The organism is Pseudomonas nitroreducens NBRC 12694, assembly GCF_002091755.1.
Lineage (GTDB): Bacteria > Pseudomonadota > Gammaproteobacteria > Pseudomonadales > Pseudomonadaceae > Pseudomonas > Pseudomonas nitroreducens.
On sequence record NZ_BDAI01000004.1, the window covers coordinates 224,109 to 279,237 of the forward strand.

Here is a 55,129-nt window from a genome sequence, read left to right on the forward strand (position 1 = left end):
TCCGGCGCGGGTGTACTGGGTGTCGCCGTTGCCGCTCTTGACGACGAAGAAGCCGCCGCCGGAAATGGCCAGGTCGAGGTTGCGGTTGGTCGACACCAGCGAGCCGCCCTGGCTGATGCTCTGGGTGGTGCCGGTGACTTCCACGCCCATGCCCTTGGTGTCGGCGTAGACGCTGCCGAACTCGGTGCGCGAGGACTTGAAGCCGACGGTGCCGGAGTTGGCGATGTTGTTGCTGATGGTGTCCAGCTGCTGGGTCACCGCGTTCAGGCCGGTCAGGGCGATGTTGAAGCTCATGGCGTTAGCTCATCCTAAGTGGGGGGAACAGGCGCTCAGGCGGCCTGGCCCTGACTGAATTCGACGATCTTGTAGAAGGGCACGGAACCGGCGCCCGCGACTTCCAGGACCGGGCCGTCGGCGCTGACGCGGACGTTATGGACCAACCCGGACACTTCGATGCCCGGCGTCTCGCCGCTCTCGGTCTTCACTGCGAGGCTGTACTTGCCCGGCTTCAGGCCGAGCGCTTCGGGGTCCACGGTGAAAGGCACGGCGCCCGGCTCCTGCGGGCCGAGGGTGATGTCGGTGCGCACGCCGTTGGCATCGGTGAGTTGCAGCACGGTGGTGGCCGAGGCGTGTTCCAGGTTGATCTGCCCGCTGACCTTGTCGCCGTCCAGTTGCAGGCTGTCGGCGCTGACCTTCACTTCCTGGCCGACCAGGCCGGCGGCGGTGAGGGTCTGCAGGTTGTCCATCAGCACCAGGTTGTTCTGCTGCAGGGTGGTCATGTTCTGCATGCTCTTCACCTGCGCCATGGCCGAGTACTGGTTGATGAACTCGGTGCTGTCCACCGGCTTGGTCGGGTCCTGGTACTGCACCTGAGCGACCAGCAGGGTGATGAAGCTGTTCTCCATGTCGCCCATCTCGCCGAGATTCACCGCCTGCTTGGGCGTGCCGGACGACGTGCCGTTGGTGCTGGTACCGCTGGTGTCGTTGTTCACCGAGCTCATCAGGCGTCTCCCAGTTTCAGCAGGCTGGACTGCATGCTCTTCACCCGGTTGAGCACTTCCACACCGGTCTCGAAGCTGCGGGTGGCGGACATCATGTCGGTCATCTCTTCGATCTCGTTGACGTCGGGGTAGTAGACGTAGCCGGTGGCGTCGGCCAGCGGGCTGCCCGGCTCGTAGCGGCGCTGCGGGGCGCGGCCGGAGGTGACCACGTCGAGCACCTGCACGTGGGCGCCGCCCATGCCGGCGCTGCGGGTGAGCTGGTCGTTGTCGTAGACGGCGGCGAACATCGGCTTGCGCGCCTGGTACACGTCGTCGGGCCTGGCGGCCGCGGAGTCGGCGTTGGCCAGGTTGCTGGCCACGGTGTTCAGGCGCACGGTCTGCGCGTTCATCGACGAGCCGGCGATGCGGTAGATGGAATCGAATGCCATGGCGTCAGCGTCCCTCGATGGCCTGCTTGAGGCCGCGAAATTTCATGGTCAGGAAGGTCAGGCTGGTCTGGAAATCCATCGCGTTGCGCGAGAATTCCGCCTGCTCTGTGGCCAGTTCGACGCTGTTGCCGTCCTGGGAAGGCTGGTTGGGAATGCGGTACTTCAGCTCCATCGATTGCGGGCCTGCGCTGGCCAGCACTGCCGACGAATTGCCCTGGCGCTGCATCTCGGCGGCGAAATCGATGTCCCGCGCCTTGAAGCCGGGGGTGTCTTCGTTGGCCAGGTTGGAGGCCAGGATTTCGCTGCGCTGCATGTGCAGCGAGAGGGCTCTCTCGTGGAGACCCAGGGTCTCGTCAAACCGTATACTCATTCCCGCAACCCATTCTCATCGTTCGGCGTGCGTGGCCATTCAGCACAAAGCATGCCGACCCCTGAAGGTCGCTTCATGTCGTTGATTTACAAGGCGTTTATTGAAACCCAAAAACGCGGGCGCAACGCGTCGTTTCCGCTTTTCGCGCGCCACAGCGGGGGATGCGGAAAAGCGCTTTCCGCCTGCTTCCTCGTCCTCCTTCCCGCTCTTGCGCAAGCGCAGGATGCCCGCGCGCAACTCGACGCCGCCGCACAGCGACTGATCGCCAGCGAACTGAAGAGCGAAGCGAAAAAACAGGGCTGGAACGGCATGACCTTCAGGGTCGCCAACAACCTGCCCAACAGCCTGGCCAAGCTGCCGGCCTGCCCGAGCGAGCCGCAATTGCGCGAGAGCGAAGCACCCGCCTCGGCCACCGCCCGGCGCCGGCTGGAGGCCGATTGCGCGGGGCAGCCCGGCTGGCCGCTCTACTTCACCAGCCAGCCCGCGGTGTTCCTGCCGGCCGTGGTCGCCAGCGGCGAGATCGAGCGCGGCCAGACGCTGGAGCCGGGGCAGCTGAAACTGGCACCGCTGGAGATCGGCAAGAGCGCGCGGGGCTACTTCACCCGCATCGATGAGGTCGCCGGCAAGACCGCTCGCCGGCGCATCCGCGCCGACCAGCCGCTGAGCCCGGCGCTGCTCGACGGCGCGCTGCTGGTGCGCCGCGGCCAGCAGGTGAAGATCGTCGCCAGCCAGGACGGCATCCAGGCCAGCGCCGCCGGCGAGGCGCTGGCCAACGGCAAGCAGGACGAGGTGATCCGGGTGAAGAACCTGCGCAGCCAGAAGGTCATCGACGCGAAGGTGCTGGCCTCGGGAGAGGTGAGTAGCATCTTCTGAGTGCCGCGGACCGTTTTACGTTGGATGAGCCCTGCGTGACGGTGGCTAACCGCACGGCAGACCGTAGGGCGCATAACGCGCCAGCGTTATCCCCGCAGAGTCGCTGGCGGATAACCTGTTCCAGGTTATGCGTCCTACGGTCCTACGAAGGTAATACCCGCCTCAGGTCCACCAATACCGCACGAAGTGGAAGAACACCGGCGCGGCGAAGCACACCGAATCCAGGCGGTCGAGCATGCCGCCGTGGCCTTCGATCATGTGCCCCCAGTCCTTCACCCCGCGGTCGCGCTTGATCGCCGACATCACCAGCCCGCCGAAGAAGCCGAGGATGTTGATCATCAGCGCGATCAGCAACGCCTGCCAGAAGGCGAACGGGGTGATCCACCACAGCGCGCCACCGATCAGCGTGGCCAGCGCCACGCCTCCGACGAAGCCTTCCAGGGTCTTGGACGGCGACAGGTTGGGGGCGATCTTGCGCTTGCCGAAGAGCTTGCCGCAGACGTACTGCAGCACGTCCGACAACTGCACGACGATCACCAGGAAGGCGATCAGCAGCAGGTTGCGGCCCTCGTAACCCTCGATGTTCAGGGTCAGCAGCGCCGGCACGTAGGAGATGCAGAACACCGCCAGCATCAGCGCCCACTGCACCTTCGAGGCGCGTTCGAGGAAGTGCTTGGAGTCGCCGCCCAGCGAAGCGAGGATCGGCAGCAGCAGGAACACGTAGACCGGAATGAAGATGGAGAACAGTCCGTACCACTGGATGCCGATCAGCAGGTACTGCATCGGCAGCACGAAGTAGAAGGCCGCGACCAGCGCCGGGTAGTCGCTGCGCCGGGTCGGCATCAGCGTGAGGAACTCGCGCAGGGCGTAGAACGACACGCCATAGAACAGCAGGATCACCGCCCAGTAACCGAGGGCGAAGGCGCAGCCGATCACCGCGACCATCACCCACCAGGCATTGATCCGCGCGTTGAGGTTGTCGATCACCGCGTGCGGTCCCGCCGGCGCGCGCCAGCGCAGCACCGCGCCGACCAGCGAGGCGAGAACGAGGATGCCGCCGATACCGGCGAACAGCAGCCAGGTCTGGTTCATCTCAGCGACCCTCCGGCGCGGCGAGTTTCAGCAGCGCCTCGCGGGCGCGTTCGAGGAAGGCTTCCTTGGCCTCGCCCTCCTGCACCGCCAGCGGCGCACCGAAGCTCAGGGTACACAGCAGCGGCAACGGCAGTGCGCGGCCCTTGGGCATCACGCGGCTGAGGTTGTCCAGCCATACCGGCACCAGCTCGACCTGCGGATGCGCCTTGGACAGGTGATAGATGCCGCTCTTGAAGGGCAACAGGCGCACCTCCTCGTCGAGGTTGCGCGTGCCCTCGGGAAAGAGGATCAGCGAGTCGCCGTCGGCCAGTGCCTGCTCCACCGGCTCCAGCGGATTGCCGCCTTCTGCGCCGCGCGTGCGGTCGATCAGCACGCCGTGGAACACGCGGTTGATGATGAAGCCACGCAGGCCGCCCTTGCCCCAGTAGTCCATCCCGGCGACCGGGCGCGTACGCGCGCGCAGTTCGGGCGGCAGCGAGGCCCAGAGCAGCACGAAGTCGCCGTGGCTGCTGTGGTTGGCGTAGTAGATGCGCTGCGCCGGGATCGGCGTGGTGCCGATCCACAGGCTGCGCAGGCCGGTCACCGCGCGGGCACCGGCGATGATGGCGTAGGCGAACAGTCGTTCCAGCATTGCGGGGGCGTTCCTCAGGATTGGAAAGTCAGGGCGATCAGGCACAGCAGCGCAACCAGCCACTGCACCGCACACAGCATCACCTGCCGACGCAGGAGTTTCAGTGCGCCACGGCTGCGCTCGCTCCAGGTGCGGCCGGACATTTCCGCGGGCACACCGACATGGGTGGCCAGGGCGTCGTCCAGTTGCCGGGTTTTCTCCGGCAGCGCCTCTCCGGCGTTGGCCATGGCCTCGAACAGATCGGCGTCCAGCGCCACACGCATGGCGTAGAACTTCTGCACCAGGCCGAGCAGCACCAGCAGCGCCATGCTCAGGCTGAACGCCAGCGTGGCGCTGGCCATCAGCGCGCCGTAGAAGCCCAGCGCCAGTGCGAGCACCGTCAGCGCCGAAGACAACCCATTGAGACTGCTGCCGCGGCGCAGCAGGCTGGCCACCAGGATCAGGCCCGGATCAACCGACATGACTCACCTCCCGTGATAGTTGCGGCTGACCGGCGACCTGCGCCAGCACCGCCAGTTGTTCGGCCTTGAGCACGATGCGTGGACGCGCGCGGCGAATCTGCGCCACCGCGTCCTCGACCGTGGCCGCCTGGCCGGATAACAGCAGCCACGCGGCCAGGACCGTCGCACTGCGCGAATAACCCAGGGCGCAGCAGACCAGCAACGGGCCACGCGCGCGAAGTTCGTCGATCAAGGCGGCGCCCAGTCGACACTGATCGACGCTGGGCGCAATCAGGTCGAGCAACGGCAGGCTCGCGTAACGATCGTCATGCGCAGTGCAGGGAAGCTCCGCGCACAGGTCGAGCACTCCCAGCTCGGGCCGCGCCTTGCGCTCCGCCGCGCCGGGCAGGCGGCCCAGCCAGAGCCCGGGCAGTACCTCATCGGGCTGCGGGTGCTGGCGTGTCCAGGCGCGGGAATTGATCCAGGCGGCCAGCCGATAAGGCGCCAGCAGCCAACAGACAGCCAGCGAGTGGCGGCCCTCCGCGCGCTTCTGGTAGCCCTCCGCGCCGATGCCCAGGTAGCACAGCGCAACCAGCGCCAGCGATACCGCCGGCCAGCACAACCAGAGCCAGATGCCACCTCCGCTCAGGGCCAGCATCCCGCCAAGCGCCGCGCCGATGGCGTAGAAGACGGCTAGTCGAAGTCGTCGCGGATCGCTGCTCAGCGTCCAGGCGGCCAGCGGCGAACGCCCTTCCCGCGGCCACAGCCAGAGGCAGAAGAAACCGGCCAGGGCACCCGTCGGCACATCGATGAAGTGGTGCTGCCAGGTGGTCAGTACCGACAGCCCGATGAGCGCGAACCAGCCATGCAGCAGCCAGCGCCAGACTCCGCTGGCGTAGCGCCCGTAGGCCGCCCAGAGCACCACCAGCAACGCGATATGCAGCGAGGGCGCCTGGTTGAACGGCTTGTCGAAGCCCATCAGCACATCGAACAGCCAGCCGAACAGGCCGTCCAGCGCCGGGCGCTCGAAGCTGAAGCGCAGCGGGAACAGCAGGAAACAGCTGACCGCGATCACCTGCGCCGTGAGCAGCCGCAAGCCGTGGCTGTCCAGTTCGCGGCGGGTGCGTGGCAGCAGGAAGGACAAGCCGTAGAGCAGGTCGATCGACCAGTACGGAATGATCGTCCATGGCCACAGCGGCATGCCGCGTTCCCAGTCGAACACCAGCACGCCGACCGTCTCGCGCTGCCCCGTCACCCAGTTGGCGAAGCCGTAGCTGGCGAAGAAGAACGGCGCGAGGCACAGCAGCCAGATCACCGCCCGGCGAAACACGCCGGGGTCGCGCGGCGGCATCGCTGCACCCATCAACGGAGCTCCCGGCGCGCCAGCGACACGGTGAAGATGCCGTCCTCGTCGATGCGCTGGGCCAGCTTGCGGAAGCCCGCCGCCTCGACCAGTTGGTCCATCTCCAGTTGCGTGCGGCGGCGCATCACCCAGGCCTGCCCGGCGCGGTGGCTGGTCAGGGCGCGGGCGATCAGCTCCAGCTGCGGGTGCCAGGGCTGGCCGGTGTAGATCAGGTAGCCGCCCTCTTCCACCGCTGCGCCGAGGCCTGCCAGCGAGCCGCTGACCATGGCGTTGTCGGCGAACAGCTCGTAGAGACCGGACACCACCGCCAGGCTCGGTTTCGGCTCTACAGCGGCCAGGTCAGCGCCATCGAAGGCATCGCCCTGGACGAAGCGCGCATGCTCCTTCAACCCCAGGCGCTCGATCAGCGCAGAGCCTTCGCGCACGTTCAGTTCGCTGTAGTCGCGCAGCAGCACGCTTTCCGGCAGCGGCTCGACGCCCTGCAGCGCTTCGAGAATGTAGCGTCCGTGGCCCGCGGCGATATCGAGGATGCGCACCTCGCGGCCCTGCTCGCGCAGGCTGGCCATGGCCAGGCGCAGCAGTTCCTCGATGTGCACCTTGCGCTGGCGGATGCCGCGCCAGCCGGCGGACTCCAGGTAGGTGCGGTCGATCATCCGCCCCACGGGCCCCGCGCCGGCGGGCTGGTTGCGGTAGACGTAATCCAGCGTGCTGCCGGAATCGAAGCCGGTCTGGAAACCGAGGTTGATGCCGTCCGACAGCAACCGGCCGAGGCGCATGTTGGCGCGGGTCGCGCGCCAGTAGAGGTCGCGGATCGACCAGCTGGGCAGTGGGGTCGCCAGGGCTTCTGCTTCGGCGCAGGTGTAGCCGAAGCGATCGGCGTCGCGCAGGTCCGGGCGCTCCGGCGCGCGGGCAAAGCATTCGAGAATGAAGCGCCGGGCACGGGTCACCGCCTGCTCGCGGTTCAGCTCGCCGAGGGTGTCATGGAAGAAGCCGGGCAGGATGTGCAGTTCCTTGCGCGCCGTGCCGAGGTTGTCGAAGAAACGTTGCTGCGGCTTGCGGTGCACCACGAAGTCCGAACCGGAGATCAGCAGCTGGGTTGGCACCTGGATCGCCTGGGCGTCGGCGACCACCCGATCAGCCGCTTCGTAGAGGCCCAGCAGCACGTTCACCGAGATCGCCTTGGCGATCAGCGGGTCGCTGTCATAGGAGGCGATCCGCTCGGGATCGTGGGTGAGGAATTTCGCCTTCACGTAGCTGTTGACGAAGAAGTTGCCGCGCCACGCCCTTGCCAGCTTCAGGCCCGGCCGGGCGAAAGGCACGTAGAGCTTGACCTTGAACGCCGGCGAAGCGAGCACCAGGCTGCGGATCGGCGGGGCGTAGTCGTGGACCCAGGTGGACGCGAGCACCGCGCCGACACTCTGCGCGACCACCGCCATGTCGCTGATGGCGATGCCGTGGGTGGCAGCGATGTGCTCGACGAAGGTCTGCACGTCGCGCACGCTGGTGCCGAAGCTCGGGCTGTCACCGCGCGCACCGGGCGACTGGCCGTGGCCGCGGGCGTCCCAGGCGAAAACATCGAAGCCGGGCAGGTCGAGCTCGTCGGCCAGGTGGCCGATGCGGCCGGAGTGTTCGTGGCCCCGGTGGAACAGCACGACCGCGCGGCGCGGCTCATCGTTGGCGGGCACCGCCGGCCAGTGGCGATAGAACAGCTCGACGCCGTCGTGGGTGATGAAATGGTGATTCGAAGACTCGCGCATAACTTCCTCTGTTTCGATGGCTTGCGGGACAGTCCTGTCCCCTTCCTGACACGGCAGGCCCTTGTTCAGCCGGCCTGTTGTTCCTTCTGTTCAGCCAGCCCCTGGCGCACCCGGTTGACGATAGTCAGCACCAGCAGCAGCGCCAGCAGCACCAGCAGCGGGTCGAGCCAGGACAGCGGCAGCAGTCCACTGGCCACGCCTGCACCGAAGACGCCGAAGCACAGTGCGCGGTCGCTCTTGCCCATCGGCCCGTCATAACGCCGCGAGGCGCCGACCATCACGCCCAGCACCCCGGCGTATTCGCTGATCATCGCCAGCAGCACCACCAGCACCACCAGCGCCGGGGTCACGCCCGGCAGCAGGGCGAACGGCAGGTACAGCGCGCTGTCGGCGATCACGTCGGTCAGTTCGTTGAGGTAGGCGCCCAGCTTCGACTGCTGGCCGAATTCGCGGGCGAGCATGCCGTCCATGGCGTTGAGCGCCATGCGCAGGAACATCCACAGGGGGATCAGCAGGAATATCCAGGCGTGGCTGGCGAGCAGCGCGACGCTGAGCGCCACCAGCAGCGACAGGCCGCAGGCGGCCAGCGTCACCTGGTTGGCGGTGACGCCGCGCTCGTGGAGACGGGTGACCTGGGGGCGAAGCAGGTTCTGGAAACGGGACTTGAGCTGGTAGACGGAGATCATGAGGTTCCTTTCTCGGGGTTCGCACTGAGCGGTTCACACGAACTATCCACAGCCTTGTGGACCTGGGGAGCTTAGCTGCACCTCGGCGTCGGGGCTGTCAGACATGTCTCAACAAGATAGATGATCGATCCCTGGCAAAAGGACACATGACCGTGTACGACGATGTCGGCGGCGTGACTGCCGGTAGCGTCGGAATCCCCGCGCCAAAAAATTTTCCAACACCCTTAATCCTTCCCCGCGAGCTGTCGCCTTACCCCTTCAGCAGGCACAACGCCGGCTTCATTCAGCTCATACAGGAAGTCCACCATGGCCTTGTCGATTCAAACCAACTATTCCTCCCTGATCACCCAGACCAACCTGGGCAAGACCAACAGCCTGCTGGCCACCAACCAGCAGCGCCTGGGTACCGGCCTGCGGATCAACTCCGCTGCCGACGACGCCGCCGGCCTGCAGATCGCCACCCGCCTGAACGCCCAGTCCCGCGGCATGGACGTGGCCATGCGCAACACCAGCGACGCCATCTCCCTGATGCAGACCGCCGACGGCGCGTTCAGCGAGCTGACCGACATCACCCAGCGCATGAAGGACCTGGCTACCCAGGCGGCGAACGGCACCAACTCCACCGACGACGGCAAGGCGCTGTCCGCCGAGTTCAACGAACTGGGCAAGGAGCTGACCAACATCATCTCCAACACCAAGTTCGCCGGTGACGCCCTGTTCAGCGTCGACGCGGCTGCCGGCAAGTTCGGCTCCACCGCAGGCGGCGTAACCTTCCAGATCGGTGCCGACAAGGCCGAGACTCTGGACGTCGATGTCAGCACCCAGCTCAAGGGCGTGACCGATGCCTTCACCGCACTGACCAAGCAGTTCGGCGCCTCCCCGGCTGCCGGCACCGAGCTGGAAACCATCACCGACGCCAACACCGCCATCGACAACGCCGGCAAAGCCCTGGACGCCATCGGCACCCTGCGCGCGCAGTTCGGTGCAAACATCAACCGCCTGCAGCACACCTCCAACAACCTGGCCAACATGAAGGACAACACCGACCTGTCCAAGGGCCGCATCATGGACGCCGACTTCGCCGTCGAAAGCGCCAACATGAGCAAGAACTCCATGCTCATGCAGTCCGGCATCTCCATGCTCAAGCAAGCTGGCCAGATGCCCAGCATGATCATGGGCCTGCTGGGCTAAGGCCCGGCAAGCGCGAGGCCCCCGCCTCGCGCGCCCTGATTCTGCAGCGCTCCGCCTCGGCGGGGCGTTCTGCTGTCTGCGGGTACGCTGACAAGCGGTGTTACGACGTGCGGTCGCGGCGCAACCCGCCTGCGCCAGCGGTTTCGAGACTCGTGTGAAAATTGCAAGCACGAGTGTGCAAAATTCAGAACTTGCACCCACATTTTTCTGACGTCAAAATAATGCCTCTGCCTCCATGGACAAATGGAGTTTCCCCGCGACCGTCAAGGGCGCGGCTGGCAAGGGCTCGATGAACACACTCATTTCACCGCTACCGGACGGACGGCCGATCGCCTGCCTGAAGCTCCGGACTGGCCGTTCCGATTGCATCGCGCAGTTCTATCCCGCGCTCTATCAACTCGACCTCGACCGTGACGGCCAGGTGGAGCGGATCGACCTGGGTTTCTCCGGCAGCCGGGTACTCGAACGCCTGTTGCAAAGCCCCGGAGATGTGGTCGCACGCGACGAGCTGCTGACCCACGCCTGGTCCGACCGCGTCGTCGGCCAGGGCAGCCTCAACCAGCAGATCTACACCCTGCGTCAGGTGCTGGCGGACGAGAAGCAGCGGCAGATCATCCAGACGCTGCCGCGCCGCGGCTACATGTTCAACCCGCAGTATCTGGTGGGCCAGGCGAGCGAGTCGGAAGTGGAAGCAGAAGTGGTCGATGCCACGCCGGAAGTGATTCCACTGCAGAGCCCCGCAGCCGCGCCGCGAACGCCGAATCTGCGGCGCCTGAAATTCGCCGCAGCCAGCCTCTGCATCCTCGGCCTGCTGGTCCTCTCCGGCGCCTTCTACTACACCCAGTTGCGCAGCCCGGTCCTCACCACCGAACAGAACCTGGGCTCGCTGCAGATCACCTACGTCGAAGACAACGAACAGGACCTGCAACGCCTGATCCGCAACACCCGGCCGCTGGCGCACCAACTGGCCGACCTCGCCACCCGCCCCATCGGCCTCATGCTGCACATGACCTCGGGCTTCTACGAACTGGTCTGCGTGCAACCCGAAGGCCACTCCAACTGGTTGCTGATCCACGAGAGCCAGGTCGCCCGGATTCCCCAGGAGCAGTTGCGCAAGTGCCTGAACTGAACCTACGCCGCCAGGCCGGCGTGGCGCGCCGCTGCCTGGTGATCTCGCTGTTCGGCGTCGCCTGCCTGGCGCTGGCGCTGGGCATGCTGTGGAAGCACGCGCGCAGCACCTCGGCTATCGACGGTCGCTACGCGTCCTCCGGGCAGGTGCTGCTGGGCAGCGGCAAGGTGCTGGAAATCGCCCAGACCACCATGTTCCACGAAGGGCGCTTCTACTCGATGATCCAGCAGGACGCCAACATCCTCGAGGTCTCGGGCAACGTCGGCAGCGACCTGGGCGGGCGCTACCAGTTGCAGGTGGAAGAGAACAGCATCAGCAACCTGCAGGCCGACAGCGGCCTGGACAGCGAACTGATCTTCAACCTGCTCTACGGGCGCCAGCGCGGCGCACGCATCACCCTCGAACCCCTGGGCGAATGCCTCTACGGCGTGGAAACGCGCCAAGTGTTCTGTCCGCGCCACCCGCGCGATCGCTGACCCGCTCACAACCGCAACGCCGGCTTGGCCGCTGCCGCGGGTGTCGACGCCTCGACGGCCGCCGAAGCCGGCGCCTCGGTCTTCTCCGGTTGCGCTGGCTGCGGCTCGACCAGCTTCGCGCCGGAGGCCGAGTAATGCACCTGTGCATAACTCTCGCCGAAGATTTCCCGGTAGAGGCTCTCCGCCCTGTGGGTCAGCAGGAGGATCTCGATGCGCCGGTTGGCGCCGCTCTCCGGGTCCTCCGGACGTAGCGGCATGACGTCGGCCTGGGCCGCCACCTGCAGCACATGCGCGGCAGGCAGGCCGCTGTCGACCATCACGTTGCGCGCGCGCAAGGCGCGGTCGCCGGAGAGGTTCCAGTTGTTGTAGCCATCGGGCCGGCGGTACTGCACCGCATCGGTGTGGCCGCTGAGGATCAACTTGTTCTGCACCTTGGACAGCACGCCGGACAGCGCGCCGAGCAGCGTCTGGAAATGCGGATCGAGGGTCGCCTGGCCACGGGCGAACATGAAACGCTGCTGGTCGTCCTTGATCAGGATGCGCAGCCCCGGCGGCACCACCGTCACCTCGATGTTGGCCAGCGCATCGACCTTGCCGGACACCTCGCGGATCAGCTCGGCCAGCTCGCGCAGGTCCTCGTTGCTGTCGTACTGGCGGCCGTCCTGCTGCGTGCTGGCGTCCTTCGCCTGCTCGCCGGCCTTGCCCTGCTTGCCGACGTCCTGGGCGAGTTGCGGCGCCGGCTTCTCCGGCGTCTTGATCGGTTGCGGCATGCCGTCGAGCTCGACGGGCGTGCGGCTGGCGCCATCGAACACGCCGGCGCCGCCATCCACCACCGGGTTGGCATCCTGGTCGCCCACCGCCACCGGTTGCGGCTCGGTCTGCGGGTGAACGATCCACAGCACCATGAACAGCGCCATCATCGCCAGGGTGAAGTCGGCGAAGGCGACCTTCCAGGCGCCGCCGTGCTCGTCATCGTGGCCCTTCTTGCTGCGGCGCTTGATGATGACTTCGCTGTGCTTGTCGGCACGTTTCTTCATGCTGCGTCCCGCTCTTCCTCGAAGCGGGTGACCCAGGTCTCCAGCTGCTTGAAGGCCGGCTTGACGTCCTGCTCGATCAGCTTGCGGCCGGCGTCCACCGCCAGCAGCGTGGGCTTGCCGGCGACGTGGGCGACCAGGGTGGTGCGCACGCATTCAAGCGCCGAGAGCTCGGTCTTCACCCGCTGCGCCATGGCGTTGGACAGCGGGTCCATCAGGCAGTAGCAGACGAAGATGCCGAAGAACGTGCCCACCAGCGCGGCGGCCACGTGGGCGCCGATCTCGGCCACCGAGCCGCCGATGTTGCCCATGGTGATGATGATCCCCAGGATCGCCGCGAGAATGCCGAAGCCGGGCATCGCCTCGCCGACCTTGTGCAGCGACTTGGACGGCTGCAGCAGGGCGTGCTCCATGGCGTCCAGTTCCTGTTCGAGGAAACCTTCCAGCTCGTGGGCGCTGATCTTGCCCATGGCCATCAGGCGGAAGTTGTCGGCGATGAACGCCATCAGGTTCTTTTCCTGGAGGATCAGCGGGTAGCGGGCGAACAGCTCGCTCTGGTCCGGCTCCTCGATGTGCGCATCGAGCACCTTCAGGCCGCCGACGTCGACCATCTCCAGCAGCTCGTAAAGCAGCATCAGCAGCTGGCGCTGGAATTCCTCGCCGCGGCGCTTGAAGACGAACACGCCCTTGATCTGCGAGCACATCTCCAGCAGCACTTCGCGGGGGTTGGCGACGACCAGGGTGCCCAGGCCCGCGCCGAGGATGATGATCATCTCCGCCGGCTGCCAGAGCGCGCGCAATTCGCCGTGGGCCATGGCGTAGCCGCCGAGCACGCAGGCGATGATGATCAGGGCGCCGATGATTTTCTGCATGGTTTGGGATTCTTCAGGGAGTGTCGGGGGTGTTGAGGAAACGGCTGCACTTGCCGATCGCCTGCTTCATCAGCTGGCAGATGCGCGCATCGGTCAGCTCCAGCACCAGGGCGATTTCCTTGAGGTTCAGTTCGTGCTGGTAATACAGGTTGAGGATCAGCCGCTCGCGCTCATTCAGGCGCTCCAGCGCCTGGGCCAGCAGGCGTTCCTTGAGCACGCGCTCTTCCAGCGCATCGCCGCTGGCCTGCACGCCGTCGTGGCCGCTCTGCAGCAACGCGTCGAAGCTCTCGATGGCCTCGGAGGACTCGGCGCGCAGGTAATCCTGGTAGCCCGCCTCGTCGAGGCCGGTGGCGGCGAGCACTTCCTCGTCGCTCGGCACGCGGCCGAGTTGGCGCGCCAGCGCGCGGATCGCATCGCGCACCTTGTGCGCCTGCTGCCGCACCTGCCGGGGGCGCCAGTCCTGGCGGCGCAGTTCGTCGAGAATGGCGCCGCGGATGCGCAGCGCGGCGAAGCGGCCGAACTGCTCGTCCGGCTCGCCGTAGCGACGCAGGCCTTCGAGCAGGCCCATCAGGCCGATCTGCTCCATGTCCTCGCGGTCCAGCACCTGGTTGGCCTGCAGCGACAGCTGGCTGACGATGCGCCGCACCAGTGGCAGGTACTGCATCATCCAGCGCTGCTCGGCCGCCGGCGACAGGCGCGCATGGCCGCCCTCGGGGCTGTCGTAGCCGCCGACGCCACTGGCATAGCCGTGAGCAGGATCGCGAAGGGCGTGCATGGCGGCCTACTGGACGATCATCTTGCTGAGCAGCACGTGCTCGAAGGGCACCACCACCTTGCGCGCGGCGAAGTCGTCGATCACCGCCTTCTCCAGGCGCGTCTGCACCTCGCCGATGGGCATGGCGCGCAGCACTTCGAACTTCTCCGGCGTCAGGTTGGCGACCACCGAGCTGCGCACCATGGGCGCGACGCTCTCCAGCTTCTTGCGCTCCTGCTCGGCCCTGGCCTGCAGCACCAGGTCGATCACGAAGTAGTGCTCGCGGTCTTCGCCGCGGGAGCTGACGATGATCTTCTCCACCGGCACGAAGAGGTATTCGGCGCTCTCCTGCTCCTCCTCCGTTGCATCTTCCTTGGCTGCCTCCTTGTCGGAAGCGGCGGCGGCCGGGGCGAGGCTGGCGGACTTGATCATCTTGTAATTGACGAACACGCCGCCCAGCACGACGGCGATATTCACGATGAGCATCAGTAGAACGAGACGCGGCGTGGACATGGGGTTTCTCGAAAAATCCTGTGGGGGTGCGGGCCGCGGGCGGCCTACACGGTAATCAGTACGTCGCTGTCGCCACGCGGCGCGGAGCGCTCGCCCACCTGCGCATCACGCGGGTTGGCGGCGACCGTGAGCGGTTCTTCGGCAAAGCGCTGGCGGTTCTGCTGGCCCTGCTGGCCGGACTGCGAATCGGACGAAACCTGCACGTTGACCTGCAGGAAGTTCTGCCCGACCAGTTCCTGGCGCAGGCGCTCACTGGTGTTCTGCAGCAGGCGCACGACGTCGCCGTTGGACGCGGAAATCTGCACGTTGAGCTGCCCGGCCTCATGGCGCACGAGGATTTCCATGGCGCCCAGCTCCGGCGGATCAAGGCGGATCGTGGCGTTCTGCACGCGCTGGCCGAGTTGCAGCTCGACGTTGTCGCGCAGGGCGCTGACCATCTGCTCGCCCCAGTGGGCCTCGTTGCTGCCCTTGAGGTGCAGCGGCTTGTCGAACAGCGGCGACGCCGGTGCAGTAGACGAGGCGGGCGTGCTGCTGTCGGTCACCGGAAGACGCGCGTCGAGCGCGCCGCCGGGCAACGTCGGTACGGCGGAGTCCGGGGTCTGTGCGGCAGCAGCCAGGTGCTGTTGCAGCAACGTCTGCGCCTGGCTCTGGGTCGCCTCGCGCGGTGCCGGCTGCGTGGGTACGGCCGGCTCTTCGGGCAGGTCGGCGGGCGGCAGCAGCACGTCTTCGGGCTTCACTGCGGCGGGCGCCGGCTGCGCCTGGCCATCCACGGCCTGGGTGGCGAAACCGGCCACCTGGGCGTGGGTCCGGACCGCCGGGTTATCCCGCGCCTGCACCACCAGCCCAGCCTGGCCAAGCATGCCGGCGAGCCAGTTTTCCGCGCCGGAGGGTGATGCTTCTTCGCTTGCCCGGCCCTGCGTATCGTCGTCGCGGGTATCGACGGGCAACGCCTCCGGCGGCAGCGCAGCCTCGGCTTGCTGAACCGGCTCCTCGGCCTGCGCGGTATCGAACTGGGCGAGGAACGACTGCACGCTGATGGTTCGCTCGCCGGCATTCGACTGCGCCGGCGGCTGCGCACGGAATCCCGCCACAGCAGCAGTGTCGCCGCCGTCGCGGCGCGAGTCCTGCGAACGCGCCTCGGCCACCGGGCGTGTAGCACGGTCGGTGGTCGGCAGCGCTTGGGTCGGCAACTGGATCACGGTCTATCGACCCTCCTGGTACGTATCCACCTGCATGTACGCCGAGCGACCCTCGGCGTATTCCAGGTGCGAGAGCAGCAGGCGGCGCAGGCGCTCGCACTCTTCGGCACAGGCCTGCGACGCCTGCTCGTGCAGACGTTTCAGGTGCTTCTTGGCCAGCAGCACGTCGGCGGCCAGCCCGGTCTGCGATGACATCGCCACCAGTTGCGCGCGGATCGCCAGGTCGACCTGCCCCATGGCTTTCCAGTCCTTGCGCTGCAGCGCCGCGCCGAGCCGTTCGTACAGCTCGAGCAGGCGCCGGCGATCATCCACGGGCGGCACTCACGCCCTCCCAGCCTTCACGCAGGATGCCCAGCAGGCGCACGACCTCATCGATCCCGGCGACTTCCAGCGACACACTGACGTCGGAGAGCCGGTAGATGCAGTAGTCATACAGGCGCGCCAGGCCCTGCACGGTCTCGCCGCCGTTCTCGTAGTCGAGTGCGCCGTTGAGGCCGTTGAGGATGTTCAGGCACTTCTCCAGGGAGCGGCCCTTCTGCTGGTAGCGCTTGTGCTCGATATGCCCGCGGGCGCGGGCCAGTTCGTCGAGCAGGCCGTCGAACAGCACCAGCACCAGTTCGTAGGGCGAGGACGAGGCGGCCTTGGATTCCAGGTCGATCATCCGGTAGCTGTCGTAGCTTTCGTTCATGCCGTAGACGGTCATCCGAACATCCCGCTGGTCTGGTCCATCGACTGCATGGTCTGCATCATCGAGGTGTATTGCTTGAGGTAGCGTGCGTAGTAGGTGTCGTACTGCTTCTGCAGGTTGTCGTAGTCATCGTTGACGCGGCGCAGGCTGTTGTTCAGGGCGTCCTTGCGGTTCTTCATGACGCCATTGGTGCTGTTGGTGTAGACGGCGACACCCTTGTCCAGGCTGTCGAGCAGGTTGCCCTTGCCCATGAACAGCTTGTCCAGGGCCTCGGGTTCGCTGGCGATGGCTTTCTCGAAACGAGTGGCGTCGAGGGTCAGCTTGCCGCTGCGGTCGGCGCTGATGCCCAGGGTGATCAGGTTGGCGCCGCCGAAGCTGGTACGGACCATCTGGTTCAGCGCGTTCTCGATGGCACGCACGCTGGAGTCGCCGGCCAGGGCGCCGCGGGCGTTGCCGTTCTGGTCGCCGGCGGCGGTCAGGCTGTCGATGGTGCTGGCCAGGGCGTTGAAGGCGTCGATGAAGGTCTGCACCTTCTTCTTGGTTTCGCTCTGGTCCTGGGCGACGGTCAGGCGGATCGGCTGTTCGCCGGACTTCTGCGCCTGGGTGAAGGTTGCGCTGACACCATCGATGATGTTGTCGAAGGTGTTGCTGGCGTTGGTCAGCAGCATGCCGTTCTCGCCACCCAGGCGGACGCGGGCGTCCTGGGCCTTGGACAGCTCCTGCGGGTTACCGATGGCGTTCTCGAAAGCGCTGTTGGCGCTGTCGGTGCCGCTCAGCGACAGGCTGATGGCATTCGCCGCACCGGACTTCTCCGCGCCCAGCACCAGCGAGACCTGGCCGTTGCTGCGCACCAGGGTGGCCTTGACGCCGGTATTGTCGGTGGCCTTGTTGATTGCGGCGGCCAGTTCGTCCAGCGAGTTGGCGCCGTCGCCGTCGGTGTCGATCTTGCTCAGGTCGATGTCGAACGACTTGCCGTTCTGGCTGAGGGTCAGGGTGCCCTGGGTATCGATGTCGCCGGCCTGCAGGCCGGAGAACGACAGCTGGTGGCTGGTGGCGAGCTGCTCGACGAAGAAGTCGTAGCTGCCGGGCACGGCGTTCTTGTCCACCTTGGCGCTCAGGTAGCCGTCCTTGCTGGTGGTGGCGCTGTTGACCAGCATGCTGGTGTTGCTGCCGGTCACACCCTGCAGGCTCTTCACTGCCGAGGAGAAGGTCTTGAGCGCCGACTCCAGGGAAGTCACCGCGGTCAGCTGGGACTGGTACGACGACTTGTTGCGATCAGCCTTGTTCAGGCCGTTCTGCACTTCGTACGTGGCCAGCTGCTGAGCCATGCTTTTGACGTAATCGGAATCTATGGTCGCCATCTGAATCCACCTCTTTGTGCCGGAAGAGCAATTACGATGCCAATGCCGGAGACCCCGTACTTCGGGGCTTTGCGGGTTTCCCAGGGAGAAGTCGAACTTCCGCCCGGCGTACTTTGGCGCGCTGCGGGAAGCGGTGTTTCCGCCTACCGGGCACGCGACCTGATGCAAGGAAAGGGCGACCGTGGGCGGGGATTCGTTAAGGGGTTTCGACGGGATGATTTCTGGGGGGAGTCGCATGCGCAGGCGTCTCCGCAGGAGCGGACTTCGTCCGTGCTGGCGATGGTGCCGTGAGGTTCGCGAGCAAGGACTAGGCGTCCCCCTCCGTCCTACGAAGAGCGTCTTGGCGTTCCCCCGTAGGAGCGAGCCTGCTCGCGAACAGACCCGACCCAGGAAAGCCGCGACCGAAAGGTGCGGAAAGGATCAGTAAGGCTGCCGCGAATACACCGGCTGCTCGCGCGGATCGCCCATCAGTTGGCTGAGAATGTCGTGGTGCATCGCCAGCAGCTTGCCGTTGCGCTCGTTGAGGCGCTTGCACTGGGCGGTGAGCTGGCCCAGCTGCTGCCACTCCTGCTGGAGCTCCTCGCGGCGCGGCGGCTGGTAGCTGGACAGCAGCGTACGCATGCCTTCAGCGTCCATCGGCAGCTGGAAGGCGCGCAGCACGCGGCTACGGCGCTGCGCCCGGCCGGCGACGGCATCGAGCAGCACCTGGATATCGGGATTCAGCGCTTCGATCTGCGCACTGTCCCGCGCCAGCAGGTGGCGATACAGCTCCTGCAGGCGCTCGCGCAGCGCCAGGCAATCGCGGCCATCCTGCTGGATGTCCTGCTCGATCACCTGCAGCAACCGCGCGCGCTGGGTCATGCGTCGCTGCCGCGATGGTAGGAAAGAATGCTGGTGGCGAGCAGGCGGGTGTCGTTGGCCAGGTCGCCATTCATCAGGGCGCGGCGGATTTCGGCAACCCGGTCCTGGTCCACGTCAGGCATGGCGCGCAGGGTTTCCTGCATCTCGTCCAGGCGCAGTGAATCGCTGACCGGCGCGCTGGCGCCGGCCTCTGCCACGGGAGCGGCGCGCTCGCTGCGTGCGCTCTTGGCGGACTCGCTGGTGGCCAGCGCGACGCTGGTCAGTTGCCGGGTGATTTCCATGGTCGGTATCCGAGTATTTCTGGGGCTTTCCCTCAGAGGGCGACCGCCCCGAAGGAAAACTTAAATGCCGTGTTCAGAGTTCGCCAAACGGCCGGCGCATAACGCGGAAGGGGATATCCGCCATGTCCGCAGGCCAGACTCAAGCCCTGGCACGCCACCAGGACTGCGCGGCGAGGCCATCCTGGATTTTCTGTTCCTGCTGCGCAAGCTGCGCCTGCCACTGGCCGACCTTGGCCTCGATCACCTGGGTCAGCACCTTCTCGCTGCGCATCGCGGCCAGCAACTCACCCTGGATGCGCGCCAGGGCCTGCTCGGCGACCTCCAGCTCGCGGCGCTGCAGCTGCAGCATCTTGTGCAGCGTCACCTTGTACTGCTGCTGGTTGTGCCGCTGCAACGGCGTGCTGGTGGCGACACTGAAGCCGCACAGGCGGTCGAGCCCGGTGATGTTGTTGCGGTAGCGCTGGCACAGCGTCTGCTGGTAATTCACCCGGCCCAGCAGCTCGCGGACCTTGCCGCCGCGCACGTCGGCGAGGCGCCCGAGCATATCGATCTGCGCCTTCATCAGCGGCTACCGACAATGCTTTGCAGGGTGGCGACGCTGTTGCCGAGCTCGGCGCCGTCCGCCGTTTCCTGCCTCAGGTAGCGCTCCAGCATCGGTGCCAGCTGCACCGCGCGGTCGGTCTTCACGTCCATTCCTGGCGTGTAGCCGCCCAGCGGGATCAACTCCTTGATGCGCTCATAGGTGCCACTGAATTCCTTGAACTGGCGCGCTGCAGAGAGATGCACCGGGTCCGCCACCTGGCTCATGCAGCGGCTGACCGAGGCACCGATGTCGATGGCCGGGTAATGCCCGACATCCGCCAGGCGCCGCGAGAGCACGATGTGCCCGTCGAGGATGGCGCGGGCGCAGTCGACGATCGGGTCCTGGTGGTCGTCGCCCTCCGCCAGCACGGTGTAGATGGCGCTCAGGCTGCCCATCTCGCCTTCGCCGTTGCCGGCGCTCTCCACCAGTTCCGGGAGCATGCCGAACACCGACGGCGGGTAGCCCTTGGTCGCCGGCGGCTCGCCCAGGGCCAGGGCGATCTCGCGCTGGGCCATGGCGTAGCGGGTCAGCGAATCCACCAGCAGCAGCACGTCCTTGCCCTGGTCGCGGAAGTAGGCGGCGATGCTGTGGCACAGCTCGGTGGCCTTCAGGCGCATCAGTGGCGATTCATTGGCCGGCGCCACCACCACCACGGCCTTCTGCAAGCCTTCCGGGCCGAGGGAGTGCAGGATGAACTCCTGCACCTCGCGGCCGCGTTCGCCGATCAGCCCCACGACCACCACATCGGCCTTGGTCTGCCGGGTGATCATGCCCAGCAGCACGCTCTTGCCCACGCCGCTGCCGGCGAACAGGCCGACGCGCTGGCCCTTGCCCAGGGTCAGCAGGCCGTTGATGGCGCGCACGCCAACGTCCAGTGGCTCGGACACCGGGCGCCGGCGCAGCGGGTTCACCTGCGGCAGCTCGGTGGGCAGGGGATGTCGGCCGGCGAGCTTGCCGAGGCCGTCCAGAGGCTCGCCAAGGCCGTTGACCACGCGCCCCAGCCAGGAATGATCGATATGCAGCACGGCTTCGTCCGGCGCCGGGAAGACCCGCGAGCCGGAGGTCAGGCCGACGGGCTTCTTGAAGGGCATGAGGTAGGTGATGTCTCGGTTGAAGCCGACTACCTGCGCCTCCAGGCGCTCGCCGTCGGCGACTTCCACGTAGCAGCGCTGGCCGGTCATGCGCCGGCAGCCGAGGCTTTCCAGCAGCAGGCCGGAGACCCGCACCAGGCGACCGCTGACCCGCGCCAGCTGGACCGAATCCAGCGAGCGCAGCGCTTCTTCGAGCTTGAAGCCGTCGCCCAGGGCCACGTCAGTCTTCGTCCTGCAGGTGCGTGCTCAGCGCTTCCATGCAGCTGTCCAGGCGCTGCTGGCAACCGATATCGGCTTCCGCCTGGGCGGTGACCACACGGCACTCGCCCAGCGCCAGGCGCTCGTCCGGCACCAGGCGCCACCTGGCGGCGCGCTCGGGGTTCAGCTCGCGGATGCGCGCGCACTCTTCCGGGTTGAGCAGGATCTGCACCTCGCCCTGCTCGCCCGGCATGGCGGCGAGGGCTTCCTCGGCCAGCGTCAGCAACTGCGTGGGATTGAGCGTGAGTTCGACGCGGATGACCTGCCGGGAGACTTTCTGCACCAGCTCCAGCAGCTCTTTCTGCCGCGCGTGCTGGAAGGCCTGATGATAGTCGGTGAAGGCAGCGACGGCGGCCTGCAATGGCGCACTGGCTTCGTCGAACACTTGCCGGCCAGCGGCTCGACCTTCCTCGCGGCCCTTGCGCAGGCCGTCCTGGCGACCGGCTTCGAAGCCTTCGCGCAGGCCTGCCTCGCGGCCTTCGCCGACGCCGTCCTGGTAGCCCTTCTCCAGGCCTTCCTGGAAGCCTTCGGAGATGGCGCGCTGGCGCGCGGCCGGGTCGCTGTCCCAGCCGTGGTTGTCGGCGCTGGCGGTCGCGCAGCGCGGCGGGAAGCGGTACGGGCGCCAGGCGCGGCTGTCGGCCTTGATGACTTTGATCGCCATGCGCGGTTACTCCACCGTCTGCTCGCGGAACAGCTGCACCTGCAGGTCGCCCTCGGCGGCGAGATCGCGCACAACGCCCATGATCTCCTTGCGCACCTGCTCCACGCGGCTCAGCGGCACCGGGCCCTGGCGGCGGTTGATCGATTCCATCTGCTGCATCTGGCGCTTCGGCATGGCGCCCTGGATGGCGCGCACCAGCTCGGGTTCGGCGCCTTTCAACGCGACCACCCACTCGTCCAGCGGGATGACTTCCAGCAGGGTCTGCAGCACTTCCTGGTTCTGCCGGGAGAGGATGAAGAAGTCGTACATCTCATCCTCGATCCTGCCGACCAGGCTGTCGTTGTGGGCGCGCAGCAGCTCGAACATCTGGTTCCGGTCGCCCTTGAAGCGGTTCATGATGTCCGCCGCCTGCTTGACCCCGCGCACCTGCGAACCCTGGGTGGAGAGCACGCGCAGGCTGCGGTCGATCAGCTGCTCCAGCTCGGCGATGACGTCGCTGTTCACTTCGCTGAGGTTGGCGATGCGGAACAGCAGCTCGTCCTGGCGCTCGGCCGGCATGGCTTCGAGCACGTCGGTGGCCATGCCCGGCGGCAGGAAGGCGAGGAACACCGCCTGCATCTGCGCGTGCTCCTTGGCGATCAGCGCGGCGAACTGCTTGGGGTCGATCCACTCCATGCGCGCCATCTTGGCGCGGATTTCCTCGCCGTAGATGCTGTCCAGCAGGTTGCGCGTGATGTCGCTGCCCAGCGCCTTGCCGAGCATGCCGGCGAGGTAGGAGCGCGACGCGCCCTTGATGCTGGACTGCAGCTTGTAGTCGTCGAAGAAGCGCCCGATGACGTCGGAGACGGTGTTCTGCTTGACGTTGGACAGCCGCGCCATCGCCTGGCTGATGCTGACGATCTCCTCGCGGCTGAAGTTGCGCAGGATGCCCGCGGAGGCTTCGTCACCCATGCTCAGCATGAGGATCGCCGCCTGTTCCAGCGAGCTCACGGCGCGCATCTGCGGGCCGCGCTTTTTCGGTTCTTCAGGCAGGCTCGTGTCGGTCATTGCGGCCAATCCAGTGCTTGATCACTTCCGAGACCCGTTCCGGGTCGTTCTTCGCCAGCATCTGCAGATGCTCGATCTGGTGTTCCAGCCCCGACCCCGGCGCCGGCAGGCGGATCTCCGAGAGCGGGTTCAGCTCGCCGAGGACGTTGAGCCCGCCGACGGTTTCGTTGGAAAGCGCCAGGCGGCGCTCGGCATCCAGGGCCAGCGGGTAGTCGCCGGCACCCTCGGGCAAGGCTGCGGTGGCTGCCGGCTGGGCGCGCTGGGTCAGGCTGCGTACTGCCGGGCGCACGCCGAACAGCAGGAACAGCAGCGCGATCAGGCCAAGCACGCTGTAGCGCACCAGGGATTGCAGGGCGCTGCTTTCCCACCAGCTCGCCGCGGACTCTTCCACCGCGGTGGCGGCGAACGGGAACACGCTGACGGTGATCAGGTCGCCGCGCTGGGCGTTGAAGCCCACGGCGCTCTTCACCATGGCCTCCAGGTCGGCGCGGGCCTTGTCGGTCCAGCCGCCTTCGGGCGCCGTGCTGGCGTTGATCACCACCGCCACGCTCTGCTGGCGCAGGGCAAAGGCCGGGTACTTGATGTGGGTGACGCTCTGGTCGAAATCGTTCTGCCGGGTGGTCTCGTTGCGGGTCGAGGTCGCGGCCTTGTTGTCGGTGCCGGCGACCTTGCCGTTGCCGGCCGGGGTATTGGCGTTCTGCGCCTGGCCCTGCTGCGCCTGGGGCGGCGGCTCCGGCGGACGGTTGCTCAGCGAGCCGGGTACGCCGAGGGCCAACTGGTCGAGGGTGGTCTCGTTGCGCAGCGATTCACTGCGCAGGCGCGGCGCCTCGCCGTAGGCCTGCAGGGTTTCTTCCTTCTGGCTGAAGTCGATGTCGGCGGAAACGCTGATGCGGTAATTGCCCAGGCCAAGCACCGGCGCCAGCACTTCCTCGACATTGCCCACCGCCTTGCGCTGGTACTCGTCCACCGCCTGCCAGTTCTGCGACGGGCCGCCGGCGCCATTGATGCCGCGCGACAGCAGCACGCCGTTCTGGTCCACCACGCTGACGTCCTCGGGCTTGAGCTGCGGCACGCTGCCGGCCACCAGGTTGACGATGGCGCCGACCTGCTCCGGGCTCAACCGCTGGCCGGGCGCGAGTTGCAGCAGCACCGAGGCCTTGGCCGGATCGCGACGGCCCACGACGAAGGAATTGCTGTCCTCGCGGGCGACGTGCACACGCGCCTGCTCGATGCCCTTCAGGCCCATGATGGTCCGCGCCAGCTCGCCTTCCAGGCTGCGCTTGAGGCGCACGTCCTGGAGGAAATGGCTGGTGCCCAGCGGCTCGTCCTTGTCGAACAGCTCGTAGCCGGCCGGCACCGATACCTTCACGCCCTTGGCCGCCAGCAGCATGCGCGCGCGGGCCAGGTCTTCCTCGCGCACCAGCACCTGGCCGCTCTGCGGGTGCAGGCGATAGTCGAAGGCTTCGGCGTCGAGCACCTGCATCACGTCGGCGGCCGGGTAGGCTTCGCCGGCGCCGTACAGCGGGCGATAGGCCCCCTGGTCGCGCCACAGGTAGAAGACCACGGCGGCGGCCAGCAGCGCGGCGCCCAGGGCAATGCCGAGCAGCCCCAGGCGCGGGTCGAGCTTGAGTTTGTCGAGCGGCAGGCGCCCTTTGAGTTTCTGCAGCACTGTCAGTCCTTACAGCGGCATGCGGATGATTTCGTCGAAGGCGCCGGTGAGCTTGTTGCGCACCTGCAGCAGCGCGGAGAACGACACGCTGGCCTTCTGGCTCTGGATCATGGCGCCGACCAGGTCGTCGCTCCGGCCGCTGTCCACCGCAGCCATGGCGGCGCTGGACCGGTGCTGCTCGGCATCCACCGAGCGCAGCGCCTGCTCGAAGCTGGCGCCGATGCCCTGTACCGGCGCACTCTCGTCGAGTTGCGTGGCGAACTGCGCGGCGGGCCGCACGGCTGGCCCGCTGGCCAGGTCGGCGTAGCGGTTCATCCGGTCCAGCATGTCCTGCTGCACCTGCATGATCGAACTCATGGAAGGTCTCCCCCGGAAGACGAAATCAGAAGTGCACCTGCACGCCCTGCTCACGCATCGCGTTGAGCCGGTAGCGCAATGCGCGGGTGGTCATGCCCAGGCTCTCGGCGGCCTTGGTCTTGTGCCCGCCGAAACGGCGGATGGTGTCGATCACGTGCTGGTACTCGGCGAGCTTGCCGCTGGCGCGCAGCGCGGCGCGGCCGCCCTCGGCCGCCAGCGGGATCACCGCGGCAACGCTGGCCATGGGCGCTTCCGGCGCGGCCAGGCCGAGGTCGCGGGGCTGGATGAACAGGCCGTTGCGCAGCACCAGGGCGCGTTGCAGGGTGTTCTCCAGCTCGCGCACGTTGCCCGGCCAGTCGTGCTGCAACAGCGCGCGGCTGGCGGACTCGGTGAGCAGGTCGTGCTCGGCGTCCTGCGGGGCGTACTGGCGGATGAAGCGCCGCGCCAGCGGCAGCACATCTTCCTTGCGCTCGCGCAGGGGCGAGATGTGCAGGGGCAACACGTCGAGGCGGAACATCAGGTCGGCGCGGAAGCGCCCTTCGTTGACCTCGGCCTGCAGGTCGCGGTTGGTGGCGGCGATGATGCGCACGTCCAGTTCGATCTCGCGGCGCCCGCCCAGGCGCTCCACGCGCTGCTCCTGCAGCACGCGCAGCAGCTTGGCCTGCAGGGCCAGCGGCAGTTCGCCAATCTCATCCAGCAGCAGGGTGCCGCCGTTGGCCAGTTCGAACTTGCCCGGCTGGGCATTCACCGCGCCGGTGAAGGCGCCGCGTTCGTGGCCGAAGAGGATGGATTCGAGCATCGCCTCGGGGATCGCCGCACAGTTCACTGCGATGAAGGGCGCGTCCGGGTTGGCGATGCCGTGTATGTAGCGGGCCAGCAGTTCCTTGCCGGTGCCGGTCTCGCCGGTGATCAGGATCGGCGCGCGGGTCTGCGCTACGCGTTGCGCCATCGCCAGCAGGCGGCGGCCGGCCTGGGAGCGCGAGACGAACAGTTCCTGGGCGGCGCTGGAGGCTTCCTGGCGACGCAGCAGCGCGGCCAGCTGGCCGGCGCCAAAGGGTGACAGCAGGTAGTCGACGCAACCGAGGTCGAGCAGGGTGGCGGCCTTGTCCTGCTCTTCATAACCGACGATGGGCACCACGTCGCGCTCGCGGCCATCGCTGAGCAGCGCGCCAACCTGCGCATAGAGGTCGGGAGCGGGGAAAGCGCCGGCGAGGATGAACAGCAGCGCAGCGTCGCTGCGCGCACGGGCCAGTTCGGCGAAGCCGGAAAAGCGTTCGACACGGCAGCCTTCGGCCAGCAGCGTCTGCAAAAGGAGGGCGTGAGCGGCGTCCGAGGACGGCCCGATGATCGCAACTTTTTTCTGCGCTGGCCGCTCTACGAGCAGCGTTTCACATAATTGATCGATCGACTGGCTTACACTGTTCACCGCAACTTTCCATTCGCTAGTGCGTTCGAAAAGCCTTTCGTTGGTCAATCGCCAGCGTCTGCCGATCAAATTCTCGGCGACTGCGAAACCTTTTAACGAAATGGCTATCTCACGGGTGGCATTGCAACAACTTCGTCACACATGAAGTTACTGCAACCTGTAACTAACCCACCCACACTAACAAGTGCCAGCACTACGCCATAGCTTCCCGCCGATTAATTAAGATCAATAGACAAAAAGTTCCGTCAAAAACAGCATTTGATATCTATTGATTTAATCGGGCGACCTCAGATCGCTATCATTGCGCCACGTCAGCAGCCTGTGATGCAGCAATTTCAGGCCCTGGCAGACAGAGCATGCCGCGAGCAACGATCAGCCGACCCCGGCGGTCACGACACTTCCCGTGTCCTTGGGCAGATGGCAGATCGAACCTGGAAGTACGACGCTGAGCATGACTGGCAAATCAAAAGTCCACCATGGTGTGCCCGCCGACAGTCTGATCCGACTGAAACCGCAGAAACTCGGCCGGCATTATCACAAGATTCCGCAGTACATCAAAGAGATCTCCGGAAAGTATCCGCGGATCATCAGCGACTATTTCCTGCGGCATTATCGAATCAATCTCGAACTGGATAACCTGCGCATTCACGAGGAACTTCCCCGTGAACTGGAATGCCTCTTCGATTCGCCCCTGGGCAAGTTCGGTTTCGCCATGGACCGCGCCCTGCTGACCGAAGTCATCGAGTGTTACTACGGCGGCACCCTGGTCGCCAATCGCGACACGCCGCCGATCAGCAGCTCCGAGCAACGCATGCTCGACCGCCTCGGCCTGGACGTGGTCGACCTGTTCGGCCGCGCCCTGCTGATGGGTGAGTCGGTGGGCCGCCTGCAGCAGATCGACCCCACCTACGAAGAGGTGCAGTGGGAGTATGTGGCCGAGTTCAGCTACGTCAGCCACCTGACTGGCGAACGCTCCTCGCTCTACCTCTACCTGGACAATCCGCTGGCGGACGAACTGACCCGCCGCCTCGCCGGCCCGCCACCGCCGCGAGTGACCGGCAACCCGGTCGAGCACATCAAGCACCTGCCGCTGCGCCTGGATTGCGTGGTCGCCGCCGCCAGGATGCCGCTCTCGCAGGTGCTCGGCCTGGAGCCTGGCGATGTGCTGACGATCCGCCCGCTGGACCGCGTCGAGGTCCGCGTGAACCAGCAGAAGCTGTTCCGCGGCGCCATCTTCGAAGACGACGGCACCCTCTTCCTCTCCTCCCTGGAAAGCGTGAAAAACCCATGACCGGTTCTCTCTCCGACTCCGAGTTCGAGTCGCTGATCAACGATGGCGACCTCGACCTGACCCAGGATGCCGCCGACATTCCCGCCGAGCCCGTGCGCGCTTCGCTGCCGCAACAGGACCTGAGCTTCTTCGGCAAGATTCCGGTGAACGTCACCCTGGAAGTCGCCTCGGTGGAGATTTCCCTGAAGGAGCTGATGGATGTGGACGCCAACAGCGTGATCATCCTCGACAAGCTCGCCGGCGAGCCGCTGGACGTGAAGGTCAACGGCGCGCTGTTCGCCAAGGCCGAAGTGGTGGTGATGAACGGCAACTACGGCCTGCGCGTGCTCGAACTGTGCGGCGCCAGCCTCGACGCCCTGACTGCCTGATGATGCGGCGCCGCTCCCTGACAGGCAGATCGCTGGCCACGCTGGGCCTGCTCATCGCCGCACTCTGCCCGCTCTACGCGCAGGCAGCCGGCGGCGAGGTCACGCTGTTCAACCTGCACGACACGGCGGACGGCCAGGCCTTCAGCGTCAAGCTGCAGATCCTCATCGTCATGACGCTGCTGGGCTTCCTCCCGGCGATGCTCATGCTGATGACCTGCTTCACCCGCTTCGTCATCGTGCTGGCGATCCTCCGCCAGGCCATCGGCCTGCAGCAGAGCCCGCCGAACAACGTGCTGGTGGGCATCGCCCTGATCATGACGCTGCTGGTGATGCGCCCGGTGTGGCAGGACATCTACGCCAACGCCTACCAGCCCTTCGAGGCCGACCAGATCAGCCTGGAAGACGGCCTCGGTCGCGCCAAGCAGACGCTGAGCCGCTTCATGCTCGCGCAGACCAACCGTACCTCGCTGGAAACCATGGTCTCGCTGGCCGGCGAAACCCTGCCGGAGAAACTGGAAGACCTGGACTTCTCCCTGCTGCTGCCGTCCTTCGTGCTCAGCGAGCTGAAGACCGCGTTCCAGCTGGGCTTCATGATCTTCATCCCGTTCCTGGTGATCGACCTAGTGGTGGCCAGCGTGCTGATGGCGATGGGCATGATGATGCTCTCGCCAATGATGATCTCGCTGCCGTTCAAGCTGATGATCTTTGTGCTGGTGGACGGCTGGGCCCTGATGATGGGCACGTTGACCAGCAGCGTGCAGCCGTTCTAGCGGCCTTGCGGAGAACGCCATGCTCACCCCGGAAAGCGCCGTCGATATCGTCTCCAATGCCGTGCACATCACCGCGCTGATCGTCTGCGTGCTGATCGTGCCGAGCCTGCTCGGCGGCCTGCTGGTCAGCATTTTCCAGGCCGCCACGCAGATCAACGAACAGATGCTCAGCTTCCTGCCGCGCCTGCTGATCACCCTGGGGATGCTGGTATTCGCCGGGCACTGGATCCTGCGCACCCTCTCCGAACTGTTCATCGAGTCGTTCCATCAGGCAGGCCGCCTGGTCGGCTGATGCCATGCAGCAAGGTGCATCCATTCTGCAGGCGTTCGACACCCTGCAACTCCTGCAGGCCTGGTGGTGGCCCTTCTGCCGGATCATGGCGGTGTTCGCCCTGACGCCGATCTTCAGCCACAAGGCGATCCCCATGCGCCTGCGCATTCTCCTCGGCCTGGCGCTGACCGTCGCCCTCGGTGCCGCGCTGCCGCGCCCGCCGGCCATCGATCCGCTGTCCGCCCAGGGCCTGCTGGTAGCGCTGGAGCAGATCGCCTTCGGCCTGATGCTGGGGCTTTCGCTGATGCTGGTGTTCACCGTGTTCACCCTGGTGGGCGACGTGATTTCCACCCAGCTCGGCCTGAGCATGGCGGTGTACAACGACCCCATGAACGGCGTGTCGTCGTCCTCGATCCTCTACCAGCTGTACTTCATCCTGCTGGTCTTCCTGTTCCTCTCCATCGACGGCCACCTGCTGGTGGTGAGCATCCTCTACCAGAGCTTCATCTATTGGCCGGTGGGCAGCGGCCTGCATTACCTGGGGCTGGAGTCGGTGGCCGGCAGCCTGGCCTGGGTGTTCGCCGCCGCAGTGCTGATCACCCTGCCGGTGGTGTTCTGCATGACCCTGGTGCAGTTCTGCTTCGGCCTGCTGAACCGCATCTCGCCGGCACTGAACCTGTTCTCCCTGGGCTTTCCCATGGCGATCCTGGCGGGCCTTGCGTGCATCTGGCTGACCCTGCCGGACATCCCCGAGAACTACCTGAAGCTCACCCGCCAACTGCTCGACGCCATCGGCGTGATCTTCCGCGAGGGGCGCCATGGCTGAGCAGCACAGCGCCCAGGAAAAGACCGAAGAGGCCTCCCAGCAGAAGCTCAGGAAGAGTCGCGAGGACGGCCAGGTCAGCCGCTCCAAGGACCTCTCCACCACGCTCTCGCTGCTGGCCACGCTGATCGCGCTGAAGTTCTGCGTGGAGCATTTCTACGACGGCCTGAAGCAGGGCTTCGCGCTGTCCTTCATCGACCTGAGGAACAGCGAGATCGGCCTCGACGACCTGCCGCTGGTGCTCGGCCACCACCTGGTGCTGTTCATCACCACGCTGCTGCCGCTGCTGGTCACGCCGCTGCTGGTGGTGCTGTTCTCGATGATTCCCGGCGGCTGGATCTTCTCCAGCAAGAACTTCATGCCCAAGCTGTCCAAGCTCAACCCGATCACCGGGCTCGGGCGCATCTTCTCGCTGCAGAACTGGACCGAGTTGGTCAAGTCGCTGCTGAAGATCGCCGTGCTGATCGCCGTCGCCCTCTACCAGCTGAACGGCGCCCTGCCCGGCCTGCTTGCCTTGCAACGCGGCGATGTACGCGGTGCCATTGCCACGGCTTTCAGCACCTTCTACGACATCACGCTGTCACTGCTGGTGGTGTTCATCCTGTTCTCGGTCATCGACATCCCGATCCAGTACTTCTTCTTCAAGAAGAAGCTGCGCATGACCAAGCAGGAGCGCAAGGAAGAGCACAAGAACCAGGAAGGCCGCCCGGAAGTGAAGGCGCGCATCCGCCAGTTGCAGCGCCAGCTGGTGCACCGGCAGATCAGCAAGACGATCAAGACCGCCGACGTGGTGATCGTCAACCCGGTGCACTTCGCCGTGGCGCTGCGCTACGACCCGAAGAAGGCCCAGGCGCCCTACGTGGTCGCCAAGGGCCTGGACGAGACCGCGCTGTACATCCGCAAGATGGCCAAGGCCCACGACCTGGAAGTGCTCGAACTGCCGCCGCTGGCCCGTGCGATCTACGCCACCACCCAGGTGAACCAGCAGATCCCGGCGCAGCTGTACAAGGCCGTCGCCCACGTACTCACCTACATCCTCCAGCTCAAGGCCTGGCGCTCCGGGCGCCGTGAACGCCCGGAGCTCATACGCAATGTCCCCATTCCCGAAGAACTGCTGAACAGAGTCTGACCATGCGCCTACTGCAGTCACTATTGCCGACCTTCCAGAGCGGCCGCATCGGCATCCCGCTGATCATCCTGTCGATCCTCTCGATGATCATCCTGCCGCTGCCGCCGCTGGTGCTGGACGCCCTGTTCACCTTCAACATAGTGGTCGCCATCCTGGTGCTGCTGGTCAGCGTGTCGTCGAAGAGCCCGCTGGACTTCTCGCTGCTGCCCACGGTGATCCTGGTCACCACGCTGCTGCGCCTGACCCTCAACGTCGCCTCCACCCGCGTGGTGCTGCTCGACGGCCACACCGGCACGGGCGCGGCGGGCAAGGTGATCGAGGCCTTCGGCCACGTGGTGATCGGCGGCAACTTCATCGTCGGCCTGATCGTCTTCGTGATCCTGATGATCATCAACTTCATGGTCATCACCAAGGGCGGCGAGCGCATCTCCGAGGTCACCGCGCGCTTCACCCTGGACGCCCTGCCCGGCAAGCAGATGGCCATCGACGCCGACCTCAACGCCGGCCTGATCGACCAGAACGAAGCCAAGCGCCGCCGCTCGGAAGTAGCCAAGGAAGCCGACTTCTACGGCGCGATGGACGGCGCCTCGAAGTTCGTCCGTGGCGACGCCATCGCCGGCATCCTGATCCTGCTGATCAACCTGTTCGGCGGCCTGGCCATCGGCGTGTTCGTCTACGACCTGCCGGCCGGCGCAGCCTTCCAGCGCTACGCCCTGCTGACCATCGGCGACGGCCTGGTGGCGCAGATCCCGGCGCTGCTGCTGTCCACCGCCGCGGCGATCATCGTCACGCGGGTCAACGAGTCCGCGGAAATCACCAGCCTGGTGCGCCGGCAGATGCTCGCCTCGCCGTCGCTGCTGTACACCGTCGCCGGCATCCTCGTGGTGCTCGGCCTGGTGCCGGGCATGCCGCACACCGCCTTCTTCGCCTTCGCCGCGCTGGTGGCCTTCATCGCCTGGCGGCTGTCGCTGGCCGGCCCGCCCATCGAGGCGCAGACGCTGGAGCAGACCCAGGCCCTGACGCACGCGATGGACCAGGAAAAGGCGCAACAGCTGGCCTGGGAAGACATTCCGCTGGTGGAGCGGCTGTCGATCTCACTGGGCTACAAGCTGGTCAGCCTGGTCAACGAGGCCAGCGGCGCGCCGCTGCCGCAGCGGATTCGCGGCGTGCGCCAGACGCTCTCGGAGAACCTCGGCTTCCTCCTGCCGGAAGTGCAGATCCGCGACAGCCTGCGCCTGAAGGCCTCGCAGTACGCCATCCACATCAACGGCGAGCGCATCGACGGCGCGGAAATCCACGCCGACCGGCTGATGGCGATTCCCTCGCCGGAGCTGTACGGCGAGATCGACGGCATCCTCGGCGTCGACCCGGCGTACCGCATGCAGGTGGTGTGGATTCTGCCGGCCGACAAATCCCGCGCGCTGAACCTGGGCTACCAGGTGATCGACTGCGCCAGCGTGGTTGCCACGCACCTGAACAAGGTGGTACGCGAGCACCTGCCGGACATCTTCAAGCACGACGACGTCGAACACCTGATGCAGCGCCTGACCCTGCAGGCGCCCAAGCTCGCCGAATCGCTGAAGGCGCAGCTCACTTATTCACAGCAGCACCGGGTGTTCCGCCAGCTGCTGCAGGAGGAAGTGCCGCTCAAGGACATCGTCACCATCGCCAGCGCCCTGCTCGAAGGCAGCGAGACCACCAAGGACCCGGTGCTGCTGGCCTCCGACGTGCGCTACGCGCTGCGCCGCAGCATCGTTTCGTCGATCGCCGGCGACCGTCCGGAGCTGACCGTGTTCGTCCTGGAGAACGCCCTGGAAAACACCCTGCTCGGCGCCCTGAGCATCGCCCAGCAGGCCGGCCCGGTGAGCCTGGACAACATTCCAGTGGAACCCAGCCTGCTCAACCAGCTGCAGCACAGCATGCCGGTGGTGAAGGAAAAACTGCGCAAGGAAGGCCACCCGCCGATCCTCACCGTGATGCCGCAACTGCGGCCGCTGCTGGCGCGTTATGCGCGGGTGTTCAGCCCGGGGCTGCACGTGCTGTCGCAGAACGAGATTCCGGAGCGGGTGGGGGTGCAGATACTGGGGACGCTGGGGTGATGGGGTCTGGCGGAGCGGGTGCTTTTCTGAGCGTTCGCCGCGGGGTCTCCCCCTCACCCCAACCCTCTCCCAATGGGAGAGGGGACTGTCTGCAGCGGGCTGATATTTCCACGCTCGCCGACTGACTCCGGAATAGCCACAACACACCGATCGGCCCCCTCTTCCCCTGGGAGAGGGCTGGGGTGAGGGCCCGCCCGAGCGCCGAACTACCCCTCCCGAAGATCCATCACGATAACCGCGCCCGCCCCAACAGACTGCGGTTGAAGCTCACCGACATCGACGTCACCAGCTCGGTAAACGCCGCACTCGGCCGATCCAGCTTGAACCCCTGCTCGAAGCGCGCGTTCTTGGCATCCTTCTTCGACCACTGGCAGATCGCAGTGATATCCACCGAACGGGTGTGATCCTCACGTACCGGAATCTCCAGGCGCATGTCGTAGCAACTGCCCGGCGCCAGCGGTTCCTCCGTCACCAGCCGCAACCCGCCCATCGAGACATCGAGTACCGTCCCCATGGCATCGCCGCTCAGGCGGTTGGTCACGTTGATCTGGCCGATGTGGCGGAAGGTCAATCGACGGTGCTTGCGCATGCTGGCCTCTTGTAGGGATCGGGCTCTGGGACGGACGGGGAAGAAAAACGCGCGCGCATCCTAGCAGCGCCAGTCGCTCAAACGAACTCAAAAGCTATCAACTGGCCAGTATTTGCGGCAGATCCCACTCGCCTTCCATCGCCGCGCGCGCCGCTGCAGCAATGCAACGGATATTCTGCAAACTGCGCTGCACGCTTGCATGGAGTGCTGCGATTTTGCACACACCCCTTCAGCACCCCCGCGGCGCACGGGCGTTTCAGGCTGGCATGCAACATGCCTTGCTCTCCCTGCGGGCCGCCGAGTGGCCGCACCGTCGTGTAGGGAATCTGCATTGGAGATCTGCCTTGGAGGGAGAAATGGACCCGCTAAAACTGCTGCTGGACAGAGGCCTGTTGCTGTCCGACAGCCTGACGTCCCAGGGACGCTTCATCGAAGTCTCCGCCGAGCAGACCGACCAGCTCGGGTACCCGCCTGGCTCGCTGGACGGCCAGGGTGCCGAACTGATCTACACCGCCGACTCGCTGAACGCGCTGATGCAGCTGTTTGCCAACCCGCCGGCCGATGAGCGCGTGCAGGACCTCGAGTTGACCCTGATCCGCCACAGCGGCGGCCTGCTGCCGGTGCTCGCCAGCGGCGTGCTGCAATGGCGCGACGGCGAGCCGGCGCGCCTGCATCTGGTGAAGATGCCGCTGGGGCCGGTCAGTCGTCGCCTGGGCGAGCTGCAGAGCGCCAATGAAGTGATGAGCCAGATGCTCTTCAGCGCGCGAGTGGCCTACTGGTGCATCGAGTTCGCCGAGTCGGTGGACGTGCGCGAGACGCCCGACGAGATTGTCCGCCAGGTGTTCGAGAACCGCTCCTACTGGCGCATGTGCAACCGCGCCATGGCCAACATCTACGAGATGCCCGCCGATGTCGATTTCAGCGAACAGCCGGTGCGCCTGTACTGGCCGCGCAGCCCAGCCAACGAGGAGTTCGTGCGGCGCCTGATCGAGGCGGAATTCCACGTCGATGGCGCGCTGTCGGTGGACCGCCGTCATGACGGCTCGCCGGCCTACGTGGAGAACGACGTGCGCGCCAGCATCCACAACGGCCGCCTGCTGCGCATGTGGGGCAGCCTGCGCGACGTCAGCCAGGAGCTGCGCATGCAGCACGACGCCGAGCAGCGTATCGAAGCACTGCGCCGGGTGTTCGACGCGGTGCCCGACGCGGTGCTGGTGATCGACGAGGCGGCCCAGCCGCAATGGCGCAATGCGGCCTTCGAGCAGACCTTCGGCATCACCCGCGCCGCCGGCCTGGCCTCGACACTGAACCGCATGCCACTGCCCGAACGCACCTGGCAGGTGCTCGACCTGCCGGACCAGTTCGGCAACTACCAGTCCTTCAACAGCCACTGCTCGCGCATCCTCATCCGCGAGGGCGTGGCCTGGCGCGTCTTCGTGCTGCGCTTGGCGAACAAGGCGACGGAGCTACATCCATGAGCAAAGAAGCATGAGCGAAGAAGGCTTCTTCGCGCCGCTACGGATGGGCATGCGCTCCTCGGTCAGCGCGTCCGGGGAGATGCTCTCCGCGCTGCTGGAGACGCCGGCGTTGCATGCCCTGCTCGACAGCTTCAGCGAGGCGCTGATCGTCTGCGACGGCGACTCGCGGGTGCGCTTCATCAACCTGGCGGCGGAGCGGGTCAACCGCGTCACCCGCGTCGATGTGCTGGGCCTGCCCGACGTGGACTTCTTCCAGCGCTCGGCGCTGCAGTTCGACGATTTCCAGCAGGCTCTGCGCCGTGGCGGCAAGAGTGCACTGACCCGCTCCCGCGATGGCCGGGTGTTCCTCACCCGCGCCCAGGCCGTGCCCACCGGTGCCTACGAGAAGCCCTACAACCTGCTGATCCAGCGCGAATACGAGCCGGGCACCGCCGGCAGCCTGCGCAGCCCCTCCGGGCGCGCCTCGACCACCGACCTGCAGGGCCTGGGCGACCCGCAGGACAATGCGCTGCACATGTCGCCGCTGCTCTCCTCCATTGCCGACATGGGCGTTCGCGCCTTCCGCCGCCGCGCGCGCCTGCTGCTGCTCGGCGAGCCCGGCGTCGGCAAGACCGCCATCGCCCGGCACATCCACCGCGCCGCCGGCTGGGGCGACCGGCCCTTCATCGACGTGAACTGCGCGAGCATCCCCGAGACGCTGTTCGAGTCGGAGATGTTCGGCTACGAGCGCGGCGCCTTCACCGGCGCATTGCAGTCGGGCAAGCGCGGCTATATCGAGAGCGCCTCGGGCGGCACGCTGTTCCTCGACGAGATCGGCGAGATCCCGCTGCAGGTACAGGCCAAGCTGCTCAAGTTCCTGGAAGACGGCACCATCCAGCCGGTGGGTTCACCGCTGTCGAAGCAGGTCCAGGTGCAGGTGATCGCCGCCACCAACAAGGACCTGCGCGCCCAGGTCGCGGCCGGCGAATTCCGCGCCGACCTCTACTACCGCCTGGCCGTGCTGCCGGTGGAAATCCCGCCGCTGCGCGCCCACCGCGACGACCTGCCGGTGCTGATGGACATCCTCCTGGCGCGGATCAACCGCGACCGCCAGCCGCCGCTGCGGTTATCCTCGGCATGCCGCGAACGCCTGCTGGGCTATGACTACCCCGGCAACATCCGTGAGCTGGTGAACATCTTCGAACGCCTGGCGGTGCTGGCCGACGATGTCGCCGATGAACTGCACCTGCCGCCGGAACTGCTCGGCGCACCGCCGGCCGGCAGCCCCGTCGCGCTCGACGAACCGGCTGCGGCCATCGACGACCAGCCGCTCAAGGCCCAGGTGCAGCGCTACGAACGCCAGGTGATCCTGCGCGCGGTGCGCCTGTGCGGTAGCAAGCGCAAGGCGGCGATCCACCTGGGCATCGACGTCGGCACGCTGATCCGCAAGTTGCAGCGCGACGACTGAGCGCCGCCTGACACAGCGCGCCTTGTACCGAAGCCCCTCACCCTAACCCTCTCCCAGAGGGAGAGGGTTAGGGTGAGGGCAGCCGCAGGCACCGAGGTACGACAAGGTTCGCGAACAAGGACTAAGCGCTCCCTTCTCTCCTGCAAAAGCCCACCATCCATGCATCCGCGGGACTACCCGGTCACGCGGCTTTTACGCATCCAGCACAAATGCCCCCTGCGACAATCCACCGCTGCATCCCTGCCTACAGCCGTTGTCATTTCTGCTTACACCTCTGATCTCGTATTTTTACTTTTTCTTTAAATTTCAATTACTTAACTATTTGGCACAGCCTGTGCTCTGTGTATCTCCGACCCGTGACCGTGCGCGGGTCCTCGAATCGCGCTGGCGCTCCTGACCGAGAGAGCCGGCAGTTCTGGAGGCACAAGAATAATGCTCATCACAGGTATCAAGAGCCGGCCGGTCTACGACCAGTTGCGCCCGCTCGCCGGTGGCAACCACCACATCATCGCCGGCCAGGGCAGCGGCGGCAGCGCCATGCTCCGTCTGCTCGCCGAAATGCCGCGCACCGCGCCCATCCGCGTGCTGTATTCCAGCGAATCCTTCTCCGGCCAGGATCACCTCGCCGCCCTGCGCGACATCACTGACGTCGAGCTTTCGATCTACCCGAGCAACCGCGCGCTGGTCGATGACCTGCACGCCCTGCTGGGCCAGTCGCGCATGGGCACCCGCCTGTACCTGGCCGGCTCCGAGAGCTTCATCGGCACCGCCATGCAGGCCGCCGACGCGATCAACCTGAACAAGGACGAAGTGCTGCGCGAGCACGCCGGCTCCTTCGTCCGTCGCGTCTGGTGCGTGCATTGCGACGGCTACACCGAGAACGTCACCCAGCGCGTCTTCGACTGCCCGCATTGCGCCCGCACCCTGGTGGTCCGCGACCACTACTCCCGCCGCCTCGCCGCCTTCCAGGCCGTGAAGGCTGACGCCGAAGTCCCCGGCGAACTGCCGGAAGCCGAGGAGCTCGACACATGAGCCAGTCCAACGGAACCCTGAATGTCCGCGTTACCCATATCGAGCAGGTGACCCCGGAGATCAAGCGCTTCACCCTGGCCTCCACCGACGGCGCGCACCTGACCCCATTCTCCGGCGGCAGCAACGTCGTGGTGCTGATGCCCCACGCGGCCGGCACCTACCGCAACGCCTACTCGCTGATGAGTTCGCCCTACGACGCCAGCGCCTACCAGATCGCCGTGCGCCGCGTGGAAGAAGGCCGTGGCGGCTCGAAGCACATGCACGACGTGGTGAAGGAAGGCGACGAGCTGGAAATCCTCCGCCCGGTGAACCTGTTCCCGCTGAGCAAGCACGCGCGCCTGCACCTGTTCATCGCCGGCGGCGTGGGCATCACCCCGGTGTGCTCGCAACTGGCCGAACTGCGCCTGCGCGGCACGCCCTTCGAAGTGCACCTGGCGGTGCGCGGCGACGCCCATGCGCGTCTGGGTGAAGAACTGCTGCAGGAATACGGCGACGCCGTGCGCCTGTACCGCGACGACCGGGGCGAGCGCCTGGACATTTCCGCCGTGCTGGCCGACCGGCCGCTGGGCAGCGACGTCTATGTCTGCGGCCCCGAGGGCATGATCCAGGCAACCATCGATGCCGCCCACGCCCACGGCTGGACCGACAGCCACATCCACTTCGAGCGCTTCCTCGAACAGGGCAGCGTCGGCGAGGCGTTCCAGGTCACGCTGGCGCGCAGCGGCGCGACCATCGACGTGTCGCCCGACCAGAGCCTGCTGGAGGCCGCCGAGGCTGCCGGCCACGACATCCCGTACCTGTGCCGCGGCGGCGCCTGCGGCATGTGCGAGACCAACGTCCTCGAACTGGATGGCGAAATCCTCCACACCGACGACTGGCTGTCCGACGAGGACAAGGCCGCCAACAAGAAAATCATGCCCTGCGTGTCGCGTGCCAAGTGCTCGCGGCTGGTCATCGACTGCTGAGCCGGAGAACGACCATGACCATCCAATTCCGCCCCGACGAAACCTACCGCGACGATTATACCTACGCCAACAGCCAGGCCTGCATCGACCGCGCGCCCTGGCCCTTCCTGGACGACGAGTACATGTACTCGATGAACCTGGAGCCGCACGTCAGCGTGGGCAACGATGCCTTCCGCGCGGTGTTCGACATCGACGAGCACTACATCAGCGAGTGCCGCGACCGTGCGATCACCCTGGAGAAGGACCCGGGCATGCACTACGTCTCCGCGCCGCACATGATGGAGGCGCAGTGGGACCTGCTCGAGCTGATCATGGAGTCCTATGCCAAGGACTACCCGGAGTACTTCTCCCTGGAGAAGGACGGCACCCGCTGGCACTGGACCAACAAGCTGCTGAACATCGACGACACCTTCACCTTCGGTGATCCGGCGACCCTGCCCTACGAGCCGATGGAGTACGTCACCCGCCAGGCCCAGGGCGACTGGGTATTGCAGGAAGAACGCGACGGTACCCTGTACTGGGGCGCGGGCATCGCCACCCAGCGCGCCGACTACTCGCTGCGCTTCAACCTGGGCATGGCCTGGCACGAGTTCCACGGCCCGGTGCCGCTGGTGAAGGAAACCGGCATGCTCGACCGCGCGTTGAAGTTCCTCCTGCGTCTGCGCAACGGCCACCCGGTGCGCCGCCTTAACTGGTCGCTGACCGTCAACCCGCGCCTGGACGTGTCCGCCGAGTCCCTGCCCGAGTGGGCGCCGGACCGCACCACGGTGACCGCCGAGAACGCCGGGAAAAAGGTCTACTTGCGCATCGAGCTGCAGCCGCTGCACCGTCTGCCGCGCAGCAATGCCATCGTGTTCCCGATCCGCACCTACCTGCTGAGCCTGGAAGACATCGCCACCAACCCGGCGTGGGCCAAGCGCATGCACCGCGTGCTCAAGTCCCTCAACCAGGAACTGGTCGACTACAAGGGCTTCACCCGCTACCACCAGCAGGCGGTGGAGTGGCTCTCGCAGTTCGACGACGGCCAATAACGGTCGCGCAGCACACACAACTACAACCCCGAAAAGGGAACCGGCGGGCGTCGTGAGGCCCGCCGGCCGATTGCCTTCTGCCCATCACCCCCCGAGAGGAAACAACGATGAGTGGGTCCCCTGCCAAGCGTGCCGCTGGCGTTACCGATCAAGACGCCGAGCTGCTCGCTGCCCTCGGCTACAGCTCCAACTTCGAACGCAGCATGGGCCTGTGGGAGAACTTCTCCCTGGGCTTCACCTATCTGTCGCCCGTGGTGGGCGTCTACACCCTGTTCGGCCTGTGCCTGGCCGCCGGTGGTCCGCCGATGTTCTGGACCTACCTGCTGATCGGCCTGGGCCAGTTGCTGGTGTGCCTGGTGTTCTGCGAAGTGGTCTCGCAGTTCCCGATTTCCGGGGGCGTCTACCCCTGGGCGCGTCGCCTGGTAGGCAAGCGCTGGGCGTGGATGGTCGGCTGGGTGTATGCCTGGGCGCTGTGTACCTCCATTGCCGGCATCGCCGTGGGTGCCAGCCCGTACATGGCCGCCATGCTCGGTTTCGACATGCACGGCAACGCCGCCATCGGCATCGCCCTCGGCCTGATCGCCCTGTCCACCGTGCTCAACCTGTCCGGCACCAAGCTGCTCGCCCGCGTCGCCATGTTCGGCTTCATCTGCGAGCTGGGCGGTGCGCTGCTGGTGGGCGGCTACCTGCTGATCTTCGAGCGCCACAACGACTTCAGCGTGCTGTTCAACACCTTCGACATCAAGGTCGACGGCAGCTACTGGCCGGCCTTCCTCGCCGCGTCGCTGGCGGGCCTGTTCCAGTACTACGGCTTCGAGGCCTGCGGTGACGTCGCGGAGGAAACCCCGAACCCCGGCAGGATGATTCCCAAGACCATGCGCATGACCATCTACATCGGTGGTGCGGCGGCGATGTTCGCCTGCCTGGCGCTGATCCTCTCGGTGCCGGATATCCAGCGCGTGATCAACGGCGAAGACACCGATCCGGTGACCACCATCCTCGCCAACGCCTTCGGTCCGGTGGGTTCGAAGCTGGTGATGGCGGTGGTGATGGTGTCGTTCGTCTCCTGCGTGCTGAGCCTGCAGGCCGCCGCCAGCCGCCTGCTGTTCGCCTATGCCCGCGACGAGATGATCGTCGGCAGCAAGGCCCTGTCGAAGCTCAACAGCAACCACGTACCGGCGGTCGCGCTGATGGTGGCGGGCGTGATGCCGGCCGCAATCGTCTGCCTGGGCCTGTTCATGGCCGACGCCGTGGCCACCATCGTCGGCTTCGCCGCGATCGGCATCTACATCGCGTTCCAGCTGATCGTCGTCGCCGCGCTGATCGCCCGCGCCAAGGGCTGGGCACCGGGTGGCCAGTTCACCCTGGGCAAGTGGGGCGTGCCGGTGAACGTCGCGGCGCTGATCTATGGCGTGGCGGCGATCACCAACATGGTCTGGCCGCGCACCCCGGACGCGCCCTGGTACATGAACTACTCGATGATCCTCACCACGGTGATCGTGCTCGGCGCCGGCCTGCTCTACATGCTGCTGGCCAAGCCCTACGACAAGGGCACTGCGCCAGCGGGCGACGCCCACCGGATTTCCCGCCGCCAACCATCCGTGCGCGCTGCGGGCGCGCTGACCGAACCGGCTTGATCGCAACGTTGACGCAATTCGGGCCATACGCCTGAGGGGCTGCGTCTGGAGCGCCACCTTTCCCCGGTGACGCTCCCCTGCGTTTGCGCAACGGACCACCATCCCCGCGATGGCCGGTCCGTTTTTTTATGGGCGAGGTAAAACACTTTTGCAGGAGCGGACTCCGTCCGGGCTGTTCCACCGGCCAGCTCGGAACCGATGATGCTGTGCTGCGTCTTCGCCGCGCCTGATCGTCGCACCATTCCTGCCTGAAATTTCCCCACGTGATTTGCGGCCGACGCCCCGCCAATCGTCGCTTTCGTGCATCTTTTTCAGCGTCTTCCGATCAACCGTCTATCGTGTGTAATGGTGCGAGTCAGGCACAAGATATTGATGCCGGTCAGTCTTCTGTGTCTACATATTGGGTCTACTCGCGCTCCTTTGCGCCTGCCACCCAACCGACAGGAGGTTATTTCTCGGATGGCCAAGACCGATGCGCGCCCCCGTGGCGCCGACCAAGGAGTTCTCGCCCTGCAACCTGCCTCGCAGGACATCTGGGACAGCAAGTACCGCCTCAAGCACAAGAGCGGGAAACCCATCGACGGCAGCGTCGACGAGACCTGGCAGCGGGTCGCCCGTGCCCTGGCCGACGTCGAGGCGAACAAGGCCCTGCGCGAGCACTGGTACGAGCGCTTCCTCTGGGCATTGCGCAATGGCGCGATCCCTGCCGGGCGGATCATCTCCAACGCCGGCGCCCAGGGACACAAGCCGGCCACCTCGACCATCAACTGCACCGTGTCCGGAATCATCCGCGACTCCATGGACGACATCCTGGAGAAGGTCCACGAGGCCGGCCTGACCCTCAAGGCCGGCTGCGGCATCGGCTACGAGTTCAGCACCCTGCGCCCGCGTGGCGCCTACGTTTCCGGCGCCGGCGCGCACACCAGCGGGCCGCTGTCGTTCATGGATATCTACGACAAGATGTGCTTCACCGTCAGCTCCGCCGGCGGCCGCCGCGGCGCGCAGATGGGCACCTTCGACGTCAGCCATCCGGATGTACGCGAGTTCATCCGCGCCAAGCGTGAAGACGGCCGCCTGCGCCAGTTCAACCTCAGCCTGCTGATCACCGACGGCTTCATGGCGGCGGTGGAGAACGACGAGGACTGGCCGCTGATCTTCCCGATCCATGAGAAGGAGCGCGACGAGGTCGACCTCAAGGCCCCGGACGAAGTCGTCTGGCGCGACTGGCCGGTGCACGACAACTACCTGGTCGGCGACGACGGCCGCGTGGCGTGCAAGGTCTACGGCCGGGTCAAGGCGCGGCACCTGTGGGACATGATCATGGTGTCCACCTACGACTACGCCGAGCCCGGCTTCATCCTCATCGACCGGGTCAACGAGATGAACAACAATTGGTGGTGCGAGGCGATCCGCGCCACCAATCCGTGCGGCGAGCAGCCGCTGCCGCCCTACGGCTCCTGCCTGCTGGGCTCGGTGAACCTGACCACCTTCGTGGTGGATGCCTTCGGCGGCAACGCACGCTTTGACTGGGAGCGCTACCGCGAAGTGGTCCGCGTCTTCACCCGCATGCTCGACAACGTGGTGGAGATCAACGGCCTGCCGTTGGAACAGCAACGTGCGGAAATCCTCGGCAAGCGTCGCCACGGCATGGGCTTCCTCGGCCTGGGCTCGGCGCTGACCCTGCTCAAGCTGCGCTACGGCAGCCCGGAAGCCTGCGTGTTCACCGAGGAAGTGGCGCGCGAGATGGCCCTGGTCGGCTGGGAAGTGGCGCTGGAGTTGTCCCGCGAGAAAGGCCCGGCGCCGGCGCTGGTCAAGGAATACGAAGTCACCGCCGAGATGCTGCGCAAGCGGCCGGAAATGAAGGCCGATGGCTTCAAGGTCGGCGACAAGGTCGCAGGACGCGTGCTCCACGCCAAGTATTCGCGCTACATGCAGCGTGTCGCCGAGCATGCGCCGCAGCTGATCGAGGAACTGGCCCAGCACGGTGCGCGCTTCACCCACCACAGCTCCATCGCGCCCACCGGCACCATCAGCCTGAGCCTCGCCAACAATGCCTCCAACGGTATCGAGCCGAGCTTTGCGCACCATTACTCGCGCAATGTGATCCGCCCGGGCCGCAAGACCAAGGAGAAGATCTCGGTCTTCAGCTACGAGCTGCTGGCCTACCGCGACCAGATCGACCACCACGCCGTGCCGGGCGCGGAGGAGGAGAAGCACCGCCTGCCGGACTACTTCATCACCGCCGACGACATCACCCCGCAGCAGCACGTGGACATCCAGGCCGCCGCGCAGAAGTGGATCGATTCGTCGATCTCCAAGACCGCCAACGTCCCCACCGACTATCCGTTCGAAGACTTCAAGGACATCTACCTCTATGCCTGGCGCCAGGGCCTGAAGGGCTGCACCACCTTCCGCTTCAACCCGGCGGCCTTCCAGGGCGTGCTGGTCAAGGAGTCGGACCTGGAGAAGACGGTGTACCGCTTCGAGCTGGAAGATGGCAGCGTGGTGGAGCTCAAGGGCAACGAGGAAGTGGAGTACGACGGTGAGATCCATACCGCCGCCAACCTCTTCGACGCCCTGAAAGAAGGCTATTACGGCAAGTACTGATACCCCTGGAGAATGCTATGAGCGTCAAGATCAACCAGAAGATCAAAGGCTTCCAGGTGGTGGACGTGGCCGAGGAAAAGGCCCGTGTGGAAGCCGCCGCGGCCGCCGCCGTGGTGAAGATGGACGAAACCCTGCAGCGCCCCGAGCTGCTGGTGGGCGCCACTTACAAGATCAAGTCACCGCTGTTCGAGCACGCGCTGTACGTGACCATCAACGACGTGGTGCTCAACCCGGATACGCCGTATGAGCAGCGCCGGCCCTTCGAGATCTTCATCAACTCGAAGAACATGGACCATTTCCAGTGGATCGTCGCGCTCACCCGGATCATGTCCGCGGTGTTCCGCAAGGGCGGCGACTGCACCTTCCTGGTAGAAGAAATGAAGGCAGTGTTCGACCCACGCGGCGGCTACCTGAAGCGCGGCGGCATCTATATGCCGTCGATCGTCGCCGAAATCGGCGCGGTCATCGAGCGCCACATGGTTGCCATAGGCCTGATGGAAGGCCCGCAGCTGGACGAGGAACAGCGCCTGTACCTCGCTGAAAAGCGCGCCGCCTACGAAGCCGCCCAAGGCACTAACAAGGCCGAACCCGGCGAAGGCTTCCCCGCCGGCGCTCAGCTTTGCGGCAAGTGCAACACCATGGCGGTGGTGCAGATGGACGGCTGCGCCACCTGCCTGAACTGCGGGCATTCGAAGTGTGGGTGAGACGGAGCGACGCGACGTATACGTCGCGCCGGCGAACGCCTGGCCATGGATGGCCAGGCTGGGGTTGAACTTGAGCAGAGGAGCAACGGCAAGGATGCCAGCTCCGAATTAGATCTTTACGACGCCCGCACTCGTCGCCCGGCGAACGACCGACCATGGATGGCCGGGCCGAGGCTGACCTTGAGCAGAGGAACATCGGCAGGGATGCCAGCTACGAGTTAGATCTTTACGCCACCCGATTCACGCCGGGTTGTTCTTTTGTAGGAGCGAGCCGTCGGAGCGTTTACAGCGCAAATGGCAAATGAATAGCCACCTTCTGCCGTTGCACCAGGCGTCGCTCGAACTCGCTCGGGTCGTGAATCAGCACGTCCTGCCCGGCGAATGCCTCGGCGGCAATCAGCCGCGACAGCCAGAAGCGCACACACGCCACGCGCAGCATCTCCGGCCACAACTCGGCTTCCAGCGCAGTGAACGGCCGCTTCGCCGCGTAGGCTGCCAGCAGCGCGCGAGCGCGCGGACCGTCAAGGGCGCCGTCGTCGTTGGAACACCAGTCGTTCACGGTGATCGCCAGATCGTAAAGCATCCAGCCGGAGCTGGCGTTGTAGAAGTCAATCACCCCCGCCAGGTGCGGGCCATCGAACAGCACGTTGTCGCGGAACAGGTCGGCGTGCAGGTTGGCGCGCGGCAGTGCCGGTTGTTCGGCAAGCAGGCGGGCAATCTCTTCGAGTGCATCGCCCAACAGCGTGGCCGCAGCACCGGAGAGGTGCGACTGCATCGCCTCGCCCTCGTGCAGCATCCAGCTCAGGCCACGGTCGCTGGGGCGCTCGATGATCCGCTCGCGGGTCGCCAGATGCAGGCGCGCCAGCAGGTCGCCGACTTCCTGGCAGTGATGGTTGTTCGGCGAGCGCTCGTGGCGGCCGGCCAGGCGCGGTTGCAGCAGCGCCGGTTTGCCTTCGAGCTGGCGCAGGGCTTCGCCGTCCTTCGTGCGCAGTGCATAGGGCACCGGCAGGTCGGCTTCGTGCAGCACGTCGAGCAGTTCGATGAAGAACGGCATCTCCTGCACCGGGCCGCGCTCCACCAGGGTCAAGACGAATTCGCCCTGTTCCAGGCTGACGAAGAAGTTGCTGTTCTCCGATCCTTCCGCGATTCCACGAAAGTCGCGCAGGCGGCCGAGGCCGTAAGGAGCGAGGAAGTCTTCGAGAACCGGACGTTCCAGAGGCGTGAATACCGACATGCTCAATCCTCTGGAGCGTCGTGGTGGGAAGGGTTTACCAGCTGAAGATCTGCCACTGCGGAATCAGCTTGTCGGGCTGGTCCGAGCGGATGAAGTTGCCGTCGCTGCCGTCCTGGCGCACCAGGAAGTACGGCTTGCCGTGCTTGGGCACGACCTTGATGGCGTAGAGGAAGCCGTTCACGCGGTATTCCTGGATGGTCTTGTCGCCCTCCTGGCGGATGGTCACATCCGGTTCCGGCGTCGGGGCATCGTCCGCCGCCATGACGGAAGTCGCGCCAAGACCCAGTAGAGCGGCGAGCAACAGGCGGTTCAACGTACGCATGATAACCTTGTCCCTTTGTCGAATTGGCTACGGACATTTTAGCCCGAGCCCTTCTGAAAAGGTTGATTCCCCTCATGAGCCAAGCACCCCTCGTCCTCGTGGACGGCTCGTCCTACCTGTATCGCGCCTTCCATGCCCTGCCGCCGCTGATGACCTCCACCGGCATGCCCACGGGTGCGGTGAAGGGCGTGCTGAACATGCTCAAGAGCCTGCGCAAGCAGTACCCGGACAGCCCTTTCGCGGTGGTCTTCGATGCCAAGGGCGGAACCTTCCGCGACGAGATGTTCGCCGAATACAAGGCCAACCGCCCGTCGATGCCGGACGACCTGCGAGTGCAGGTGGAGCCGTTGCACGCCACGGTACGCGCCCTCGGCCTGCCCCTGCTCTGCGTGGAAGGAGTGGAAGCGGATGACGTGATCGGCACCCTCGCCCGGCAGAGCGCGGCTGGCGGTCGGGCGGTGGTGATCTCCACCGGCGACAAGGACATGGCGCAGCTGGTCGACGGGCACATTACGCTGGTCAACACCATGACCGGTAGCGTGCTCGACGTGGATGGCGTGAAGGAGAAATTCGGTGTCGGTCCTGAGCTGATCATCGATTACCTCGCGCTGATGGGCGACAAGGTCGACAACATTCCCGGCGTGCCCGGCGTCGGCGAAAAGACCGCCCTCGGCCTGCTCACCGGCGTGGGTGGCGGCCTGGATGTGCTCTACGCCAGCCTGAACAAGGTGCCCGAGCTGCCGATCCGCGGCGCCAAGGGCCTGCCGGCCAAGCTCGAAGAGCACAAGGACATGGCCTATCTGTCCTACAAGCTCGCGACCATCAAGTGCGATGTCGAACTGAACATCGAGATCGATGCCCTTCACCCCGGCGAGCCAGACCGTGAGGCGCTGACCGAGCTGTACCGTACCCTGGAGTTCAAGACCGGGCTGGATGACCTGCAGCGCCAGGCGGCCAAGGCCGGAAGTCCGCAACTGGCGCTGGAAGAGGCCCCGGCTGCGACGGCGGAGAAGCGTTACGAGACTGTCCTGGAGCAGAGCCAGTTCGATGCCTGGCTGAAGAAGCTGGAAGCTGCCGACCTGATCGCCTTCGACACCGAGACCACCAGCCTCGACCCGCAGCAGGCGCAGGTGGTGGGCGTGTCCTTCGCGGTCACGGAGGGTGAAGCCGCCTACGTACCGCTGGCGCACAGCTACATGGGGGTGCCGGCCCAGCTGGACCGCGATGACGTGCTCAAGGCGCTCAAGCCGCTGCTGGAGGATCCGAAGAAGCGCAAGGTCGGCCAGCACGCCAAGTACGACATGAACGTCCTGGCCAACGCCTCGACGCCCATCGCCGTGCAGGGCATCGCCTTCGACACCATGCTCGAATCCTACGTGCTGGACTCCACCGCGACCCGTCACGATATGGACAGCCTGGCGCTGAAGTACCTCGGCCACAGCACCATCCGCTTCGAGGACATCGCCGGCAAGGGCGCCAAGCAGCTGACCTTCGACCAGATCGCCCTGGAACAGGCCGGCCCCTACGCCGCGGAAGACGCCGACGTCACCCTGCGCCTGCACCAGACCCTGTGGCAGAAGCTGGAGGCCATCCCCTCGCTGGCCAAGGTCCTGACCGAGATCGAGATGCCGCTGGTGCCGGTGCTGGCGCGTATCGAGCGCAACGGAGCGCTGGTCGATGCCAACCTGCTGGGCAAGCAGAGCGTCGAGCTGGGCGAGAAGATGGTCGAGCTGCAGCGCCAGTCCTTCGACCTGGCAGGCGAAGAGTTCAACCTCGGCTCGCCCAAGCAGCTGGGCGCCATCCTTTATGAAAAGCTCGGCCTGCCGGTTCTGTCGAAGACCGCCACCGGCCAGCCGTCCACCGCCGAGAACGTCCTCGCGGAACTGGCCGAGCAGGATTACGAACTGCCCAAGGTGATCATGCAGTACCGCTCCCTGAGCAAGCTCAAGAGCACCTATACCGACAAGCTGCCAGACCAGATCAACCCGCGCACCGGGCGCATCCACACCAGTTACCACCAGGCGGTGGCGGCCACCGGCCGGCTGTCCTCCAGCGACCCGAACCTGCAGAACATCCCGATTCGAACCGCCGAGGGCCGGCGCATCCGCCAGGCCTTCGTCGCGCCCCAGGGCTACAAGCTGCTGGCGGCGGACTACTCGCAGATCGAGCTGCGCATCATGGCTCACCTGGCCAAGGACGAAGGCCTGCTGGACGCCTTCCGCCATGATCGCGACGTGCACCGCGCCACCGCCGCCGAAGTCTTCGGCGTGCCGCTGGATGACGTGACCTCCGACCAGCGCCGCAGCGCCAAGGCGATCAACTTCGGCCTGATCTACGGCATGAGCGCCTTCGGCCTGGCCAAGCAGATCGGCGTCGAACGCAAGGAAGCCCAGGCCTACATCGACCGCTACTTCGCTCGCTATCCGGGCGTGCTGGCCTATATGGAGCGTACCCGCGCCCAGGCCGCCGAGCAGGGCTTCGTCGAGACCCTGTTCGGCCGTCGCCTGTACCTGCCGGAAATCGCCTCGAAGAACGGCGCCATGCGCAAGGCCGCCGAGCGCACCGCGATCAACGCGCCGATGCAGGGCACGGCGGCGGACATCATGAAACGCGCCATGGTGGCTGTGGATAACTGGCTGCAGGAAAGCGCCATCGATGCCCGCGTCATCCTTCAGGTTCACGACGAACTGGTGCTGGAAGTGCGCGAGGACCTGGTCGACCAGGCTCGCGATGGCATTCGGCCACTTATGAGCGGTGCGGCGGAACTGGACGTACCGCTGGTCGTCGAAGCAGGTGTGGGAGCGAACTGGGACGAGGCCCACTGATCGGCTGGACGAGCGGTCGGAAAGCACGCCAGCCGGGCTTTCCGGCTCGATTTGCCGAGCGCTTTCGGGCCTGCCGGAAAAAATCTTTTGTGACCTGCTGAACTTTCCCACAAAGAGCTGAGTCAGAACTCGTGAATGGCTGGTGAAGCCCTTCGATGCTCCTTTGCAGTGTTTAGTGTTGGCAGATTACTGGACCCCGCCCTAGCGGTCCGGACTTAAACCCCGAACTTCCCCCTCCCCATACGAAGCTCGGGGTTTTTTTTGCCTGCGATTCGGCCTCAGGCCTCCTCGCCGGCCTCCTCTTCTTCCTCATCCAGCAGCCCCAGCCAGCCGGCCAGGACCAATTGCGCCTCTTCCACACCCTGGCGCTTGGGCGCCGAGAACAGTTGCAGGGTGGCGACATCGCCCCAGCCGTCGAGGATTTCCTTGCGGGTCTTGAGCAACGCGTTCTTCGCCGCGCCGTAGGCCAGCTTGTCGGCCTTGGTCAGCAGCACGTGGATCGGCAGCTGGCTGGCCTGGGCCCAGTCGAGCATCAGGCGGTCGAAATCGGTCAGCGGATGACGGATATCCATCATCAGCACCACGCCGGCTAGCGCATTGCGGCTGGAGAGATAAGCTTCCAGGTGCTGCTGCCAGTGCAGCTTCAGCGGAATCGGCACCTTGGCGTAGCCGTAGCCGGGCAGGTCGACCAGGCGGCGCTGGTCATCCAGGCGGAAGAAGTTCAGCAACTGGGTGCGGCCGGGGGTCTTGGAAGTGCGCGCCAGGTTCGCGTGGGTCAGCGCATTCAACGCGCTGGACTTGCCCGCGTTGGAGCGGCCGGCGAAGGCGACTTCCAGGCCGGAGTCTTCCGGGCACTGGTTCACCTTGGCGGCGGAAATGAGGAAAGTGGCCTGTTGGCAGAGGCCGAGAATCGGGTTTTTCGTAGCGTTATTCGAGGACATGGGTAACTTCGCGGCGGGTGCGACGCGGTGTCGCGGGGGGCGGTTTCGTTTCCGTTTGGGCATCTGAAGTATATAATGCCGCGGATTTTGTGTGCGCTTTATCCCCCAGGGTCGAGCCACACGGGAACGTTGGAGTCCGCGCAATCAAGAACGCGGATGTTCCCTGCGATGAGGATAATCATGAAGAAACTGCTGTTCGCAGCCATCGTTGCAGCGCTGGCGTCCAGCGCCCTGGCGGCCCAGGATCCGGAAGCCGTTTTCAACAGAGCCTGTGGCGCCTGCCACAATGGTCAGTTGCCAATGGCGCCGAAGAAGGGCGACGCCACCGCTTGGAAGCCGCGCCTGGACAAGGGCATGGACACGCTGGTGCAACATGTGACCAACGGTTTCAACGCGATGCCGCCTCGCGGCCTGTGCACCGACTGCAGCGCCGAGGATTACCAGACAATTATCCAGTGGATGTCGAAGTAACTTCTCAGGCCTTACTCTTTCACCCTTAGCCGTTATTGGATTAGCTGATGAACAAATTGATCGTGAGTCTGCTGTTGACCCTGGGTCTTGTCGGTGTGGCGCACGCCGCTGGCGATGCCAAGGCCGGTCAGGCGAAAGCTGCTGTCTGTGGTGCCTGCCACGGTGCCGATGGCAACAGCATGGCGCCCAACTTCCCGAAACTGGCCGGGCAGGGTGAGCGTTACCTGCTCAAGCAGATGCACGACATCAAGGACGGCAAGCGCACCGTGCTGGAAATGACCGGCCTGCTGACCAACCTCAGCGACGAAGACCTGGCCGACATCGCCGCCTACTTCTCCAGCCAGAACGGCAGCGTCGGCGCCGCCGATCCCAAGCTGGTCGCCCAGGGTGAAGCCCTGTTCCGCGGCGGCAAGCTCGCCGAAGGCATGCCGGCCTGCACCGGTTGCCACAACCCGGCTGGCCAGGGCAACGCCGAAGCCGGCTTCCCGCATCTGGGTGGCCAGCACGCGGCCTACACCGCCAAGCAGCTGACCGCCTTCCGCGAAGGCGAGCGCACCAACGACGGCGACGCCATGATCATGCGCAGCATCGCCGCCAAGCTGTCCAACAAGGACATCGCTGCGATCTCCAGCTACATCGAAGGCCTGCACTAAGCAGCCGGCCGGCTCCAACGCCGGATCGAAAAACTGCTTCGAAAAAAAGGGTGGCCTCGGCCACCCTTTTTTGCATCCTCCGCCACTACAATGCTGGAACCGTGTCTGGCCCCTCCGGTCAAACCGCTTCATCCCGCCGCGCGGCAGCGCGGCGGTTCCGCTCAGCCAAGGAGTGAACCATGCGTAACCTGATTTTCACCGCCGCTCTTGCCTTCGCCGGCCTGTTCGCCGTCAACGCGAACGCCGCCGACTTCGAAGCGGGCAAGAACTACACCGAGCTGAACCAGGCCGTCCCGGTCTCCCAGCCCGGCAAGATCGAGGTGGTGGAGCTGTTCTGGTACGGCTGCCCGCACTGCTATGCGTTCGAACCGACCATCAACCCGTGGGTCGAGAAGCTGCCGGCCGACGTTCACTTCGTGCGTATCCCGGCCATGTTCGGCGGCCTGTGGAATATCCACGGCCAACTGTTCCTGACCCTGGAATCCATGGGTGTGGAGAAGAAGGTGCACCACGCCATCTTCGAGAAGCTGCACAACAATCCCAAGGCCCTGACCACTCCGGAAGAAATGGCTGACTTCGTCGCCGAGCAGGGCGTGGACAAGGACAAGTTCCTCAGCACCTACAACTCGTTCGCCATCAAGGGCCAGATCGAGAAAGCCAAGAAACTGGCGATGGCCTATCAGATCAGCGGCGTGCCGACCCTGGTGGTCAATGGCAAATACCGCTTCGACATCGGCTCGGCCGGTGGCCCGGACGAGGCGCTGCAGCTGGCGGACCAGCTGATCGCCAAGGAACGCGCCAGCGCCAAGGCCGCTCAGTAAGGGTCGATGACGATGCTGCGCCGGCGGACTCGTGAGCGTGTCGCGGGAGCCTGCGTCCCTCGGGTGAATACGGCCCAGGGGACTTCCGCCGGCCTGCCCGACGACGGCCGGCTGCGCCTGCTCAGCTTCAACATCCAGGTCGGCATCAGTACCGAAAGGTACCGTCACTACCTGACCCGCGGCTGGCAGCACCTGCTGCCCGCCGCCGGTCGCGCTACCAACCTGCAGCGCATCGGCGAACTGCTCTCCGACTACGACGTGGTCGCCCTGCAGGAAGCCGACGGCGGCAGCATCCGTTCCGGCAACATCAACCAGGTCGAGCACTTGGCACAGCTCGGTGCCTTCCCCTACTGGTACCAGCAGCTCAACCGCAATCTCGGGCGCATCGCCCAGCATAGCAACGGCCTGCTCAGCCGCCTGCAGCCCACTGCGCTGGAAGACCACCCGCTGCCCGGCCCGCCCGGCCGCGGCGCGATCCTCATGCGTTTCGGCGAAGGCAAGGACGCGCTGGCCGTGGTGATGATGCACCTGGCCCTCGGCGCCCGGACCCGCACCCGCCAGCTCGCCTATATCCGCGAGCTGCTGCAGGACTACCGCCATCACGTGCTGATGGGCGACATGAACACCCATGCCACCGACCTGCTGGAAAGCTCGCCATTGCGCGACCTCCAGCTCATCGCCCCGCAGGTCGAGGCCACCTTCCCCAGTTGGCGCCCGCAGCGCTGCCTGGACCACATCCTGCTCAGTTCCGAGCTGGCGCTGGAACGCGTCAGTGTCCTCCCGCACCCGATTTCCGACCACCTGCCCGTGGCCGTGGAAATCCGCCTGCCGGATGCCCTGCGTTCGTCCTCGTCGCTCGCCTTGCGCGGCGAGGACCCTGAATGAGTCGCGACGACGACCAGCGCTGGAAACAGAAATACCTGGATAACCTCGAACAGCAGGAGAAGCTCGAGCGCCGCTGGGATGCTCGCCTCGACCTGCTGCGTCGCGGCCTGGTGCGCAGCAGCCTGGCGGCCGAAGGCAGCGACAAGGCGGTGGACGCCTGCATGAAGGAGCTGCGCGAAGTGCTGCGCCGCGACGACATGGACGCCGGCCTGTCGCGCCTGATCCCGCAGCTGGAAAAGGCCGTGCTCGACTCCGAGCAGCGCCGCCAGCAGCGCATCGAACAGAATGTCGCCGCGCTCAGCCAGCTGTCGCAGCAACTGCTGTCCCTGGACATGCCGGGCGACGTGCGCAAGCCGCTCAAGCGCCTGTCCAAGGACATTCCCAGCCGTGGCAGTTCCTCCCGCGAGCTTCCCGCGCTGCTGGGCGAACTGAGTCGTCTGCAGCGCCAGGTGCTGGATCATTTCGGCAACGGTGGCGGGGAGCAGCGCCCCGGTTTCCTGCAGCGGCTGTTCGGCAGCCGTGACGGCGATGAGGTGGAGGAGCCGAACTCGGCATCCAGCACACCAGCCGCCCCGGCAGACAGAACGCCGGTGACGGAAGCGGCGGTGGATCTTCCACCGCCCAGCGAAATTCCATCTGCTGCACCTGCACCTGCACCTGCGGAGGCGGCCGGCGCTGCAACGGTGATCGAGCACGTCGTGGCGCCAGTCGAGGTGGCCTCACGGGCGGTAGCGCCGGAGTCTGCCGCCGCGCCTTCGCCGGTCGTGCGATCGGAGCCTTTCGCCCCTGTGCAGGTCATCGACAGGCCGACTGCAGTAGAGTCAGCCCGCCACGATGATTCCAGCCTGCTCGACAGCCTGCCGGTACCGCCGGGGTTGTTCGGCACGCCCGAAGACGCGCGCCAGGCCAATGACCCCTACGCCTTGCCGCCTCGTCCGGAGCCCGGCTACAGCGCGGTGGCGCCGCATATCGAGGCGAGCCTGCTACGCCTGCTGGACGAGATGCACCTGCCGGCCGCCCAGCAGGTCCAGGCCGAGGCGCTGCGTTCGCGGATCCACGGCAGCCTCAACTGGTACGAACTGGTGCCGGTGCTGGATGACCTGGGCGTCCTCGTACTCTCGCTCAACGACAGCGGCCAGCACGAGTTCGAAGGCTACCTGCACCAGCTCAACGAACGCCTGGGGGCTTTCCTCGACGGCCTGCAGGCCGTCCAGGAGAACCACAGCGGCTCCAGCTCCAGCGCCCGCGATCTGGACGATAGCCTGCGCGAGCAGGTCAGCGGGCTGCAGGAAAGCGTGCTGGAGGCCACTGACCTGGAGGGTCTCAAGCGCCATGTCGAGTCACGCCTGCAAGGCCTGGTCGGCACGATGGACCGCTTCCGCGAGGAGCGCGAGGTCCGTGAGCGCGAAGTAAGCGAGCGCATCCAGTCACTGGTGACTCGCGTCGCCAGCATGGAAGAGGAGGCCCGCACCTTCCAGGCGAACATCGAGGACCAGCGCCAGAAGGCCATGACCGACGCCCTGACCGGCCTGCCCAACCGCGCCGCGCTCACCGAGCGGTTGGACCTGGAAGTGGCGCGCTGGCAGCGCTACGGCGGCGACCTGCTGCTGGCAGTGCTGGACGTCGACCATTTCAAGCGGATCAACGACGACTTCGGCCACCTCGCCGGCGACAAGGTGCTGAAGATCATCGCCAACGAGCTGGCCAAGCGCGTGCGCAAGACCGACTTCATCGCCCGCTTCGGCGGCGAGGAGTTCGTCGTGCTGCTGCCCGCCACGCCGCTGGAAGGCGGACAGCAGTTGCTCGACGTGCTGCGCGGCGCCATCGAAGCCTGCCCGTTCCACTTCAAGGGGGAACGGTTGAGCATCACCTGCTCGGCGGGCCTCACGGCCTTCCGCGAAGGCGAGCGCGCCGAAACGGTATTCGAGCGAGCCGACCAGGCGCTGTACCGTGCCAAGCGCGGCGGGCGTAACCGTCTCGAAGTCGACTGAGCACACTGCGTTTCCTGCAGGAGCGAGATTGCTCGCGAACCCCTGCACCGCCGGTGAGTATCGCGAACGGGGCTCGCTCCTACAGAAGATCGCTTCCGTTCGTGCCAGAAATTCTTGACGAACGAAACAACATAGGTTTTGATTCGCACACTTATCTTTCGAATCGAAACTTAATCGTTCATGTCGAAACGCAATACCCCCCAACGCCGCCACGACATCCTGGCGCTGCTCGCCGACCAGGGCGAGGTCAGCGTGGACGACCTCGCGCGCCGCTTCGCCACCTCCGAGGTGACCATCCGCAAGGACCTGGCCGCCCTGGAAGGCAACGGCCTGCTGCTGCGCCGCTACGGCGGCGCGGTGCCGATGCCCCATGAGCTGATCGCCGAGCCGAGCCAGCCGCTGTCGCGCTACAAGCAGGCCATCGGCCGGGCAGCAGCCGCCTGCATCCGCGAGCACGCGCGGATCATCATCGACAGTGGCAGCACGACGGCCGCGCTGATCCCGGAACTGGGCCGCAAGCCCGGCCTGGTGGTGATGACCAACTCCCTGAGCGTGGCCAATGCCCTGCGCGAGCTGGAGCGCGAACCGGTGCTGCTGATGACCGGCGGCACCTGGGACCCGCATTCCGAATCGTTCCAGGGCCAGGTGGCCGA

General features: G+C 65.9%; 57 protein-coding genes (2 of these 57 only partly in view). 26 read left to right on the plus strand and 31 right to left on the minus strand.

Annotation, left to right across the window (positions count from 1 at the left end):
* The 4 genes in view from flgE to flgB are tightly spaced (at most 35 nt apart) and all read right to left on the minus strand, a layout consistent with a single transcriptional unit that may run on beyond the window.
* Positions 1-294, minus strand: the 5' end (the start) of a protein-coding gene (flgE, locus tag PNI01S_RS13310; protein WP_084358405.1) for a flagellar hook protein FlgE. 894 nt of this gene lie to the left of the window's left edge; only the first 294 of its 1,188 coding nucleotides appear in the window; it begins with the start codon at positions 292-294; its stop codon lies beyond the left edge, outside the window.
* A 35-nt stretch (positions 295-329) separates the two neighbouring features.
* On the minus strand, positions 330-1,001 hold the full coding sequence (locus tag PNI01S_RS13315; RefSeq protein ID WP_084358406.1) for a flagellar hook capping FlgD N-terminal domain-containing protein: 672 nt from the start codon (positions 999-1,001) through the stop codon (positions 330-332).
* Positions 1,001-1,429, minus strand: a complete 429-nt coding sequence (flgC, locus tag PNI01S_RS13320) for a flagellar basal body rod protein FlgC (protein WP_024766301.1) — start codon at positions 1,427-1,429, stop codon at positions 1,001-1,003. Before flgC ends, PNI01S_RS13315 begins: the two co-directional genes overlap by 1 nt.
* 4 nt (positions 1,430-1,433) lie before the next feature.
* A complete protein-coding gene (gene flgB / locus PNI01S_RS13325) occupies positions 1,434-1,799 on the minus strand; it encodes a flagellar basal body rod protein FlgB (RefSeq protein ID WP_024766300.1) in 366 nt (121 codons plus the stop codon).
* Between the two features lie 309 nt (positions 1,800-2,108).
* On the opposite strand from flgB, the gene flgA reads away from it, so the two are divergent.
* Positions 2,109-2,672: a flagellar basal body P-ring formation chaperone FlgA gene (gene flgA, locus PNI01S_RS28645; RefSeq protein ID WP_256576629.1), complete on the plus strand. Its 564-nt coding sequence runs from the start codon at positions 2,109-2,111 to the stop codon at positions 2,670-2,672.
* 162 nt (positions 2,673-2,834) lie between these two features.
* On the opposite strand, the gene PNI01S_RS13335 is transcribed toward flgA, so the two are convergent.
* From PNI01S_RS13335 to PNI01S_RS13360, 6 genes are all read right to left on the minus strand, one after another.
* Positions 2,835-3,764, minus strand: a complete 930-nt coding sequence (locus tag PNI01S_RS13335; RefSeq protein WP_024766297.1) for a phosphatidate cytidylyltransferase — start codon at positions 3,762-3,764, stop codon at positions 2,835-2,837.
* Position 3,765: 1 nt separating this feature from the next.
* Positions 3,766-4,395 carry a lysophospholipid acyltransferase family protein gene (locus tag PNI01S_RS13340; protein ID WP_084358407.1) on the minus strand — a complete coding sequence of 210 codons (630 nt, stop codon included), beginning with the start codon at positions 4,393-4,395 and terminating at the stop codon, positions 3,766-3,768.
* A 14-nt stretch (positions 4,396-4,409) separates the two neighbouring features.
* Positions 4,410-4,856 (minus strand): hypothetical protein, encoded by a 447-nt coding sequence (locus PNI01S_RS13345; protein WP_024766295.1) that lies wholly within the window; start codon positions 4,854-4,856, stop codon positions 4,410-4,412.
* Positions 4,846-6,186 carry a phosphatase PAP2/dual specificity phosphatase family protein gene (locus PNI01S_RS13350; protein ID WP_024766294.1) on the minus strand — a complete coding sequence of 447 codons (1,341 nt, stop codon included), beginning with the start codon at positions 6,184-6,186 and terminating at the stop codon, positions 4,846-4,848. The genes PNI01S_RS13345 and PNI01S_RS13350 overlap by 11 nt, the downstream gene beginning before the upstream one ends.
* An 11-nt stretch (positions 6,187-6,197) precedes the next feature.
* Complete coding sequence (locus PNI01S_RS13355; RefSeq protein ID WP_084358408.1) at positions 6,198-7,955, minus strand: bifunctional alpha/beta hydrolase/class I SAM-dependent methyltransferase; 1,758 nt, start codon at positions 7,953-7,955, stop codon at positions 6,198-6,200.
* 65 nt (positions 7,956-8,020) lie between these two features.
* Complete coding sequence (locus PNI01S_RS13360) at positions 8,021-8,641, minus strand: CDP-alcohol phosphatidyltransferase family protein (RefSeq protein ID WP_037017143.1); 621 nt, start codon at positions 8,639-8,641, stop codon at positions 8,021-8,023.
* A 306-nt stretch (positions 8,642-8,947) separates the two neighbouring features.
* Between PNI01S_RS13360 and lafA the strand changes: the two genes are divergently transcribed.
* The 3 genes from lafA to PNI01S_RS13375 all read left to right on the plus strand — a co-directional run bounded on the left by lafA (position 8,948) and on the right by PNI01S_RS13375 (position 11,437).
* On the plus strand, positions 8,948-9,832 hold the full coding sequence (gene lafA / locus PNI01S_RS13365) for a lateral flagellin LafA (RefSeq protein WP_084358409.1): 885 nt from the start codon (positions 8,948-8,950) through the stop codon (positions 9,830-9,832).
* 289 nt (positions 9,833-10,121) lie between these two features.
* Positions 10,122-10,961, plus strand: coding sequence for a transcriptional regulator (locus PNI01S_RS13370; protein WP_038803755.1), 840 nt, complete (start codon positions 10,122-10,124; stop codon positions 10,959-10,961).
* Positions 10,949-11,437, plus strand: coding sequence for a hypothetical protein (locus PNI01S_RS13375; protein WP_089285788.1), 489 nt, complete (start codon positions 10,949-10,951; stop codon positions 11,435-11,437). The genes PNI01S_RS13370 and PNI01S_RS13375 overlap by 13 nt, the downstream gene beginning before the upstream one ends.
* A gap of 5 nt (positions 11,438-11,442) precedes the next feature.
* Here the strand turns inward: PNI01S_RS13375 and PNI01S_RS13380 are convergent, their stop codons facing one another.
* From PNI01S_RS13380 to PNI01S_RS13465, 17 genes are all read right to left on the minus strand, one after another.
* Positions 11,443-12,474 (minus strand): OmpA family protein, encoded by a 1,032-nt coding sequence (locus PNI01S_RS13380; RefSeq protein WP_084358411.1) that lies wholly within the window; start codon positions 12,472-12,474, stop codon positions 11,443-11,445.
* Positions 12,471-13,343, minus strand: a complete 873-nt coding sequence (gene motA, locus PNI01S_RS13385; RefSeq protein WP_024766288.1) for a flagellar motor stator protein MotA — start codon at positions 13,341-13,343, stop codon at positions 12,471-12,473. Before motA ends, PNI01S_RS13380 begins: the two co-directional genes overlap by 4 nt.
* 13 nt (positions 13,344-13,356) lie before the next feature.
* Positions 13,357-14,118, minus strand: coding sequence for a FliA/WhiG family RNA polymerase sigma factor (locus PNI01S_RS13390; protein ID WP_024766287.1), 762 nt, complete (start codon positions 14,116-14,118; stop codon positions 13,357-13,359).
* A 6-nt stretch (positions 14,119-14,124) separates the two neighbouring features.
* Entirely contained in the window at positions 14,125-14,610 is a 486-nt protein-coding gene (locus PNI01S_RS13395) for a flagellar basal body-associated FliL family protein (RefSeq protein WP_024766286.1), read from the minus strand.
* Positions 14,611-14,654: 44 nt separating this feature from the next.
* Positions 14,655-15,809: a flagellar hook-length control protein FliK gene (locus PNI01S_RS13400; RefSeq protein WP_084358412.1), complete on the minus strand. Its 1,155-nt coding sequence runs from the start codon at positions 15,807-15,809 to the stop codon at positions 14,655-14,657.
* Positions 15,810-15,812: 3 nt separating this feature from the next.
* Positions 15,813-16,130, minus strand: coding sequence for a hypothetical protein (locus PNI01S_RS13405; RefSeq protein ID WP_024766284.1), 318 nt, complete (start codon positions 16,128-16,130; stop codon positions 15,813-15,815).
* Positions 16,114-16,512, minus strand: a complete 399-nt coding sequence (gene fliS, locus PNI01S_RS13410; protein ID WP_024766283.1) for a flagellar export chaperone FliS — start codon at positions 16,510-16,512, stop codon at positions 16,114-16,116. The genes PNI01S_RS13405 and fliS overlap by 17 nt, the downstream gene beginning before the upstream one ends.
* Entirely contained in the window at positions 16,509-17,858 is a 1,350-nt protein-coding gene (fliD, locus tag PNI01S_RS13415) for a flagellar filament capping protein FliD (RefSeq protein ID WP_038803756.1), read from the minus strand. Before fliD ends, fliS begins: the two co-directional genes overlap by 4 nt.
* A 420-nt stretch (positions 17,859-18,278) precedes the next feature.
* Complete coding sequence (gene flgN / locus PNI01S_RS13425; protein ID WP_024766281.1) at positions 18,279-18,719, minus strand: flagellar protein FlgN; 441 nt, start codon at positions 18,717-18,719, stop codon at positions 18,279-18,281.
* On the minus strand, positions 18,716-19,000 hold the full coding sequence (gene flgM / locus PNI01S_RS13430) for a flagellar biosynthesis anti-sigma factor FlgM (RefSeq protein ID WP_024766280.1): 285 nt from the start codon (positions 18,998-19,000) through the stop codon (positions 18,716-18,718). Before flgM ends, flgN begins: the two co-directional genes overlap by 4 nt.
* A 139-nt stretch (positions 19,001-19,139) precedes the next feature.
* The gene (locus PNI01S_RS13435; protein ID WP_024766279.1) at positions 19,140-19,562 is read right to left on the minus strand and encodes a flagellar FliJ family protein; all 423 of its coding nucleotides are present in this window, start codon (positions 19,560-19,562) and stop codon (positions 19,140-19,142) included.
* A complete protein-coding gene (gene fliI / locus PNI01S_RS13440; protein WP_037014115.1) occupies positions 19,562-20,893 on the minus strand; it encodes a flagellar protein export ATPase FliI in 1,332 nt (443 codons plus the stop codon). Before fliI ends, PNI01S_RS13435 begins: the two co-directional genes overlap by 1 nt.
* A gap of 1 nt (position 20,894) precedes the next feature.
* Positions 20,895-21,593, minus strand: coding sequence for a flagellar assembly protein FliH (gene fliH / locus PNI01S_RS13445; RefSeq protein ID WP_084358413.1), 699 nt, complete (start codon positions 21,591-21,593; stop codon positions 20,895-20,897).
* 6 nt (positions 21,594-21,599) lie between these two features.
* Complete coding sequence (locus tag PNI01S_RS13450; RefSeq protein WP_024766276.1) at positions 21,600-22,640, minus strand: FliG C-terminal domain-containing protein; 1,041 nt, start codon at positions 22,638-22,640, stop codon at positions 21,600-21,602.
* The gene (gene fliF / locus PNI01S_RS13455) at positions 22,618-24,309 is read right to left on the minus strand and encodes a flagellar basal-body MS-ring/collar protein FliF (protein ID WP_084358414.1); all 1,692 of its coding nucleotides are present in this window, start codon (positions 24,307-24,309) and stop codon (positions 22,618-22,620) included. Before fliF ends, PNI01S_RS13450 begins: the two co-directional genes overlap by 23 nt.
* 9 nt (positions 24,310-24,318) lie before the next feature.
* Positions 24,319-24,666 carry a flagellar hook-basal body complex protein FliE gene (gene fliE, locus PNI01S_RS13460; protein ID WP_084358415.1) on the minus strand — a complete coding sequence of 116 codons (348 nt, stop codon included), beginning with the start codon at positions 24,664-24,666 and terminating at the stop codon, positions 24,319-24,321.
* Between the two features lie 25 nt (positions 24,667-24,691).
* Positions 24,692-26,071, minus strand: coding sequence for a sigma-54 dependent transcriptional regulator (locus PNI01S_RS13465; protein ID WP_038803761.1), 1,380 nt, complete (start codon positions 26,069-26,071; stop codon positions 24,692-24,694).
* A 472-nt stretch (positions 26,072-26,543) separates the two neighbouring features.
* Here PNI01S_RS13465 and PNI01S_RS13470 point away from each other — a divergent pair, with 472 nt between their 5' ends.
* From PNI01S_RS13470 to PNI01S_RS13500, 7 genes are read left to right on the plus strand one after another with little or no spacing between them, the layout of a single operon-like run.
* Positions 26,544-27,383 (plus strand): FliM/FliN family flagellar motor switch protein, encoded by an 840-nt coding sequence (locus tag PNI01S_RS13470; RefSeq protein WP_065086103.1) that lies wholly within the window; start codon positions 26,544-26,546, stop codon positions 27,381-27,383.
* On the plus strand, positions 27,380-27,751 hold the full coding sequence (locus PNI01S_RS13475; RefSeq protein WP_024767369.1) for a FliM/FliN family flagellar motor switch protein: 372 nt from the start codon (positions 27,380-27,382) through the stop codon (positions 27,749-27,751). Before PNI01S_RS13470 ends, PNI01S_RS13475 begins: the two co-directional genes overlap by 4 nt.
* Positions 27,751-28,521: a flagellar type III secretion system pore protein FliP gene (gene fliP, locus PNI01S_RS13480; protein WP_054909537.1), complete on the plus strand. Its 771-nt coding sequence runs from the start codon at positions 27,751-27,753 to the stop codon at positions 28,519-28,521. The genes PNI01S_RS13475 and fliP overlap by 1 nt, the downstream gene beginning before the upstream one ends.
* A 19-nt stretch (positions 28,522-28,540) precedes the next feature.
* Positions 28,541-28,813, plus strand: a complete 273-nt coding sequence (locus PNI01S_RS13485; protein ID WP_024767371.1) for a flagellar biosynthetic protein FliQ — start codon at positions 28,541-28,543, stop codon at positions 28,811-28,813.
* A 4-nt stretch (positions 28,814-28,817) separates the two neighbouring features.
* Entirely contained in the window at positions 28,818-29,618 is an 801-nt protein-coding gene (gene fliR / locus PNI01S_RS13490; protein ID WP_084358416.1) for a flagellar biosynthetic protein FliR, read from the plus strand.
* Positions 29,611-30,744: a flagellar biosynthesis protein FlhB gene (gene flhB, locus PNI01S_RS13495; protein WP_084358417.1), complete on the plus strand. Its 1,134-nt coding sequence runs from the start codon at positions 29,611-29,613 to the stop codon at positions 30,742-30,744. The genes fliR and flhB overlap by 8 nt, the downstream gene beginning before the upstream one ends.
* A gap of 2 nt (positions 30,745-30,746) precedes the next feature.
* Positions 30,747-32,843 carry a flagellar biosynthesis protein FlhA gene (locus PNI01S_RS13500; protein WP_045213356.1) on the plus strand — a complete coding sequence of 699 codons (2,097 nt, stop codon included), beginning with the start codon at positions 30,747-30,749 and terminating at the stop codon, positions 32,841-32,843.
* Positions 32,844-33,069: 226 nt separating this feature from the next.
* Here PNI01S_RS13500 and PNI01S_RS13505 read toward each other — a convergent pair whose 3' ends face one another.
* The gene (locus tag PNI01S_RS13505) at positions 33,070-33,432 is read right to left on the minus strand and encodes a PilZ domain-containing protein (RefSeq protein ID WP_024767259.1); all 363 of its coding nucleotides are present in this window, start codon (positions 33,430-33,432) and stop codon (positions 33,070-33,072) included.
* A gap of 356 nt (positions 33,433-33,788) precedes the next feature.
* On the opposite strand from PNI01S_RS13505, the gene PNI01S_RS13510 reads away from it, so the two are divergent.
* The 8 genes from PNI01S_RS13510 (at position 33,789) to PNI01S_RS13545 (ending at position 44,333) form a co-directional block, all read left to right on the plus strand.
* Positions 33,789-34,910, plus strand: coding sequence for a PAS domain-containing protein (locus PNI01S_RS13510; protein ID WP_024767258.1), 1,122 nt, complete (start codon positions 33,789-33,791; stop codon positions 34,908-34,910).
* Positions 34,911-34,920: 10 nt separating this feature from the next.
* Positions 34,921-36,357, plus strand: a complete 1,437-nt coding sequence (locus PNI01S_RS13515; protein ID WP_054909494.1) for a sigma-54 interaction domain-containing protein — start codon at positions 34,921-34,923, stop codon at positions 36,355-36,357.
* Positions 36,358-36,789: 432 nt separating this feature from the next.
* On the plus strand, positions 36,790-37,389 hold the full coding sequence (locus PNI01S_RS13520) for a dimethylamine monooxygenase subunit DmmA family protein (RefSeq protein ID WP_024767257.1): 600 nt from the start codon (positions 36,790-36,792) through the stop codon (positions 37,387-37,389).
* A complete protein-coding gene (locus PNI01S_RS13525) occupies positions 37,386-38,354 on the plus strand; it encodes a PDR/VanB family oxidoreductase (RefSeq protein WP_084358418.1) in 969 nt (322 codons plus the stop codon). Before PNI01S_RS13520 ends, PNI01S_RS13525 begins: the two co-directional genes overlap by 4 nt.
* Positions 38,355-38,368: 14 nt before the next feature.
* The gene (locus PNI01S_RS13530) at positions 38,369-39,385 is read left to right on the plus strand and encodes a heme-dependent oxidative N-demethylase family protein (protein ID WP_084358419.1); all 1,017 of its coding nucleotides are present in this window, start codon (positions 38,369-38,371) and stop codon (positions 39,383-39,385) included.
* A 107-nt stretch (positions 39,386-39,492) separates the two neighbouring features.
* On the plus strand, positions 39,493-41,022 hold the full coding sequence (locus tag PNI01S_RS13535) for an APC family permease (protein WP_084358420.1): 1,530 nt from the start codon (positions 39,493-39,495) through the stop codon (positions 41,020-41,022).
* A gap of 459 nt (positions 41,023-41,481) precedes the next feature.
* Complete coding sequence (locus tag PNI01S_RS13540; protein WP_065086110.1) at positions 41,482-43,629, plus strand: adenosylcobalamin-dependent ribonucleoside-diphosphate reductase; 2,148 nt, start codon at positions 41,482-41,484, stop codon at positions 43,627-43,629.
* Between the two features lie 17 nt (positions 43,630-43,646).
* Positions 43,647-44,333: a TSCPD domain-containing protein gene (locus tag PNI01S_RS13545; protein WP_038803760.1), complete on the plus strand. Its 687-nt coding sequence runs from the start codon at positions 43,647-43,649 to the stop codon at positions 44,331-44,333.
* 283 nt (positions 44,334-44,616) lie between these two features.
* Here the strand turns inward: PNI01S_RS13545 and PNI01S_RS13550 are convergent, their stop codons facing one another.
* Both PNI01S_RS13550 and PNI01S_RS13555 read right to left on the minus strand, forming a co-directional pair.
* Positions 44,617-45,567 (minus strand): homoserine kinase, encoded by a 951-nt coding sequence (locus PNI01S_RS13550; RefSeq protein ID WP_065086111.1) that lies wholly within the window; start codon positions 45,565-45,567, stop codon positions 44,617-44,619.
* Between the two features lie 34 nt (positions 45,568-45,601).
* Positions 45,602-45,889 carry a DUF2782 domain-containing protein gene (locus tag PNI01S_RS13555; protein ID WP_024766803.1) on the minus strand — a complete coding sequence of 96 codons (288 nt, stop codon included), beginning with the start codon at positions 45,887-45,889 and terminating at the stop codon, positions 45,602-45,604.
* A gap of 74 nt (positions 45,890-45,963) precedes the next feature.
* Here PNI01S_RS13555 and polA point away from each other — a divergent pair, with 74 nt between their 5' ends.
* The gene (polA, locus tag PNI01S_RS13560) at positions 45,964-48,714 is read left to right on the plus strand and encodes a DNA polymerase I (protein ID WP_065086112.1); all 2,751 of its coding nucleotides are present in this window, start codon (positions 45,964-45,966) and stop codon (positions 48,712-48,714) included.
* Between the two features lie 278 nt (positions 48,715-48,992).
* Here the strand turns inward: polA and yihA are convergent, their stop codons facing one another.
* A complete protein-coding gene (yihA, locus tag PNI01S_RS13565; protein ID WP_024766805.1) occupies positions 48,993-49,655 on the minus strand; it encodes a ribosome biogenesis GTP-binding protein YihA/YsxC in 663 nt (220 codons plus the stop codon).
* Between the two features lie 180 nt (positions 49,656-49,835).
* Between yihA and PNI01S_RS13570 the strand changes: the two genes are divergently transcribed.
* From PNI01S_RS13570 to PNI01S_RS13595, 6 genes are all read left to right on the plus strand, one after another.
* Positions 49,836-50,126, plus strand: coding sequence for a c-type cytochrome (locus PNI01S_RS13570; protein ID WP_024766806.1), 291 nt, complete (start codon positions 49,836-49,838; stop codon positions 50,124-50,126).
* A gap of 47 nt (positions 50,127-50,173) precedes the next feature.
* Entirely contained in the window at positions 50,174-50,779 is a 606-nt protein-coding gene (locus PNI01S_RS13575) for a c-type cytochrome (protein WP_024766807.1), read from the plus strand.
* Between the two features lie 179 nt (positions 50,780-50,958).
* The gene (locus tag PNI01S_RS13580; protein ID WP_024766808.1) at positions 50,959-51,600 is read left to right on the plus strand and encodes a thiol:disulfide interchange protein DsbA/DsbL; all 642 of its coding nucleotides are present in this window, start codon (positions 50,959-50,961) and stop codon (positions 51,598-51,600) included.
* A gap of 12 nt (positions 51,601-51,612) precedes the next feature.
* Positions 51,613-52,485 (plus strand): endonuclease/exonuclease/phosphatase family protein, encoded by an 873-nt coding sequence (locus tag PNI01S_RS13585; RefSeq protein WP_065348224.1) that lies wholly within the window; start codon positions 51,613-51,615, stop codon positions 52,483-52,485.
* Positions 52,482-54,476 carry a diguanylate cyclase gene (locus tag PNI01S_RS13590; protein ID WP_084358421.1) on the plus strand — a complete coding sequence of 665 codons (1,995 nt, stop codon included), beginning with the start codon at positions 52,482-52,484 and terminating at the stop codon, positions 54,474-54,476. The genes PNI01S_RS13585 and PNI01S_RS13590 overlap by 4 nt, the downstream gene beginning before the upstream one ends.
* Before the next feature lie 180 nt (positions 54,477-54,656).
* A protein-coding gene (locus PNI01S_RS13595; RefSeq protein WP_024766810.1) for a DeoR/GlpR family DNA-binding transcription regulator crosses the window boundary here: on the plus strand, positions 54,657-55,129 show its 5' portion. The gene runs 298 nt beyond the window's last position; 473 of the gene's 771 nt are visible here — the first part of the coding sequence; it begins with the start codon at positions 54,657-54,659; its stop codon lies off the right edge, out of view.

Excerpts from the sequence above, each read along its gene's own strand:
- PNI01S_RS13315 (WP_084358406.1), bottom strand. The coding sequence starts at position 1,001 with ATGAGCTCGGTGAACAACGACACCAGCGGTACCAGCACCAACGGCACG.
- flgC (WP_024766301.1), bottom strand. The coding sequence starts at position 1,429 with ATGGCATTCGATTCCATCTACCGCATCGCCGGCTCGTCGATGAACGCG.
- flgB (WP_024766300.1), bottom strand. The coding sequence starts at position 1,799 with ATGAGTATACGGTTTGACGAGACCCTGGGTCTCCACGAGAGAGCCCTC.
- flgA (WP_256576629.1), top strand. The coding sequence starts at position 2,109 with ATGACCTTCAGGGTCGCCAACAACCTGCCCAACAGCCTGGCCAAGCTG.
- PNI01S_RS13335 (WP_024766297.1), bottom strand. The coding sequence starts at position 3,764 with ATGAACCAGACCTGGCTGCTGTTCGCCGGTATCGGCGGCATCCTCGTT.
- PNI01S_RS13340 (WP_084358407.1), bottom strand. The coding sequence starts at position 4,395 with ATGCTGGAACGACTGTTCGCCTACGCCATCATCGCCGGTGCCCGCGCG.
- PNI01S_RS13345 (WP_024766295.1), bottom strand. The coding sequence starts at position 4,856 with ATGTCGGTTGATCCGGGCCTGATCCTGGTGGCCAGCCTGCTGCGCCGC.
- PNI01S_RS13350 (WP_024766294.1), bottom strand. The coding sequence starts at position 6,186 with ATGCCGCCGCGCGACCCCGGCGTGTTTCGCCGGGCGGTGATCTGGCTG.
- PNI01S_RS13355 (WP_084358408.1), bottom strand. The coding sequence starts at position 7,955 with ATGCGCGAGTCTTCGAATCACCATTTCATCACCCACGACGGCGTCGAG.
- PNI01S_RS13360 (WP_037017143.1), bottom strand. The coding sequence starts at position 8,641 with ATGATCTCCGTCTACCAGCTCAAGTCCCGTTTCCAGAACCTGCTTCGC.
- lafA (WP_084358409.1), top strand. The coding sequence starts at position 8,948 with ATGGCCTTGTCGATTCAAACCAACTATTCCTCCCTGATCACCCAGACC.
- PNI01S_RS13370 (WP_038803755.1), top strand. The coding sequence starts at position 10,122 with ATGAACACACTCATTTCACCGCTACCGGACGGACGGCCGATCGCCTGC.
- PNI01S_RS13380 (WP_084358411.1), bottom strand. The coding sequence starts at position 12,474 with ATGAAGAAACGTGCCGACAAGCACAGCGAAGTCATCATCAAGCGCCGC.
- motA (WP_024766288.1), bottom strand. The coding sequence starts at position 13,343 with ATGCAGAAAATCATCGGCGCCCTGATCATCATCGCCTGCGTGCTCGGC.
- PNI01S_RS13390 (WP_024766287.1), bottom strand. The coding sequence starts at position 14,118 with ATGCACGCCCTTCGCGATCCTGCTCACGGCTATGCCAGTGGCGTCGGC.
- PNI01S_RS13395 (WP_024766286.1), bottom strand. The coding sequence starts at position 14,610 with ATGTCCACGCCGCGTCTCGTTCTACTGATGCTCATCGTGAATATCGCC.
- fliS (WP_024766283.1), bottom strand. The coding sequence starts at position 16,512 with ATGACCGTCTACGGCATGAACGAAAGCTACGACAGCTACCGGATGATC.
- fliD (WP_038803756.1), bottom strand. The coding sequence starts at position 17,858 with ATGGCGACCATAGATTCCGATTACGTCAAAAGCATGGCTCAGCAGCTG.
- flgN (WP_024766281.1), bottom strand. The coding sequence starts at position 18,719 with ATGACCCAGCGCGCGCGGTTGCTGCAGGTGATCGAGCAGGACATCCAG.
- flgM (WP_024766280.1), bottom strand. The coding sequence starts at position 19,000 with ATGGAAATCACCCGGCAACTGACCAGCGTCGCGCTGGCCACCAGCGAG.
- PNI01S_RS13435 (WP_024766279.1), bottom strand. The coding sequence starts at position 19,562 with ATGAAGGCGCAGATCGATATGCTCGGGCGCCTCGCCGACGTGCGCGGC.
- fliH (WP_084358413.1), bottom strand. The coding sequence starts at position 21,593 with ATGGCGATCAAAGTCATCAAGGCCGACAGCCGCGCCTGGCGCCCGTAC.
- PNI01S_RS13450 (WP_024766276.1), bottom strand. The coding sequence starts at position 22,640 with ATGACCGACACGAGCCTGCCTGAAGAACCGAAAAAGCGCGGCCCGCAG.
- fliE (WP_084358415.1), bottom strand. The coding sequence starts at position 24,666 with ATGAGTTCGATCATGCAGGTGCAGCAGGACATGCTGGACCGGATGAAC.
- PNI01S_RS13470 (WP_065086103.1), top strand. The coding sequence starts at position 26,544 with ATGACTGGCAAATCAAAAGTCCACCATGGTGTGCCCGCCGACAGTCTG.
- PNI01S_RS13475 (WP_024767369.1), top strand. The coding sequence starts at position 27,380 with ATGACCGGTTCTCTCTCCGACTCCGAGTTCGAGTCGCTGATCAACGAT.
- fliP (WP_054909537.1), top strand. The coding sequence starts at position 27,751 with ATGATGCGGCGCCGCTCCCTGACAGGCAGATCGCTGGCCACGCTGGGC.
- PNI01S_RS13485 (WP_024767371.1), top strand. The coding sequence starts at position 28,541 with ATGCTCACCCCGGAAAGCGCCGTCGATATCGTCTCCAATGCCGTGCAC.
- fliR (WP_084358416.1), top strand. The coding sequence starts at position 28,818 with ATGCAGCAAGGTGCATCCATTCTGCAGGCGTTCGACACCCTGCAACTC.
- flhB (WP_084358417.1), top strand. The coding sequence starts at position 29,611 with ATGGCTGAGCAGCACAGCGCCCAGGAAAAGACCGAAGAGGCCTCCCAG.
- PNI01S_RS13500 (WP_045213356.1), top strand. The coding sequence starts at position 30,747 with ATGCGCCTACTGCAGTCACTATTGCCGACCTTCCAGAGCGGCCGCATC.
- PNI01S_RS13505 (WP_024767259.1), bottom strand. The coding sequence starts at position 33,432 with ATGCGCAAGCACCGTCGATTGACCTTCCGCCACATCGGCCAGATCAAC.
- PNI01S_RS13510 (WP_024767258.1), top strand. The coding sequence starts at position 33,789 with ATGGACCCGCTAAAACTGCTGCTGGACAGAGGCCTGTTGCTGTCCGAC.
- PNI01S_RS13515 (WP_054909494.1), top strand. The coding sequence starts at position 34,921 with ATGAGCGAAGAAGGCTTCTTCGCGCCGCTACGGATGGGCATGCGCTCC.
- PNI01S_RS13520 (WP_024767257.1), top strand. The coding sequence starts at position 36,790 with ATGCTCATCACAGGTATCAAGAGCCGGCCGGTCTACGACCAGTTGCGC.
- PNI01S_RS13525 (WP_084358418.1), top strand. The coding sequence starts at position 37,386 with ATGAGCCAGTCCAACGGAACCCTGAATGTCCGCGTTACCCATATCGAG.
- PNI01S_RS13530 (WP_084358419.1), top strand. The coding sequence starts at position 38,369 with ATGACCATCCAATTCCGCCCCGACGAAACCTACCGCGACGATTATACC.
- PNI01S_RS13535 (WP_084358420.1), top strand. The coding sequence starts at position 39,493 with ATGAGTGGGTCCCCTGCCAAGCGTGCCGCTGGCGTTACCGATCAAGAC.
- PNI01S_RS13540 (WP_065086110.1), top strand. The coding sequence starts at position 41,482 with ATGGCCAAGACCGATGCGCGCCCCCGTGGCGCCGACCAAGGAGTTCTC.
- PNI01S_RS13545 (WP_038803760.1), top strand. The coding sequence starts at position 43,647 with ATGAGCGTCAAGATCAACCAGAAGATCAAAGGCTTCCAGGTGGTGGAC.
- PNI01S_RS13550 (WP_065086111.1), bottom strand. The coding sequence starts at position 45,567 with ATGTCGGTATTCACGCCTCTGGAACGTCCGGTTCTCGAAGACTTCCTC.
- PNI01S_RS13555 (WP_024766803.1), bottom strand. The coding sequence starts at position 45,889 with ATGCGTACGTTGAACCGCCTGTTGCTCGCCGCTCTACTGGGTCTTGGC.
- polA (WP_065086112.1), top strand. The coding sequence starts at position 45,964 with ATGAGCCAAGCACCCCTCGTCCTCGTGGACGGCTCGTCCTACCTGTAT.
- yihA (WP_024766805.1), bottom strand. The coding sequence starts at position 49,655 with ATGTCCTCGAATAACGCTACGAAAAACCCGATTCTCGGCCTCTGCCAA.
- PNI01S_RS13570 (WP_024766806.1), top strand. The coding sequence starts at position 49,836 with ATGAAGAAACTGCTGTTCGCAGCCATCGTTGCAGCGCTGGCGTCCAGC.
- PNI01S_RS13575 (WP_024766807.1), top strand. The coding sequence starts at position 50,174 with ATGAACAAATTGATCGTGAGTCTGCTGTTGACCCTGGGTCTTGTCGGT.
- PNI01S_RS13580 (WP_024766808.1), top strand. The coding sequence starts at position 50,959 with ATGCGTAACCTGATTTTCACCGCCGCTCTTGCCTTCGCCGGCCTGTTC.
- PNI01S_RS13585 (WP_065348224.1), top strand. The coding sequence starts at position 51,613 with ATGCTGCGCCGGCGGACTCGTGAGCGTGTCGCGGGAGCCTGCGTCCCT.
- PNI01S_RS13590 (WP_084358421.1), top strand. The coding sequence starts at position 52,482 with ATGAGTCGCGACGACGACCAGCGCTGGAAACAGAAATACCTGGATAAC.